General features: G+C 42.3%; 56 protein-coding genes and 1 pseudogene (1 of these 57 only partly in view). 38 read left to right on the top strand and 19 right to left on the bottom strand.

The genetic code is table 11. From position 1 onward, the window contains the following. The 4 genes from AC5YCI_RS08495 to AC5YCI_RS08480 form a co-directional block, all read left to right on the top strand. Window positions 1-616, top strand: the 3' portion of a protein-coding gene (locus AC5YCI_RS08495; RefSeq protein ID WP_496129241.1) for a CaiB/BaiF CoA transferase family protein. It extends 536 nt beyond the left edge of the window; 616 of the gene's 1,152 nt are visible here — the last part of the coding sequence; the start codon falls outside the window, past its left edge; the stop codon is at window positions 614-616. 200 nt (window positions 617-816) lie between these two features. After that, window positions 817-2,460, top strand: a complete 1,644-nt coding sequence (locus AC5YCI_RS08490; protein WP_496129242.1) for a nitrite/sulfite reductase — start codon at window positions 817-819, stop codon at window positions 2,458-2,460. Beyond that, window positions 2,453-2,938, top strand: coding sequence for a DUF934 domain-containing protein (locus tag AC5YCI_RS08485; RefSeq protein WP_496129243.1), 486 nt, complete (start codon window positions 2,453-2,455; stop codon window positions 2,936-2,938). Before AC5YCI_RS08490 ends, AC5YCI_RS08485 begins: the two co-directional genes overlap by 8 nt. 53 nt (window positions 2,939-2,991) lie before the next feature. Further along, window positions 2,992-3,342 carry a DMT family transporter gene (locus AC5YCI_RS08480; protein WP_496129244.1) on the top strand — a complete coding sequence of 117 codons (351 nt, stop codon included), beginning with the start codon at window positions 2,992-2,994 and terminating at the stop codon, window positions 3,340-3,342. Here AC5YCI_RS08480 and AC5YCI_RS08475 read toward each other — a convergent pair. Beyond that, window positions 3,339-3,863, bottom strand: a complete 525-nt coding sequence (locus AC5YCI_RS08475; protein WP_496129245.1) for a GspH/FimT family pseudopilin — start codon at window positions 3,861-3,863, stop codon at window positions 3,339-3,341. The genes AC5YCI_RS08480 and AC5YCI_RS08475 overlap by 4 nt on opposite strands. Before the next feature lie 354 nt (window positions 3,864-4,217). Here AC5YCI_RS08475 and omp38 point away from each other — a divergent pair, with 354 nt between their 5' ends. From omp38 to AC5YCI_RS08460, 3 genes are all read left to right on the top strand, one after another. After that, the gene (omp38, locus tag AC5YCI_RS08470; protein WP_496129246.1) at window positions 4,218-5,261 is read left to right on the top strand and encodes an outer membrane protein Omp38; all 1,044 of its coding nucleotides are present in this window, start codon (window positions 4,218-4,220) and stop codon (window positions 5,259-5,261) included. A 105-nt stretch (window positions 5,262-5,366) separates the two neighbouring features. Next, entirely contained in the window at window positions 5,367-5,897 is a 531-nt protein-coding gene (locus AC5YCI_RS08465; RefSeq protein WP_496129247.1) for a peptidase C39, read from the top strand. 130 nt (window positions 5,898-6,027) lie between these two features. After that, entirely contained in the window at window positions 6,028-6,852 is an 825-nt protein-coding gene (locus AC5YCI_RS08460) for an alpha/beta fold hydrolase (RefSeq protein ID WP_496175435.1), read from the top strand. 42 nt (window positions 6,853-6,894) lie between these two features. On the opposite strand, the gene AC5YCI_RS08455 is transcribed toward AC5YCI_RS08460, so the two are convergent. The 3 genes from AC5YCI_RS08455 to AC5YCI_RS08445 all read right to left on the bottom strand — a co-directional run bounded on the left by AC5YCI_RS08455 (window position 6,895) and on the right by AC5YCI_RS08445 (window position 10,822). Beyond that, complete coding sequence (locus tag AC5YCI_RS08455) at window positions 6,895-8,355, bottom strand: amino acid permease (protein ID WP_496129249.1); 1,461 nt, start codon at window positions 8,353-8,355, stop codon at window positions 6,895-6,897. A 3-nt stretch (window positions 8,356-8,358) separates the two neighbouring features. After that, window positions 8,359-9,390: a methyltransferase gene (locus AC5YCI_RS08450; RefSeq protein ID WP_496129250.1), complete on the bottom strand. Its 1,032-nt coding sequence runs from the start codon at window positions 9,388-9,390 to the stop codon at window positions 8,359-8,361. Window positions 9,391-9,451: 61 nt separating this feature from the next. After that, window positions 9,452-10,822, bottom strand: a complete 1,371-nt coding sequence (locus AC5YCI_RS08445; protein WP_496129251.1) for a uracil-xanthine permease family protein — start codon at window positions 10,820-10,822, stop codon at window positions 9,452-9,454. Window positions 10,823-10,996: 174 nt separating this feature from the next. On the opposite strand from AC5YCI_RS08445, the gene typA reads away from it, so the two are divergent. From typA to AC5YCI_RS08430, 3 genes are all read left to right on the top strand, one after another. Next, window positions 10,997-12,829 carry a translational GTPase TypA gene (gene typA / locus AC5YCI_RS08440; RefSeq protein WP_496129252.1) on the top strand — a complete coding sequence of 611 codons (1,833 nt, stop codon included), beginning with the start codon at window positions 10,997-10,999 and terminating at the stop codon, window positions 12,827-12,829. A gap of 150 nt (window positions 12,830-12,979) precedes the next feature. Beyond that, entirely contained in the window at window positions 12,980-13,411 is a 432-nt protein-coding gene (mscL, locus tag AC5YCI_RS08435; RefSeq protein WP_496129253.1) for a large conductance mechanosensitive channel protein MscL, read from the top strand. A gap of 201 nt (window positions 13,412-13,612) precedes the next feature. Then, window positions 13,613-15,550 carry an acid phosphatase gene (locus AC5YCI_RS08430; protein ID WP_496175434.1) on the top strand — a complete coding sequence of 646 codons (1,938 nt, stop codon included), beginning with the start codon at window positions 13,613-13,615 and terminating at the stop codon, window positions 15,548-15,550. Between the two features lie 106 nt (window positions 15,551-15,656). On the opposite strand, the gene AC5YCI_RS08425 is transcribed toward AC5YCI_RS08430, so the two are convergent. Beyond that, window positions 15,657-15,941: a peptidylprolyl isomerase gene (locus tag AC5YCI_RS08425; protein WP_496129255.1), complete on the bottom strand. Its 285-nt coding sequence runs from the start codon at window positions 15,939-15,941 to the stop codon at window positions 15,657-15,659. Continuing rightward, window positions 15,938-16,765 (bottom strand): bifunctional DNA-formamidopyrimidine glycosylase/DNA-(apurinic or apyrimidinic site) lyase, encoded by an 828-nt coding sequence (mutM, locus tag AC5YCI_RS08420; protein ID WP_496175433.1) that lies wholly within the window; start codon window positions 16,763-16,765, stop codon window positions 15,938-15,940. The genes AC5YCI_RS08425 and mutM overlap by 4 nt, the downstream gene beginning before the upstream one ends. Window positions 16,766-17,119: 354 nt before the next feature. Here mutM and AC5YCI_RS08415 point away from each other — a divergent pair, with 354 nt between their 5' ends. The 3 genes from AC5YCI_RS08415 to AC5YCI_RS08405 all read left to right on the top strand — a co-directional run bounded on the left by AC5YCI_RS08415 (window position 17,120) and on the right by AC5YCI_RS08405 (window position 20,551). Beyond that, window positions 17,120-18,370: a carbohydrate porin gene (locus tag AC5YCI_RS08415; RefSeq protein ID WP_496129257.1), complete on the top strand. Its 1,251-nt coding sequence runs from the start codon at window positions 17,120-17,122 to the stop codon at window positions 18,368-18,370. Window positions 18,371-18,507: 137 nt separating this feature from the next. Further along, window positions 18,508-19,611 carry an NADH:flavin oxidoreductase/NADH oxidase gene (locus tag AC5YCI_RS08410; protein WP_496129258.1) on the top strand — a complete coding sequence of 368 codons (1,104 nt, stop codon included), beginning with the start codon at window positions 18,508-18,510 and terminating at the stop codon, window positions 19,609-19,611. A gap of 16 nt (window positions 19,612-19,627) precedes the next feature. Further along, complete coding sequence (locus AC5YCI_RS08405; RefSeq protein ID WP_496129259.1) at window positions 19,628-20,551, top strand: AEC family transporter; 924 nt, start codon at window positions 19,628-19,630, stop codon at window positions 20,549-20,551. Window positions 20,552-20,579: 28 nt separating this feature from the next. Here AC5YCI_RS08405 and AC5YCI_RS08400 read toward each other — a convergent pair whose 3' ends face one another. Together AC5YCI_RS08400 and AC5YCI_RS08395 are read right to left on the bottom strand one after the other, a co-directional pair. Next, window positions 20,580-21,407, bottom strand: coding sequence for a tetratricopeptide repeat protein (locus AC5YCI_RS08400; protein ID WP_496129260.1), 828 nt, complete (start codon window positions 21,405-21,407; stop codon window positions 20,580-20,582). A gap of 99 nt (window positions 21,408-21,506) precedes the next feature. Next, complete coding sequence (locus AC5YCI_RS08395) at window positions 21,507-22,949, bottom strand: NCS1 family nucleobase:cation symporter-1 (RefSeq protein ID WP_496129261.1); 1,443 nt, start codon at window positions 22,947-22,949, stop codon at window positions 21,507-21,509. A 167-nt stretch (window positions 22,950-23,116) separates the two neighbouring features. Between AC5YCI_RS08395 and AC5YCI_RS08390 the strand changes: the two genes are divergently transcribed. Together AC5YCI_RS08390 and AC5YCI_RS08385 are read left to right on the top strand one after the other, a co-directional pair. Further along, window positions 23,117-23,815 carry an aspartate/glutamate racemase family protein gene (locus tag AC5YCI_RS08390; RefSeq protein WP_496129262.1) on the top strand — a complete coding sequence of 233 codons (699 nt, stop codon included), beginning with the start codon at window positions 23,117-23,119 and terminating at the stop codon, window positions 23,813-23,815. Between the two features lie 38 nt (window positions 23,816-23,853). Further along, complete coding sequence (locus AC5YCI_RS08385; RefSeq protein WP_496129263.1) at window positions 23,854-24,099, top strand: hypothetical protein; 246 nt, start codon at window positions 23,854-23,856, stop codon at window positions 24,097-24,099. 39 nt (window positions 24,100-24,138) lie between these two features. Here AC5YCI_RS08385 and ygfZ read toward each other — a convergent pair whose 3' ends face one another. Continuing rightward, window positions 24,139-24,867 carry a CAF17-like 4Fe-4S cluster assembly/insertion protein YgfZ gene (ygfZ, locus tag AC5YCI_RS08380; RefSeq protein WP_496129264.1) on the bottom strand — a complete coding sequence of 243 codons (729 nt, stop codon included), beginning with the start codon at window positions 24,865-24,867 and terminating at the stop codon, window positions 24,139-24,141. 182 nt (window positions 24,868-25,049) lie between these two features. Here ygfZ and AC5YCI_RS08375 point away from each other — a divergent pair, with 182 nt between their 5' ends. The 6 genes from AC5YCI_RS08375 (at window position 25,050) to AC5YCI_RS08350 (ending at window position 29,093) form a co-directional block, all read left to right on the top strand. Continuing rightward, window positions 25,050-25,715 carry an RluA family pseudouridine synthase gene (locus AC5YCI_RS08375; protein WP_496129265.1) on the top strand — a complete coding sequence of 222 codons (666 nt, stop codon included), beginning with the start codon at window positions 25,050-25,052 and terminating at the stop codon, window positions 25,713-25,715. Between the two features lie 128 nt (window positions 25,716-25,843). Next, complete coding sequence (locus AC5YCI_RS08370) at window positions 25,844-26,215, top strand: ribonuclease E inhibitor RraB (RefSeq protein ID WP_496129266.1); 372 nt, start codon at window positions 25,844-25,846, stop codon at window positions 26,213-26,215. A gap of 118 nt (window positions 26,216-26,333) precedes the next feature. Beyond that, window positions 26,334-26,675, top strand: a complete 342-nt coding sequence (locus AC5YCI_RS08365; protein ID WP_496129267.1) for a zinc ribbon domain-containing protein YjdM — start codon at window positions 26,334-26,336, stop codon at window positions 26,673-26,675. Between the two features lie 70 nt (window positions 26,676-26,745). Continuing rightward, complete coding sequence (locus AC5YCI_RS08360) at window positions 26,746-27,108, top strand: 5-carboxymethyl-2-hydroxymuconate Delta-isomerase (protein WP_496129268.1); 363 nt, start codon at window positions 26,746-26,748, stop codon at window positions 27,106-27,108. Window positions 27,109-27,486: 378 nt separating this feature from the next. Next, window positions 27,487-27,900, top strand: a complete 414-nt coding sequence (locus AC5YCI_RS08355) for a YybH family protein (protein ID WP_496129269.1) — start codon at window positions 27,487-27,489, stop codon at window positions 27,898-27,900. A 203-nt stretch (window positions 27,901-28,103) separates the two neighbouring features. After that, window positions 28,104-29,093, top strand: a complete 990-nt coding sequence (locus AC5YCI_RS08350) for a DUF1176 domain-containing protein (RefSeq protein WP_496129270.1) — start codon at window positions 28,104-28,106, stop codon at window positions 29,091-29,093. A gap of 30 nt (window positions 29,094-29,123) precedes the next feature. Here AC5YCI_RS08350 and AC5YCI_RS08345 read toward each other — a convergent pair whose 3' ends face one another. The 3 genes from AC5YCI_RS08345 to AC5YCI_RS08335 form a co-directional block, all read right to left on the bottom strand. Next, window positions 29,124-30,056 (bottom strand): tRNA dihydrouridine synthase, encoded by a 933-nt coding sequence (locus AC5YCI_RS08345; protein ID WP_496129271.1) that lies wholly within the window; start codon window positions 30,054-30,056, stop codon window positions 29,124-29,126. Window positions 30,057-30,386: 330 nt separating this feature from the next. Then, on the bottom strand, window positions 30,387-30,863 hold the full coding sequence (locus tag AC5YCI_RS08340) for a hypothetical protein (protein ID WP_496129272.1): 477 nt from the start codon (window positions 30,861-30,863) through the stop codon (window positions 30,387-30,389). Window positions 30,864-30,967: 104 nt separating this feature from the next. Continuing rightward, complete coding sequence (locus AC5YCI_RS08335) at window positions 30,968-31,777, bottom strand: cytochrome C assembly family protein (RefSeq protein WP_496129273.1); 810 nt, start codon at window positions 31,775-31,777, stop codon at window positions 30,968-30,970. Between the two features lie 138 nt (window positions 31,778-31,915). Between AC5YCI_RS08335 and ffh the strand changes: the two genes are divergently transcribed. Beyond that, a complete protein-coding gene (gene ffh / locus AC5YCI_RS08330; RefSeq protein WP_496129274.1) occupies window positions 31,916-33,319 on the top strand; it encodes a signal recognition particle protein in 1,404 nt (467 codons plus the stop codon). 46 nt (window positions 33,320-33,365) lie between these two features. Here ffh and AC5YCI_RS08325 read toward each other — a convergent pair whose 3' ends face one another. Together AC5YCI_RS08325 and AC5YCI_RS08320 are read right to left on the bottom strand one after the other, a co-directional pair. Next, on the bottom strand, window positions 33,366-34,109 hold the full coding sequence (locus AC5YCI_RS08325) for a type III pantothenate kinase (protein ID WP_496129275.1): 744 nt from the start codon (window positions 34,107-34,109) through the stop codon (window positions 33,366-33,368). Beyond that, window positions 34,106-34,864 carry a biotin--[acetyl-CoA-carboxylase] ligase gene (locus AC5YCI_RS08320; protein WP_496129276.1) on the bottom strand — a complete coding sequence of 253 codons (759 nt, stop codon included), beginning with the start codon at window positions 34,862-34,864 and terminating at the stop codon, window positions 34,106-34,108. The genes AC5YCI_RS08325 and AC5YCI_RS08320 overlap by 4 nt, the downstream gene beginning before the upstream one ends. Before the next feature lie 28 nt (window positions 34,865-34,892). Between AC5YCI_RS08320 and AC5YCI_RS08315 the strand changes: the two genes are divergently transcribed. From AC5YCI_RS08315 to ftn, 7 genes are all read left to right on the top strand, one after another. After that, entirely contained in the window at window positions 34,893-35,696 is an 804-nt protein-coding gene (locus tag AC5YCI_RS08315; RefSeq protein ID WP_496129277.1) for a sulfite exporter TauE/SafE family protein, read from the top strand. 86 nt (window positions 35,697-35,782) lie between these two features. After that, entirely contained in the window at window positions 35,783-36,478 is a 696-nt protein-coding gene (locus AC5YCI_RS08310) for a GntR family transcriptional regulator (RefSeq protein ID WP_496129278.1), read from the top strand. A 10-nt stretch (window positions 36,479-36,488) separates the two neighbouring features. Continuing rightward, window positions 36,489-39,923 (top strand): chromosome segregation protein SMC, encoded by a 3,435-nt coding sequence (gene smc, locus AC5YCI_RS08305; RefSeq protein ID WP_496129279.1) that lies wholly within the window; start codon window positions 36,489-36,491, stop codon window positions 39,921-39,923. Next, window positions 39,924-40,826 (top strand): cell division protein ZipA C-terminal FtsZ-binding domain-containing protein, encoded by a 903-nt coding sequence (locus AC5YCI_RS08300; RefSeq protein WP_496129280.1) that lies wholly within the window; start codon window positions 39,924-39,926, stop codon window positions 40,824-40,826. A 93-nt stretch (window positions 40,827-40,919) separates the two neighbouring features. Continuing rightward, window positions 40,920-42,968 (top strand): NAD-dependent DNA ligase LigA, encoded by a 2,049-nt coding sequence (ligA, locus tag AC5YCI_RS08295; RefSeq protein WP_496129281.1) that lies wholly within the window; start codon window positions 40,920-40,922, stop codon window positions 42,966-42,968. A gap of 199 nt (window positions 42,969-43,167) precedes the next feature. Continuing rightward, a complete protein-coding gene (rlmF, locus tag AC5YCI_RS08290; RefSeq protein WP_496175432.1) occupies window positions 43,168-44,142 on the top strand; it encodes a 23S rRNA (adenine(1618)-N(6))-methyltransferase RlmF in 975 nt (324 codons plus the stop codon). A gap of 341 nt (window positions 44,143-44,483) precedes the next feature. Then, window positions 44,484-44,948 (top strand): heteropolymeric bacterioferritin subunit Ftn, encoded by a 465-nt coding sequence (ftn, locus tag AC5YCI_RS08285; RefSeq protein ID WP_496129283.1) that lies wholly within the window; start codon window positions 44,484-44,486, stop codon window positions 44,946-44,948. 42 nt (window positions 44,949-44,990) lie between these two features. On the opposite strand, the gene rluB is transcribed toward ftn, so the two are convergent. The 5 genes from rluB to AC5YCI_RS08260 form a co-directional block, all read right to left on the bottom strand. Then, window positions 44,991-45,959: a 23S rRNA pseudouridine(2605) synthase RluB gene (gene rluB, locus AC5YCI_RS08280; protein ID WP_496129284.1), complete on the bottom strand. Its 969-nt coding sequence runs from the start codon at window positions 45,957-45,959 to the stop codon at window positions 44,991-44,993. A 40-nt stretch (window positions 45,960-45,999) separates the two neighbouring features. Beyond that, window positions 46,000-46,566: an SMC-Scp complex subunit ScpB gene (gene scpB, locus AC5YCI_RS08275; RefSeq protein ID WP_496129285.1), complete on the bottom strand. Its 567-nt coding sequence runs from the start codon at window positions 46,564-46,566 to the stop codon at window positions 46,000-46,002. Continuing rightward, entirely contained in the window at window positions 46,563-47,354 is a 792-nt protein-coding gene (locus AC5YCI_RS08270; protein WP_496129286.1) for a segregation and condensation protein A, read from the bottom strand. Before AC5YCI_RS08270 ends, scpB begins: the two co-directional genes overlap by 4 nt. 270 nt (window positions 47,355-47,624) lie before the next feature. Further along, the gene (locus AC5YCI_RS08265; protein WP_496129287.1) at window positions 47,625-48,242 is read right to left on the bottom strand and encodes an L-threonylcarbamoyladenylate synthase; all 618 of its coding nucleotides are present in this window, start codon (window positions 48,240-48,242) and stop codon (window positions 47,625-47,627) included. A gap of 107 nt (window positions 48,243-48,349) precedes the next feature. Beyond that, the gene (locus tag AC5YCI_RS08260; RefSeq protein WP_496129288.1) at window positions 48,350-49,015 is read right to left on the bottom strand and encodes an elongation factor P hydroxylase; all 666 of its coding nucleotides are present in this window, start codon (window positions 49,013-49,015) and stop codon (window positions 48,350-48,352) included. Between the two features lie 97 nt (window positions 49,016-49,112). Between AC5YCI_RS08260 and AC5YCI_RS08255 the strand changes: the two genes are divergently transcribed. The 9 genes and pseudogenes from AC5YCI_RS08255 (at window position 49,113) to AC5YCI_RS08215 (ending at window position 57,431) form a co-directional block, all read left to right on the top strand. After that, complete coding sequence (locus tag AC5YCI_RS08255; protein ID WP_496129289.1) at window positions 49,113-49,670, top strand: YceD family protein; 558 nt, start codon at window positions 49,113-49,115, stop codon at window positions 49,668-49,670. A 74-nt stretch (window positions 49,671-49,744) separates the two neighbouring features. Next, a complete protein-coding gene (gene rpmF, locus AC5YCI_RS08250; RefSeq protein WP_004279227.1) occupies window positions 49,745-49,927 on the top strand; it encodes a 50S ribosomal protein L32 in 183 nt (60 codons plus the stop codon). Between the two features lie 158 nt (window positions 49,928-50,085). After that, window positions 50,086-51,072: an ACP S-malonyltransferase gene (fabD, locus tag AC5YCI_RS08245; RefSeq protein ID WP_496129290.1), complete on the top strand. Its 987-nt coding sequence runs from the start codon at window positions 50,086-50,088 to the stop codon at window positions 51,070-51,072. After that, window positions 51,069-51,803 (top strand): 3-oxoacyl-ACP reductase FabG, encoded by a 735-nt coding sequence (gene fabG, locus AC5YCI_RS08240; RefSeq protein WP_496129291.1) that lies wholly within the window; start codon window positions 51,069-51,071, stop codon window positions 51,801-51,803. The genes fabD and fabG overlap by 4 nt, the downstream gene beginning before the upstream one ends. Window positions 51,804-51,893: 90 nt before the next feature. After that, window positions 51,894-52,130, top strand: coding sequence for an acyl carrier protein (acpP, locus tag AC5YCI_RS08235; RefSeq protein ID WP_122899152.1), 237 nt, complete (start codon window positions 51,894-51,896; stop codon window positions 52,128-52,130). A 162-nt stretch (window positions 52,131-52,292) separates the two neighbouring features. After that, window positions 52,293-52,766 (top strand): peptidoglycan-binding protein LysM, encoded by a 474-nt coding sequence (gene lysM / locus AC5YCI_RS08230; RefSeq protein WP_496129292.1) that lies wholly within the window; start codon window positions 52,293-52,295, stop codon window positions 52,764-52,766. A gap of 441 nt (window positions 52,767-53,207) precedes the next feature. Beyond that, window positions 53,208-53,552, top strand: a pseudogene (locus tag AC5YCI_RS08225) (BapA/Bap/LapF family prefix-like domain-containing protein); the annotation flags it as partial. A gap of 58 nt (window positions 53,553-53,610) precedes the next feature. Beyond that, complete coding sequence (locus tag AC5YCI_RS08220) at window positions 53,611-54,558, top strand: hypothetical protein (RefSeq protein ID WP_496175436.1); 948 nt, start codon at window positions 53,611-53,613, stop codon at window positions 54,556-54,558. Continuing rightward, window positions 54,528-57,431: a hypothetical protein gene (locus tag AC5YCI_RS08215; protein WP_496129348.1), complete on the top strand. Its 2,904-nt coding sequence runs from the start codon at window positions 54,528-54,530 to the stop codon at window positions 57,429-57,431. Before AC5YCI_RS08220 ends, AC5YCI_RS08215 begins: the two co-directional genes overlap by 31 nt. Window positions 57,432-57,671 lie beyond the last annotated feature (240 nt).

Genomic DNA, 57,671 nt, shown 5'->3' with positions numbered 1-57,671 from the left:
AATTTTAGCCGCAGTGATTGAACGTCATAGCAGCGGGCTCGGCCAATACATTGACATTTCTATGACCGATTGCGTGGCCAGTTTAAATACCATGGCAGCTGCTGCGGTATTGGCAGGAAATACCAAAGTTAGCCCAGAAATAGGCCCCTTGAATGGTGGTTCATTTTATGACTACTACCAAACGCAAGATGGTAGATATATGGCACTTGGCGGAATTGAACCGCAATTTGTGCGTGGTTTAGCCGAAATTTTACAATTACCTGAATTAATCGAGGACAATAAAAGCTTTGCGGAACTCGATGTCCAAATGATCAAACCGCTCATTCAAGCCAAAATTGCCAGCAAAACCTTGGCTGAATGGCAAGCGATTTTTAGCCAACATGATGTATGTGCAGAAGCTGTATTAAGCTTAGATGAAGCACTGCATTCTGAGTTGGCGCGTGAACGTGGTTGGGTGGTCGAGGTGCCCTTAACGCAAGGTTCTGGTCAAACTGAACCACAATTGGGTTGTCCTATTCAGTTTTCGCGCTCACACAAACGTTATGAATTTGTCGGGCAAGCCTTAAATGCCGGTACATGGCTGCTTCAAAAGCCTAAGCTTTCTGATAGCGCTTAGTCTTTTTTCTGCTAAACACAGCATAAATATCTAAATAATATTAAAAAGTAGGATAAAGCCTGCTAAGCCGCTGTTATCAGTGAACACTAGGCAGGCTTATCAATAAAATCGCTATGAAATATGTAAAAAACGCATTTTCTTGATAGATCAAAACTCGTTATTCTGTGCAGCGTTATAATAGAAACTACTAGCTGTACGCCATGTATTTATATACTGATTTTGATCAGCAACTGATTAATGAACGTGTTGCACAGTTCCGTGACCAAACGGAACGTTACTTAGCCGGAAAATTAACCGAAGACGAATATCGTCCATTACGTCTACAAAATGGTCTTTATGTACAACGTTATGCGCCAATGTTGCGTGTGGCGGTACCTTACGGTCTGATGAACTCAAAACAGCTGCGTAAAGTAGCTGAGTTAGCGACTGAATATGACCGTGGTTATGCGCATATTTCAACGCGTCAAAACATTCAGTTTAACTGGCCTGCACTCGAAAACGTGCCAGATATGCTTGCTGAACTTGCTACTGTACAAATGCATGCTATTCAGACTTCTGGTAACTGTATTCGTAATACCACAACCGATCAATATGCTGGTGTGGTTGCTGGTGAAATTGCCGACCCGCGTCCAACCTGTGAATTGATTCGTCAATGGTCAACCTTTCATCCAGAATTTGCCTTCTTACCACGTAAGTTTAAGATTGCCGTATCTGCTTTGGAAGAAATCGACCGTGCTGCAACGTCTTTCCATGATGTTGGCGTGTATATCGTGAAAAACGAGCAAGGCGAAATTGGCTATAAAATTAAAGTCGGTGGTGGTTTAGGGCGTACTCCAATTATGGGTAGCTTTATTCGTGACTTCTTGCCACGCGAAGATTTAATTGCTTACCTAGAAGCGATTTTACGTGTCTATAACTTACACGGTCGCCGTGATAACAAATATAAAGCACGTATTAAAATTTTAGTGAAGGCTTTAACGCCTGAAGTGTTTGCTCAAAAAGTTGAAGCTGAATTTGCACATACGATTCAAACTTTAAAAATTGATGCTGAAACCTTGGCAAAAATGGATCAGAACTTCACGCCATTTGCTTACCAAGATTATGCTGACGAAGACTTCACTGAACTCTTCAATCAGCATCCAAAATTCAAACAATGGTTTAACATCAACACCAATGCTCACAAAGTCAAAGGCTATCGTATTGTTACGATTTCTTTAAAACGTGCTGGTATTGCTCCAGGTGATGTCAGCAGCGAAGAAATGAATCTGATTGCTGATCTTGCAGACAAATATACTTTTGGTGAATTACGTACCACACATGAGCAAAACATTGCCCTTGTCGACGTACCACAAAAAGATTTATTTGCTTTATGGCAAGTACTAGATCAAGCAGATTTAGCCCGTGCGCATATTGGTTTCTTAACTGACATTATCTGCTGCCCAGGCGGTGACTTCTGTTCACTTGCCAATGCCAAATCTATTCCAATTTCAGAAGCAATTTCACGCCGTTTTGATGATTTAGACACCATTTACAACTTAGGTAAATTGGATCTGAATATTTCAGGCTGTATGAATGCTTGTGGTCATCACCATGTGGGTAATATTGGTATTTTAGGCGTAGATAAAAAAGGCGCCGAATTCTACCAAATTACTTTAGGTGGTAATGCAGATCATGATGCGTCTATTGGCGATATCTTAGGGCCATCGTTTGCAGCAGATGCTGTACCTGACGTGATTGAAGAAATCTTAAATACTTATCTTGATTTACGTCAAGAAGGTGAAGATTTCATTGATACTTATCGCCGTGTTGGCATCAAACCATTTAAGGAGCGTGCATATGCTTAATACCGCACTACCAGTGCTCGCAAAAGATGGCACTGTTGCAGACAATACTTATCAAGTGATTGGCGAAGATGGCGTAGTACCGCAAGGTGATGTAGTGTTAACCGTTGAACAGTTAGATCAAATCGCGCATGTATCAGGTAAAAAAGCACTTTACTTAACGGTAGATGCTTCACCTGAAGATCATCAGTTTCCACTTGATCAATTAGATGCAATTTTTATTGAATTTGCAGGCTTTAACGATGGTCGTGGTTATTCATTTGCAGCATTGTTACGTCGTCAGGGTTTCCAAGGCGAATTACGTGCCACAGGTGATGTCTTTAAAGACGTTTTAAACTATATGAAACGTTCAGGCTTTGATACGTTTGTGATTAAAGAAGGCAAAGATGTTCAAGAAGCTGCGGCAGGTTTAGCTGATTTTACGCAGCCTTACCAAGCATCTACAGCAGTTGAAAAAGCCAATTACCAAACTGGCGCCTAAATATAATGCTAAAAAAGCCGCGACTTCGCGGCTTTTTTTATGAGGAAAAATAAATGCAATGGCTGATTCAAGTTAATCCCGGTATCTATTGGTTATTGGTTGCTATTTTAACGGATGTGATGTCTACATTTTATTCTGCAAAAGCCAATGGTTTAGTGCATAAATCTGATCAAATGATTGCGCTACTGCTTTATCTGCTGTCGTTTAGCTGTGCCGCAATTGCACTCAAATACATGCAAGCTGGGATTTTATATGTCTTGTGGTCTGGCATTGGCGTCATTGCGACAGCATTATTGGCCAAAGCCTATTTAGGTCAAAATATTGATCTTGCCGGTTGGTTAGGGATTGGATTTATTAGTATTGGTTTGGTGATTATTGCCCAGTTTTCTAATATTGATGTTTAACTACATTTTTGCGTATGATCAATGCGACTATGTCCCATTTGACTCACCACTAAGCTATAACTCAAGCTTTTGTCTTGTGCACAGTAACTAAAGGTGCCATTAGAGCCCAGAGGCAAACCTGTACGTGGGATAAAACTTAAATTATTGCTATTTAAACTGCCCCAAGTCAGGCTGCCATATTTAAGGATCAACGCTTCTGACAAAATAATTTTTTCGTTGTCATCTACTTTGCGATTATTATTAATATCAATAAACACAACGAAACCCTGATGCCAACTGTTGCTGCTACAAGTTTTTTGATTGTTTGAGCCACATAGCACCACGTGATTGGACTGACTCATGGCCTGTTGTCGAGCCATCTGGATGGCGCGACTTAACTTGAGTTGTGAGCTTTGTACCTCCTTTTTCATTAAGTCTTGTTGAAAGCTTGGAATGGCTAAGCTGACAAGAATCGCCAGTATGACAATCGTGATCAGTAGTTCAATCCAAGTAAAAGCACGGCAACGGTTGATGCATAACATGATGATCTCCATCAATTGCGCCAATAATTATTAAAAGTCACATGATTAAGGGGGAATTAGATTGAATATGGGTGACTTCTGACTTTTAAAGCTGTTAAAATTTCCCTCAAGCCAAAAATAAGCTTTTCAGAATGGTGAGTTGAGCGAAAAATTACCGAATTACAACGGAATTTGTAAGTAATTTTGTCAATAATTTTCTTGATTAAAATTATCAAGCACTTGGAAAAGAAAAAAAGTGTTTGTATGATGCCATGTGACTAGCTTAAAAATAACACTGGGGTATTAAAAGCCTATCCCAGCGGAGCTGAAAAGCTCAAGCTTGAACAACAATTTATATCTCTGGAGGATAAATCCATGAAAATGAGTCGTATTGCTCTTGCAATGCTTGTTGCTGCGCCTTTCGCAGCAGCTAACGCTGGTGTTACTGTAACTCCACTATTAGTTGGTTACACTTTCCAAGACACTCAACACAACAATGACAACGATAACCTAAAAGGTTTGTCTGAAGCTGGTGTTGAATTACAAGACGATTTATTCGTTGGTGCTGCACTTGGTGTTGAATTAACGCCTTGGTTAGGTTTTGAAGCTGAATACTCACAAGTTAAAGGCGACATCGATGCTAACGGTGGCCCTAAAGTTGCTGAATACAAACAACAACAACTTGCTGGTAACTTCTACGCAACTTCTGATTTAATCACTAAAAACTACGACAGCAAAATCAAGCCGTACGTACTTTTAGGTGCGGGTCACTACAAATATGAAGGCGAAGGCGCTGCTGCTGGTTGGGAAGACGAAGGTACTTTAGGTAACGCAGGTGTGGGTGCTTTCTGGCGCTTAAACGATGCTTTATCTCTTCGTACAGAAGCTCGTGGTACATACAACTTTGACGAACAGTTCTGGAACTACACAGCTTTAGCTGGTCTTAACGTAGTTCTTGGCGGTCACTTGAAGCCAGCTGTTGCTGCGCCAATCGTGGTTGAGCCAGTTGCACCAGTTGTTCCAGTTGAACCAGCTCCACAAGAGCTTGTTGAAGACTTGAACATGGAACTTCGTGTGTTCTTTGATACAAACAAATCAAACATCAAAGATCAATACAAACCAGAAATCGCGAAAGTTGCTGAAAAGTTAGTTGAATACCCGAACGCAACTGCACGTATCGAAGGTCACACAGACAACACTGGTCCACGTGCACTTAACGAACGTTTATCTTTAGCGCGTGCTAACTCTGTGAAATCTTCACTTGTTAACGAATACAACGTAAACCCAACTCGTTTATCGACTCAAGGTTTCGCGTGGGATCAACCGATCGCTGACAACAACACTAAAGAAGGCCGTGCTATGAACCGTCGCGTATTCGCGACAATTTCTGGCAGCCGTACTGTTCAAGTACAGCCATAAGGTCAGACTCAATCCTAGTTGATTGAATCAATCTTAAAAAAGCGACTCTTTTGAGTCGCTTTTTTTATTACAATAAGCCAAGATGATCAATTGCTGTGACACATTATGAGCGTAGAAATTCCTCAAGATTTAGCCGACTTACCTGCCAATGGTGGCCTGTATGCCATTTGGATGTTATTTCATCATTATGGTGTCGATTTAGAAACCCAAGATTTGGTGCAATTGTGCCGTCATAATGCCGATGAGGGCACTTATGGTATTGCTTTAGCCGTAGGCTTAAAGCGTTTAGGTTTAGATGTTGAATTTAGTACCGATGATGATCCTGATCCGCAGCCAACAGAAAAGTTTTTCTATGCTGAGGCAAAGCAACTCAATATTCCAATCAAAGCAGCAGTCAGTTATGAACAGCTTCAACAGGCGGTTGAACAGGGCCGTTTTGTGATTGTCTATTATGATACCTTAGAGGGCATTGGTAATCATTCTTTGGTGTATTCGATTGATGATCAGGAAATCTGTTTCTTTGATAGTTTCGAACCAATGTCCAAAGACATATTTATACAGCAGCGTCAGCAAGAAGGGATTTGCCAGCAGGCTATTATTGTTGATGATCGTAATTTTGTGATGCGCTATAGCTAAGCAGTTAGCCACCATTCAGCAGCCTGAGGGCTGCTTTTTTTTGATTTAACATAAGGGCAACGGCATTTATACAGAGCACTCGCTTGTACTTGATTTAATAAAGCTTAAAACTCGTATAAGGAGAATCAGTATGGCTCAATATCTACGACTGCAAGATGGCACAGCACTATATTATAAAGATTGGGGCTCAGGGCCTGTGGTGGTGTTAGAACATGGCTGGCCATTATCGAGTGATGCCTTTGAAGATCAAATGCTATTTTTAGCTGAGCATGGCTTTCGGGTCATATCGATGGATCGACGCGGACATGGACGTTCGAGTCAGCCTTGGCATGCGCATAATATCGATCAATATGTAGAAGATTTGCGTGCCTTAATTGAGCACTTAAAGTTGAAGCAATTTACGCTGGTAGGACATTCTACAGGTGGGGCAGTGGTGGCACGCTATAGTGCAAAATATGGTCAAGAACAGGTAGAAAAGTTGGCCTTAATTGCTGCGGTTACACCGCTGATGCGCCAAACTGATGATCATCCTCAAGGCGTGCCGATAGAGGTTTTTGATGAAATGCGCGCTAATTTACTAACCAATCGAGCCGACTTTTATTTAGATTTTTCCAACAAGTTTTATGGTTATGATCAGACCCCCAGCAAAAGCTCAGAGGGAGTGATACAGAACTTTTATCAAATTGCCATGCAAGGTTCAATTAAAGCGCATTATGATTGTATTGCTGCCTTTTCAGAAACGGATCTAAGTGCCGATTTAAGGCAAATTCAAATACCTACCTTGGTGCTTTATGGCGACCAAGATCAAATCGTACCGCCTGCTATTTGTAGCCAAGCTACTTTAAAACTTTTATCTCATGGGCAAGAGCAGGTGATTAAAGGTGCGGCACATGGCTTATGTACCACGCATAAAAACGAAGTGAGTTTTGCGCTGCAAAGCTTTTTAAATCAATAGATCAAAAATTAAAAAAGCAGTCCGAGGACTGCTTTTTAAGTTTTATTCGCGTTCAACTTTAATGGGTTGTACATCCATCTCTTGATAGGACACCAATTTGGTTTTGTATTTCCATTTATAACCCAGCCAAATCGCTAAGAATAAGAAAATACCAATATAGGTTGACAGTACCGCTAACCATTCACCCTCAAGTACAGCCTGATAGTTTTGACCCAGCACCACAATGGCACATAGGATAAAAGCAAACCACGGTGCAAAAGGGAAGAACTTAGCACGATAGGCTAAATCTTCAAGCTTATTGCCTTGGGCTAAAAAGCCTTTACGGAAACGATAATGTGACACCGCAATCCCTAACCACACAATAAAGCCACACATACCTGACATATTCAGTAGCCAGTTAAATACTTCTTCTTCACCAATAAAAGTGGTTAAGAAACACAGTGCTGCAATGGCAGTCGTGGCATACAAGGCATTCATAGGCACACCGCGTGCATCTAGTTTAGCAAATGCTTTAGGTGCACTGCCTTTACGTGCCATATCAAACAGCATGCGCGTTGATGAATACATGCCTGAGTTACCTGCTGATAAAATCGCAGTTAAAATCACTGCGTTCATGACTGAAGCTGCAAAGGCAAAGCCAGCTTGTTCATACAGTAACGTAAATGGCGATAGTGCAACGTTATCAGTTGCAGCTGCTTGTAATAAACGTGGATCATTGTAGGCAATTAGTGTCCCAATAATGAAAATACACACGATATAAAACAAAAGAATTCGCCAGAAAATTTGTTTAATCGCAATTGGAATGGTCTTTTGTGGATCTTTGGATTCACCTGCTGCAACCCCAACCATTTCTGTACCTTGGAAAGAGAATCCAGCAATCATGGCCACACCAACAAGTGCTGATAAACCACCTACAAATGGCGCTTCACCTGTACTCCAATTGGCAAATACTTCAGCCCCTGGGGTTAACATGATTTTGGCAATCATGAAAATACCAATGATAATAAAGGCAATAATGGCCAGCACTTTAATTAAAGAGAAGAAGAATTCAGATTCACCAAAGCCTTTGACGGTCAGTGCATTAATCCCAAAGACCACAGCTAAAAACACCGCACTCCAATAAAATCCTGGAATCTCTGGGAACCAGAATTTCATAATAAATTGTACAGCCACCAACTCAAAGGCAACGGTAATGGCCCAGTTGTACCAATAGTTCCAACCTAAAGCAAAACCAAAACCGCCTTCAACATATTTTGTACCATAGGTAAAGAAGGCACCTGACGTTGGATTATGGGTGGCAAGCTCACCTAAGCTGGTCATCAAGAAGTAGATCATGACACCAATTAAGGCATAAGCCAGCAGTGCGCCACCAGGGCCTGCATTGGCAATGGTTGCGCCTGAGGCTAGGAATAAACCAGTACCAATCGAGCCACCAATCGCAATCATATTTAGATGGCGAGCACCAAGATTACGCTTTAATTGCGGTTGTTGTGTTTCGCTCATCGATTATTCCTTAGGGTTTTTCTGCATGCTAGCAAACAGGACTTTAAAGCCTTGCTCATCAGTTTTAATTTGACAGGCTTTAAACTGTTGCTCAATCAACATTGGATAGTTTAAGAAGCGATTTGCCACAATCCAAAGTTCACCACCTGATTTAAGATGACGGCGCGCAGTTTTACATAAATTTTCACTGGCATTGTAGTCGGTTTGAATGCCTTGGTGAAAGGGCGGATTACTGACAATGGCATGTAAAAACAATGGTGCGTCTTCAATGCCGCGTACAGCTTTAATCTCAAGTTGTTCGGGTTCAAGCTGATTTTGCGCAAATGTCATTTGGGTAGAGGCTAATGCAAAGGCATCTACATCCATCGCAAAAATACGATTACTTGGATTAAGTTTGGCCAAGTAAGCACTAATCACACCTGCACCACAACCAAAGTCGGCAATCTTACCTGAAGTGACTTGTTGTAAATATGGCAACAACACCGCAGTACCTACATCAAGACGGTTTTGGCTAAAGACACCAGGCAGCGCGCAAATCTCTAATTCGCCTTTAGGTGTATTGATGCGATAAGTTTGTGCCCAATCGCGTAGCGCTTTCGCATCAACTGTATGTTCAAGACTGATTTGCCATAACTGACAATGACGAGCGCTATCGAGTTTTACTGCTTGACCATAAGGCTGTAATTGTTTGGCTGCACGTTCGATGCCGGCTTTTTTCTCACCAACCAATAAAATTGAACTGCCTTTTTTCAGACGCGTCGCTAAGCTATAGAGCACATAGTTAAGTAACTCTTTAGATTTAGGTACAAAAATAACCGCCTGATCAAACTCACCTTCAGGTACATCGGTACCAAAACTTACAGCGGCTTGTTTAGACTGAAAATACTCAAAATCGTTAAAATTCCATGTCCAAACAAATGGATCGACGTTGTCTTCTAAATGTTGCAGCAAGTCATCTGTAGGTGCATTAACAAATAATACACGACCGGAAAGATACTCATATTGACGAATGAGAACTTCACTTTGCGGAACCATTGGATTTCTCCATTATAAAAGCACCGTGAGCACAAGCTCACGGTGCTTTTTGGATATGAAATTACTTCTTCGTTTCAGGAAGAACAATATTTAAAATAAGTGCAGCAATACCACCGGTCGCAACACCAGAGCTAAAGATATTGCGGACCAGTTCTGGCATATGTGCAAGAATATCAGGCACCTGTGCCACACCTAGACCTAAGCCTAAAGAAATCGCAATAATCAATAGGGCACGACGGTCAAGGTTGACGCTCGATAAAATGTTAATACCAGAGGCAGCAACTGCGCCAAACATTACCATCACAGCACCGCCAAGCACCGCTTGTGGGACCGCTTGGATCACTCCTGCAACAGCTGGCAATAACCCCAAGATAATCAGTAAAGCAGCAATCCAAATACCGACATAACGACTTGCCACACCTGTCAGCTGAATGACACCATTATTTTGTGCAAAGACTGAGCTTGGGAAGGTGTTAAAAATACCTGCAAGGAATGAGTTGGCACCATTCACCAACACACCACCTTTAATACGCTGCATCCATTTTGGACCATCAACAGGCTGATTAGACAGCTTAGATGTTGCAGTAACGTCACCAATAGCTTCTAAAGAGGTCACAAGGTAAATAAATGCCATTGGAATAAATAGACTCCAAGAGAAGTCTAAACCAAAGTGCATTGGGCTTGGAATTTGAACCAAAGGTGCATCTTTGAGACCAGAGAAGTCTAAATGCCCCATAAAGCCTGCAAGGATATAACCTGCAACCAAGGCAATTAAAATCGCAGAACTTTTAATCCACACGACTTTAATGCGGTTTAAAATAATGATTAAACCGAGTACGGTACATGACATGATCAGGTTATCTGCGTTGGCAAATGTTCCATCTTTCATTGCGCCATAACCACCACCCATACTGGTTAAACCGACTTTAATCAAAGTCAAACCAATCAGCAGCACCACGATCCCAGTGACGAGCGGGGTAATGAGCTTTTTAATCCATGGTAAAATTTGTGATACGCCCATTTCAATAAATGAACCTGCAATCACAACACCAAAAATGGCTGCCATGACAGATTCAACAGGTGTACCTGCAGCAACCATGGCTGAACCGATACCAATAATAGGACCAATAAAGTTAAAGCTTGTTCCTTGGACGATCAAAAGACCTGCACCAAAAGGACCAACTTTTTTACATTGCAAGAAAGTTGCGATCCCTGAAATCACCAAAGACATGGATAAAATCATGTTGGTGTCTTCTTTTGAAACGCCTAAAGCCAGACAGATCAAAAGACCAGGTGTAACAATCGGGACAATAATTGCAAGCAAATGTTGAAATGCAGCGAGGAAAGCGATCCACGGTTTGGGACGATCTTCAAGTCCATAGACAAGGTCGAGCTGATCTTTCGAGGAGGGAGATTGATTAAAATCAGACATGTGTAAAACGCAAATTGTGGCTTGGTGGCGCTATTCTAATCTGTTTACATAGCTTTACAAAATCAAAAGCGTACCACTTATCAAAAAAAATACAATTGTCACGCCTCAGTCACTATAAAAGTTCTCTATTTTTCTGTATAATTTGCCCTCAAATTTAATACATATCGAATTTACATGTCAGATATTAAAACTCTCCGTAACATTGCCATCATCGCGCACGTCGACCATGGTAAAACGACTCTTGTAGACAAACTTTTACAGCAATCAGGTGCTCTTGGCGATCGCGCGGGCGAGATCGAACGTGTCATGGATTCGGGCGCGATTGAGTCTGAGCGTGGTATTACCATTCTTGCAAAAAACACTGCAATTAAATGGACTGATGCACGTACCAATACAGAATACCGTATCAACATCGTGGACACCCCGGGACACGCCGACTTTGGTGGTGAGGTAGAACGTGTTCTATCTATGGTTGACTGTGTATTGCTTCTTGTCGACTCACAAGAAGGTCCAATGCCACAAACACGTTTCGTAACGCAAAAAGCGTTCGCACGTGGTTTAAAACCAATCGTGATTATCAACAAAGTTGACAAGCCAAACGCGCGTCCTGACTGGGTGATTGACCAAGTATTCGATTTATTCGATAACTTAGGTGGTACTGACGAACAGTTAGACTTCCCAGTGGTTTACGCTTCTGGTCTTCGTGGTGTAGCAGGTCCTTCTCCTGAAGAATTAGCAGAAGACATGACCCCATTATTCCAAACGATTGTAGACATCGTTGAACCACCAGCAGTTGATGTTGATGGTCCATTCCAGATGCAAGTGTCTTCACTTGACTATAACAGCTTCGTAGGTGTAATCGGTGTTGGTCGTATCCAACGTGGTTCTGTGAAATTAAACACACCTGTGACTGTGATCGACAAAGACGGTAAAACACGTAACGGCCGTATCTTAAAAATCATGGGTTACCATGGTTTAGAGCGTGTAGATGTTGAAACAGCTGCTGCAGGTGACATCGTATGTGTAACAGGTATCGAAGAACTTCATATCTCTGACACGATCTGTGATCCTAAAAACGTTGAAGCATTACCGCCATTGTCTGTAGATGAACCTACAGTGTCGATGACATTCCAAGTGAATAACTCACCGTTTGCTGGTAAAGAAGGTAAATTCGTGACTTCACGTAACATTCGTGAACGTCTAGACCGCGAATTGATCCACAACGTAGCGTTACGTGTTGAAGATACTGACAGTCCTGACCGTTTCAAAGTGTCTGGTCGTGGTGAACTTCACCTTTCAGTTTTAATTGAAAACATGCGTCGTGAAGGCTTTGAGATGGGCGTATCACGTCCACAAGTAATCATCAAAGAAATTGATGGTGAAAAACAAGAGCCGTACGAAAACGTAACATTTGACGTTGAAGAACAGCACCAAGGCGCTGTAATGGAACAAATGGGTCACCGTAAAGGCGAAATGACCAATATGGAAGTTGACGGCAAAGGTCGTATCCGTATTGAAGCAACTGTTCCTTCACGTGGCTTAATTGGTTTCCGTTCAGAATTCTTAACCATGACTTCTGGTACAGGGATCATGACGTCAAGCTTCTCGCATTACGGTCCAATGAAACAAGGTACTGTGGCGAAGCGTCAAAACGGTGTATTAATTTCTATGGTTCAAGGAACTTGCTTGGGCTATGCGTTGTTCAGCTTACAAGACCGTGGTCGTCTATTTGCTAAACCGCAGTTAGAAGTTTACGAAGGTATGATCGTTGGTATTAACTCACGTTCAGACGACATGGTGGTTAACCCAACTAAAGCGAAACAGCTAACTAACGTACGTGCTTCAGGTACTGACGATGCGTTAACACTTGTTCCAGCAATCGAGTACACGCTTGAACAAGCACTTGAATTCATTGAAGATGATGAATTAGTTGAAGTAACACCGAAGTCAATTCGTATCCGTAAGCGTTGGTTGACTGAAAACGAACGTAAGCGTAACAAATCTTAATTTGTTCACGTGATGTGAAAAAACCGCTAAGTCTGCTTAGCGGTTTTTTTTGTATAAGATTTTCTAACAGCGCTTGGCAAATCAGACCAACAGCGTACATTATTGAGCAGTGTTGAGCGCTTAATAAATATAAAAGTTTGGAGTTTATGTATGAGTATTATTCAAGAGTTTCGTGAGTTTGCTGTAAAAGGCAATGTGATGGACTTAGCTGTCGGTGTTATTATCGGTGGTGCATTTGGTAAAATTATTGATTCTGCGGTTAAAGATTTAATCATGCCTTTAGTGTCATGGATCTTAGGTGGTGAAGTCGATTATTCAAACTGGTTTGTAGTCCTGGGTGATAATCCAAATAATGTAAGTAACTTAGCAGCTGCACAAGAAGCCGGCTTAAATGTCTTTGCTTATGGTAACTTCTTAACAGTATTAATTAATTTCTTACTTCTAGCATGGGTAGTCTTCTTATTGGTGAAATTTATGAATAAATTACGCCGTAAACAAGAGGCAGAAGAACCAGCACCAGAGCCAACGCCTGAAAATATTGAGCTATTACGTGAAATTCGTGATGAGCTGAAAAAACGTTAATCATCAATGATGTAAAAAAACGGCGCTCAATGCGCCGTTTTTTGTTTTTCTATTTCTCTCTGATTTTGGACAGTTAAACATCTCATACAATAAAATATGTAAGCTTATTCATGTCATTGTCATGATTTCTTCACCCGAACGTCACCTTTGAAATGAACAATAGCACTCATTAAATGCCCCATATAAAAATGAGTTAATAGAATGAAAAAAATGCCAAAAGTATTTTTAATGAGCATCTTAAGTTGTTCAATATATTTGGTGGGGTGTAATGATGATTCTGACGGTAGCTCATATCAATCGCCTGATCAAGGTGCTATTCAGCTACCAACAGCACCGACAGGTGTAGGTCGCATCGATACTGCGCCTGTTGTAGCCAATATATCTGCTGTAGTGGATGATTGGCATACCAATCAACGCGGTGATGCACGTTATGCCACCTTAGAAACAAATGCAGGTGTACGTGTATTGTCTGGTTTTTTACAACTGTGGAAGCCAAGTACCATGGTGGTGGATGCTGGTGTGACAGCTGAAGCGGCACATGGTTTTCCAGCCGTTGAAAAATCGAAATGGACGGGTATTCCTCAAGATCCGACAGATGGACAAATCTTACATTCGGATATGCATCAACATAATATTCAATATGTGATTGATATCACACGTCAAAGAACAGCTGAACAATCTGTATTAGCCTATCTGGATGACCGCAGAGGGAAAGCCTATAGCATGACCTCAGGTCTTGGCGCTTTGACTGAACATTGGCGAGATGCGGCCAAACAATTCACCACAATTACCGAGGTTGCAGCAGATGCGACACAGGTTAAATATGATGATCAAGGCAATAACCGTGGTGTGGGTGAAGCCAATGGGAATGCTGAGTTTGGTAAAGTAGTCGATTTCTTAGGCATGTTTGGTACTCATGCTTCAACTGAGCCAGCGAAGCGTTTTTACAAGTATGCTCGTCCTTGGCGTTGGTCGGCGGATGTGATTGTGGAACCAACCTTAGAACCTGCGAAGAGCAAGACACCTCAAACCGATGGTGGATTCCCAAGTGGTCACACAGCAGAAGGTATGCGCAATGCAATTGCCATGGCGTATGTATTACCACAACGTTATCAAGAGCTGATTGCACGTGGTTTAGAGATGGGTGAGTCAAGAATTTACGCAGGTATGCATTCTCCTTTAGATGTGATGGGCGGCAGAATACAATCAGTCGCAGCGGCAGTGGCGAACCTCAATGCGATGACCAAAGCCCAACGAACAGCTGCATATCAGCAAGCGCAGCAGGTTCTTATGCAGCGAGCTAAAGTCAATACATGGGATGAATTCTATACCATTGCAAAGCAACCTTTAAATGGCAAAGATAATTTTATGGACTTTAAGGCCATGAAAGAAACCGCACATCGACGTATGACTTTTGGATTTAAACAATATGGGCCAGCAGGTCAGGTGGCACATGTTCCTAAAGGCGCGGAAGTGCTGTTAGAGTCGCGCTTCCCATATTTGACAGATGAACAGCGTCGGGTGGTACTGAAATCCACGGCATTCGATTCAGGTTATCCAATTATGGATGACCCTGAAGGTTATGGTCGTTTGGACTTGTTTAAAGCTGCTGGTGGTTATGCGCATTTAGCTGGTGATGTGCATGTTCATATGCAAGCAGAGTTAGGCGGTTTCTCGGCCAAAGATCTTTGGAATAATGATCTTACTGGTCATGGTAAATTGACCAAATCGGGGAGTGGTCAGCTTGCACTTAACGGTGAAAACACCTTTACAGGCGGCGTGTATGTAAAAGGTGGAGCAGTAATCGCACAATCTATTTCTGCTTTAGGGCAGGGGGATGTATATGTCCAACACGGTCAACTTATATTGGATCATAAGGCAACAACGCAGGTGAATGGTAAATTCACACTGCTTGAAAAAGGGGAAATGGTCTTTAATCATGTACGTCATGGACTTCAAGTCAATGATGTCGTGACCTTACAAGGTAAACTGATGATTAACGATGCAACACTTCAAGCAGGTCGTTATGTGTTGATGGAAGCGAAACAGATTCAAGGGAAATTGAGTGTTGTCGAAGTGAATGGCAAAGCGGCGACTGTAAGTTATGACAATCATCAAGTGATTTTAATTGTCCAATAACAGCGAGCTAAAATAGAAAAAAACGGCGCTCAATGCGCCGTTTTTAAATTCCTCTTTGCCAAAGGGAGATTCTTCCATTTAGTAACAGAGGGGGGTGGGATAGTGCTTAAAAATCCATACGGAACTTAATTTCCACCAAATGAAAACCAAATTGGCTTTTTACAGGGCCATGTAAGACACGCTCTGCCGCAGTAAATACTAATTTATCAATTACAGGCACCAATTGCCCTTTTTTAACTTCACCGAGTTCACCGCCGCGTTTGGCAGAGTTGCAGGTCGAAAATTGTTTGGCTATTTTGGCAAAATCAGCGCCGGATAAGATTTTCTTTTTCAGTTGTTCTGCTTGATCTTTGTCTTTGACCAAAATATGCCGCACGATTGCTGATTTCATGACAATTTTCCCTTAGGTTGTAATGGTTGACATGTCGGGCAAAATACCGAAGCACGTTGACCCAATTTAATATTTTCTAAGGTGGTTTCGCAGTTTACGCACATTTCACCAGCACGGCCGTAGGCCAATAAGGTTTGCTGAAAATAGCCATTTTCACCCATGGCATTGGTATAGTCTCTTAAAGTAGAACCACCCAAATCAATGGCCTGTTTTAAAATCCTTTTAATCTCAATGATTAAAGCTTGAATTTGCTCACCGGTTAAATATTTAGCGGGTTCTGCAGGATGAATACCTAAATTAAATAAGCTTTCAGTGGCGTAAATATTACCTACACCCACCACCACATGGTTATCCATAATTGCAACTTTAATGCCAACATTTTTATTTTTAAGCTTAGTCGCTAAATAGTTGGCATCAAAAGCTTCACTTAAAGGTTCAGGACCAAGCGGTGTCAGTAATTTATCCTGAGCGTATTGATCTAACCATAAAATGCAACCAAAGCGGCGTGGATCATGATAGCGCAACTCACAATCTTCAAAACGCATGACAAAGTGGTCATGTTTACGTAAAGGCTCGTCAGGAGCACAAATTCTAAAGCTCCCCGACATCCCTAAATGCCACAGCATACTCTGTTGTTCAAACTCAGCCACAATATATTTAGAGCGACGTTTTAAAGACATTAAACGTTGGCCTTTTAAGCGCGCTACATCTTGAGGAATTGGCCAACGTAGACTGCTTTGATATACCGTTACTTCCTGCACACATTGCTCAAGCAAAGGTTCTAGACTCACTTTGGTGGTTTCGACTTCGGGTAATTCAGGCATGCCAATTTCATTCTTGAATAAATATGACTAAATATGGGGCGAAAGACAAAAAATACAAGCTCATTTATAAATAGTAGGATCTAAAACTTTAGAATATAAATACAAGAATAATTGTTTGAAAAATAAACAAAAAATAGGCAATAATAGTCGCGCAAAAAAACGTATTAAATAATTGATAGATAAATAAAATTATAATTATTCTCTAGGTTTAGCTTTTAAAGATATAAAAAATATTTATGAATTTAATAAAAAAAAAGCCAAGATTTTTATGTTGATTTTCTGTAAGTTCTCTTCGCAAACATAAGTCGCCAGTCGGCTTGCACCAAAAATCATGCCTAGAATTAGGATATTCTCATGAAAAAAATCGCCTTGGCTTTACTGCCTTTGACTTTCGCAACAGCGCATGCTGCAGATGCATTTGATCCTCAAGGTCAATATTTACTTGGAGATTGGGATGGGCAGCGCACAGCCCTTGCTGAACAAGGTATTAAGTTTGAAGCCAATGCTTTAGTGGACGTTGCCTATTTAGCAGATGGTGGTCGTGAAGACGATGCAGATGCTAAAGTTGCTAGCCAATTTTGGCTAGGCACGCAGCTTGATTTGGAAAAGCTAGCCAATTTAGATGGTGTAACGCTACGTGCTGTGGTGACTGCACGTCAGGGTGAAAGTACTTCAGTTCAAGACTTACAAGACCCGAGCGCGCCACATATGGCCAATGTGCAAGGTGCTTTTGGGCGTGGGAACCAAAGTACCCGGTTATCTGAACTCTCAATTGAAAAAAACTTTAAAGAACAAGGTTTAAGTATTAAAGCCGGTCGTTTGGGTCTAGGCATGGACTTTAACGTCATGGGCTGTGATTTTACCAGTACGGCATTTTGTGCAGCACAAATGGGCAAATGGCAGGGCAATATCTGGATGAATACCCCAGTCGGTCAATGGGGTGCGCGTGTTAAGCAAAAAATTAGCCCAGAACTGACTGCACAAATCGGTGTCTATGAGTTTAATCCAGACAACGGTAATGGCAGCAAAGAAGAGCAAGGTTGGAGTTTAGATACCGACCATGCAGATGGGGTGAGCATTCCAGTTGAATTGGTGTGGACACCAAAACTTTATAACTTGCCGGGCAGCTATCGCATTGGCGGGATGTATAACACAGCAGATGATGCTAAAAACCAAAAAGATATTGCCAATCCCACAGATGGCAAAAACCGTACCTTTGCAGGATGGTTGGCAGTTGAGCAGCAACTGACATCTATAGGTTCAGGCCGTCGTGGTTTACATTCATTTGCCAATTTTACTTGGCATGACCGTGTGACCAATAAAGTTGATAACTCACAGCAACTGGGAGTTAAATATATTGGTTTTGCAGATGCTTTGCCAAATGACATTATTGGTTTGGCGGTCAATCGCGTCCATGTCAATGAACGTTTATCTGAAACGACGTTTGATGCCACGGCTGAGTATAACGTCGAGCTCAACTATAGCCACAGTCCAACACCGTGGTTAACCTTACGTCCAAACTTACATTATGTGATTAATCCCGGTTCAACCAACCGCGTTGATGATGCCTTTGTTGTGGGCTTAACCACTAAACTGGTGTTCTAAGCGTATTTAGCACCGAATAAAAAACAGGCTATAATGGCCTGTTTTTATTTTGTATATAACATGGTTTTCAGATTGTACATTTGCCTGCAAGTGGTTATGGTAAATGCCGTAAAACAAGATTGTAATGGAATGTACGCATGGCCAAACTCTTTGAAAAAATTAACTTTGGACACCTAAAGCTCAACAATAAAATTGTGATTGCACCCATGTGCCAGTATTCGGCCGTTGACGGTGAACCTAGCTATTGGCATGAGCAACAATGGGCCAATTATGCTCTGTCAGGTGCAGGCTTATGTATTGTCGAAGCCACTGCTGTACAGGACATTGGCCGCATTAGTTATGCCGATTTGGGCTTATGGAATGATATTCAACGCGCCAAAATTAAGGCCTTATTAGAAAAAGTCAAAACTTTGTCCCCTATGCCATTTGGCGTACAGCTGGCCCATGCTGGTCGTAAAGCGTCTAGCCATAAACCTTGGGATGGTGGTGGTCAAATTGGCCCTCAGCAAGAGCAGGGCTGGCAAACAGTGTCAGCCAGTGACTTGGCTTTTGGTGAACATGATCATCCACCACAAGCGTTAAGCAAAGCAGAAATTCAACAGGTCATTCAAGATTTTGCAGCTGCTGCACGCCGTGCGGTTGATGCAGGTTTTGATCTTATTGAGCTGCATGCTGCACATGGTTATTTGCTGCATCAGTTTATGTCGCCACTCTCTAACCAACGTGATGATGAATATGGCGGTAGTTTAGAAAATCGCATTCGTTTAACCTTGGAAGTCTTTCAAGCCATTCAAGCTGCAGTGCCAGAAAACTATCCAATTGGGGTACGTATTTCGGCCAGTGATTGGATGGGCGAGCAAGGCTGGGATGTGGAATCCTCCATTGGTTTAAGCAAGGCTTTAGAGCAATTAGGTGCAGTTTATATTCATGTCTCAAGTGCAGGCTTACATCGTGAACAAAATATTCAAGTCAAAGCCAATTATCAAGTTGGCTTTGCAGCACAAATCAAAGCACATCTCAATATTCCGGTCATTGCGGTGGGTTTAATTACGGAGGCTAAGCAAGCCGAAGAGATTTTGCAACAAGAGCAAGCGGATGCAATTGGCTTAGCCCGTGCCATGCTTTACGATCCACGCTGGCCTTGGCACGCCGCAGCTGAATTAGGTGCAAAAATTGCCATTGCACCGCAATATCTACGTTGTCAGCCGCATGGCTTAAAAGACCTATTTCAGGCTTTTTAAGTGATAACACGACAGCATGCTGATTGATATTTTATTGCCCTTAACATTGCTGGTGGCTTTGGGGTATGCCTGTATACGTTTTGGTGTGCTGTCGAGTGGCTTACTGCCACATTTGAGTCAGTTTGTTATTAAAATCGCATTGCCAGCATTTTTGGTGAGTGCCTTAGCCAGTAAAAATCTAACGGAGATTTGGCAACCGATTTATATTGCGGCCTATGCTTTAGGCTCGCTCTTGGTTTTTGCTGTTGCAATTGCTTATTTTTATTATTATTTAAACCAACATTTAACCCAAGCCAGTGTTTTGGCCATGGGTGCTTCTATGTCCAATACCGGCTTTATTGGCAGTGCAGTTTTAACGTTGTTGCTTGATCAGCATGCAGCAGTGTATTTATCTTTGACCTTAATTATTGAAAATTTATGTATTGTGGCGCTGATGTTACTCTTAGCAGAAGGTGCACAGCAACAACAGACGGCAAAGTGGTTGCTCTACCGCGACACAGTATTAAAGCTCATCAAAAATCCGGTGATCATTGCCATTATTTTGGGTATGTTCTTGGCTGCGTTTGAAATCAGATTGCCCCAATTTTTAAGCGATACCTTACAGCGTTTAGGGCAAACTGCTTCACCTTTAGCTTTATTTATTATTGGTGCAGGGTTGGTCGGTGTCTCGCTGCACAGTATAGATCGCGACAGTCTTATGTTAGTGCTGTTTAAATTAGTACTAATGCCGCTTAGCATCTTTAGCTTACTGTATGTGCTAAATGCACCTCAAGAAATGTTATATGCCGGTACTTTACTGGCCGCTTTGCCGATGCCTGTGGCATTTGCGATTTTTGCCGAGCATTATGATATGCGCCAACGTGCTTTAGCACCTTTGCTGTTAAGTACACTATTGGGCTTTATCTTACTAGCCTTGCTGTTAAGCTTTTGGTCATTGTAAAAAAAGCGCCCACTTGGGCGCTTAGTTTTTACACCTTTTTGGCTTTAGTGGCGACTTTTTTAGTGCTTGGTGTTTGGGTGGTATCAGCGGCTTTTTTGGCTTGCGTGGCTAAGGCTTGATTGACAATCTCCAAAGCAGGTTTTGCTTGTGCAACCTTGGCTTGATCGAGTGCCGTAAAAATGGTTTTGGCTTTATTTAAATCTTGTGCCACTAAAGAGCCACTGGCATATAAGTTGCCTAATAACATTAAAGACGAGACATGACCTTGCTGGCCTAAACGATGTAATTCAGTTAAGCCTTGATTAATTTTTTCTGTTTTTTGAGTGCGTACACCCTCATTTATGGCATGCGTGGCAAGGCTATAGGCAGCTGCAACATGGCCAGCTTGAGCCAAAGGAGCAAGTTTGGCTTGGGCTTTTTGGTTAGCCGCTTCTGTGCGTTGAGCAAACAGTTGTTCGGCAATTAACAATGTTGCATCAGCTGAGCCCAAACGATCAGCTGTTTCTAGGTAGCTTTGTGCTTTTTTTGCATTGGCTTTCAAACCTAGACGTCCTGTTTCATAGCTTTTTGCTAAAACAAAATTGGCTAAGCTTGAACCTTGTTTAGCCGCTTTTTCATAGTATTTAAGCGCTTTTTTATTATTTTGGGCTGTGCCTTGACCCATTTCGGTTAAATAACCTAGGTTATAAAAGGCATCCGCATGGCCTGTCTTGGCTACTTTTTCTAAGGCTTTAAATGCACCTGCCTGATCTTGGGCTTGTATGAAAGTTTTAACTTCTGCAAATGGATCGGCAGTGTTAGCAAATGTCAATGTTGTTGTGAAGGCAAGTGTGGTTGCAAGTAGCAGTTTTTTCATTATTTAAACCTTATTATCCCCAGTAAATGTGCCTTCATCATAAAAGTAATCTTTTAAAAGTAAAGTACAATTACTGAGGATGATTAAAGTCTAAGCGGTTTATTTGCCTAAAGTTTTACTTACAGGCTCTACCACAAAAGCTTTGTTTGGTCGCGCTAGAAAATAATAGAACGTTGCGCCTAAGATGGCTCCAATAAACCAGTTAAATGGGGCAAGATGTTGCAGTTGGGGTACTAAGGTAAAGACTAAACCAACCACCACCGCAGGGGCTAAAGCGCCAATCGCTTTAGGGTTAAAGCCATTTTTATACCAATAACTCCCAGAAGCTTGATCATTAAATAAATCTGCGACGTTGACTTGTTGCTTTTTAATCCAGTAGAAGTCAGCAATTAAAATACCAAACAATGGACCAATAAAGGCAGCCAGCACATCAAGCGTATAGTGAATCAGTTCAGGAGAGTTAAAGAGATTCCACGGCGTAATGAGTACAGAGCCAATTGCGGCAATCATGCCCCCGCTACGGAAGCTCAATTTTTGTGGCCAGACATTAGAAAAGTCAAAACCAGCTGACACAAAGTTAGCCACAATATTAATCCCAATTGTGGCAGTCAATAGGGTTAATAAACCAATAATCACCGCTGTGGTGTTGTCAATCATGGCCACAGTTTCTAATGGATCATGTACCATCTTACCAAATAAACTATAGGTGGCTGAGACCGTCACCACAGTTAACAAGGAGAAGAAGATAAAGTTAAACGGTAAGCCCCAGAAATTACCTTTACGCACTTGCTGCATGGATTGTCCATAGCGAGAGAAGTCACCAAAATTCAGCAATGGGCCCGAAAAATAAGACACCACCAAAGCAATTGCCACCAAAGTTTGCATGATTTGTTCGCTGGTGGTTAGATTTTTGCTACTTAAATTAAAGGAAATATTACTCCAACCCACTTGGCTGACTAACCATGCGGCTAAAGCAAACATCACCACGTAGACCAAAGGACCAGCCCAATCAATAAAGACACGGATGGCTTGCATGCCTTTCCAAAACACTAAAGCTTGAAGTACCCACATGATCGCAAAACAGATCCAACCTAAGGCGGATAAGCCCACAAAACTCATCTCAGTGAGGGGCGCTAAACTTGGATAAAATTTAAGTAACACCAACATTAACGCATTAGATGCCAGCCATGTCTGAATGCCGTACCAAGATACTGCAATAAAACCACGAATTAAGGCGGGGATATTGGCGCCATACACGCCAAAGGCTTGGCGTGCAATGACCGCATAGGGAACGCCTGCAATTTGACTGGGCTTAGCCACCAAATTGGCACTGACTTGTACAATTAAAATTCCGACAATCAGGGCAATAAACACTTGCCAACTGGCCAACCCTAAAGCAAATAAACTGGCTGCAACAATGTAGCCACCCATACTATGGACATCAGACATCCAAAAGGAAAAAATGTTATACCACGACCAATTTTGCTTGGCGGGTACCAAATCAACATTGCTCAGCTTAGGACTATATTGTTGTTCTGACATTGTGCAACTCAACTGCAATTTTTATCACTGATGAGCAGTTTTTATGCCAAGCGTTAAAATAATATTTGTAAATGGTTGAAAATTATAATGTTAATTTTTTGGTTTATTCTTTGCATAGTAAACAGATGATTTTAACTTTATTTTAAAAAACAATAGGATGTAACAATATGTCATGTACCATTCAACTGATTAATCCCAATACTTGTGTGGAAATGACTGAAAAAATGCGCTTTGCAGCAGAGCAAGTCGCTGCAACGAAGAGCACAATTATGGCGGTATCCCCAAAACAAGGCGTTATCTCAATTGAAGGGCACTATGATGAAGCGATTGCTGCACTGGGCGTTTTAGAGCTGATCCAAGCTGCTCCAGATGTAGATGGTCATATTATTGCCTGCTTTGGTGATCCTGCTTTATATGCAGCGCGTGAAGTGGCCACTGCACCTGTGATTGGCATTGCTGAAGCTGCTTTTCATATGGCGACCTTAGTGGCGACTAAATTTAGCATTGTGACCACCTTGTCACGCACTAAAATCATTGCCGAACATTTATTACAGCAATATGGTTTTAGTGGTCATTGTGCCAAGATTCGGTGTATTGATTTGCCAGTAATGGCACTAGAACAACACCCTGAACAGGCCTATCAAGCCCTATTAGCACAGTGTTTGGCAGCAAAACAGCAGGATGGCATTGGGGCAATTGTATTGGGCTGTGGTGGTATGGCTGAAATGGCTGATCGGGTTAGTGTAGAGCTGAATATTCCCATTATTGATGGAGTACGTGCTGCGATTAAACTCATTGAAAGTTTGCATGGCTTAGGAATAAAAACCAGTAAATGGGGCGATTATGCCTATCCACAGCAAAAATAAGCTAGAATCAGGCGTCATGTGATCTAGAGGATATTGCCATGTTTATTAAAGGTATTAAACGCAATTATGACAAAATTAATGCCGATGACAGTATTGCAGATACAGACAAAATTGATGCCTTGCTGTTAGCTTTGGGTAAAGACTATTTAATCAGCCAAGACAACCGTGTCTATGTTTTTCAAAAAGGTGATTTAACGGTTCAGTTTGATGCCAAACATGCGCGTGCTTATCATTTTAAAGATTATGTTGTGAAAGACATGAACAAACTCTTTCATGGCTTTTAATAAAAAACCTCCTGAATAGGAGGTTTTTTTGTCGCTGTTTTAAGCTTGTGGACGTGCCACGTCGCCATTTAAGTACTCAGGTAAATCAAGCACCTCTAAGCCTAATTCTGTTAAAGCCTGAGGTTTAGCCACCACCAAAGCTTTATAACCTTGCGCTGTAGCAATGGCATTGACCACTTCCACATCATTATGCAATTTGCTTGTTGGCGCTGGTGCCTCACCTTGACCAGCCACTAAGTGTAACCAATGTTTTGGTTTGGCTTTAAACCATAAACGCGCCACAATTTCTTGACCCAAATAACAGCCTTTGTCGTAATGCACGCCATCACGTTGATGTAAACGTAATTCTTGCGGTTGGAATTCGCCTAAACTTGCAGCAACCAGCCAAGCTTGGCCGGCCTCAATGGCAGCCAACTGCCATGCTGTGATATCGGTTTCTGCTGTAGAAAACGTGGTGCTATCTCCACTTAAGCTTGGATACACTGGACCCAGTTCTTCAAGCTTCATTTTAGAAAAAGCACCAAACTTTTTAATGTGCTTGGCTAATTCTTCGGCTTGGTCTGCTGTAGTCACAATGACAAAACTTTCTGGGTTGAGTTTAGTGAGCCACAAACCAAACTGTAAACGACCCTTTAAGTTACAAATTCCCGTATAACGGGTGACATTTTCCGCTAAACGCTCTACATGTAGTGTCACTTGGCCTTGTAGAAATTTTTGTGCATCTACACCCACTAAACTCAGTGCAACAAATGCTGGCGCTGTGCTCATAATTGCCTCGAATCAAATTATTTCAATATCAAGTTATTGTGCATCAAGCTGCTGTTTCAGGCAAACTTAAAACGTATCTATTGCGCGTGATGCAATGCCCAATAGGCCTAAGCTTCGGTTAGCTTGACAGGCTAAAAGATGCTTGTTAATTTGCCCGACTTTCTTCTTGCTTGAACATTGATATGCCTTTAGATGATGATTTTGTCTATCAACCGCCGCAAGATCCTTTAGTAGTGCTGTATGAGGATCAAGATTTAGTAATAATCGACAAACCTGCTGAACTGCTGTCTGTACCTGGGCGTTTACCTGAGCATCATGATAGTGCCTATTTACGTGTATTAGCGCAGTATCCTGAAGCCAAAATCACCCATCGTTTAGATATGGCCACCTCAGGCATTTTAATGTTTGCTAAACACCGTGATGCAGAAGTGGCGGTGAGTAAAATGTTTCAAGCACGCACTGTCACCAAGCATTACAGCGCTTTGGTACAGGGACATTTACAAGGGACAGGGCAGGTGGATGTGCCTTTAATTACCGATTGGGATCATCGACCACGCCAGATGGTGCACTATGAGTTGGGTAAAAAAGCCTTAACCTTATATGAAGCCCTGCATTACGATGCCAAGCAAGAAATGACTCGGGTTAAACTGACCCCGATTACCGGACGTTCGCACCAGTTGCGTGTGCATATGTTGCATTTGGGTCATCCTATTATTGGCGACCAAATTTATCATCCGCACGGTAAACACAGCCCTTTAAAACGTATGGCTTTACATGCCGCTTATTTAGGCTTTACTCAGCCTTTAACAGGTCAAGTACTTGAGATTCAATCTCATCCAACATTTTAAATAACAGCTTTGCTGTGCTGTGTAGTTAATACAGCTACACAGCAACAAATTGACTAACAATTGCTTAAAAAATCAGCTAAGCTGTTTTTGTGTATCACATTTTAATCAGCACAGAATAAGGATAAAAAATGTATCGCGATTATCAAAAATTTCCCGATGATGAAAACGGCAATCTTTTATGGCAGATGTATGAAGATGGCGATGATTTAAGCGAAGTACATGAAATTGAATTTTCATTAACTTTTAATGATCAAGCCAAAGCCGAGCGCGCGGCTTTACACCTCTTACGTGAAGAACAAAAAATCAGTTTATTTTTAGACCAACAATTGCAACCTGCTGAATGGCGTTTAACCTTATTTACCGAAATGTCACCTAATTATGAGGAGATCGTTGACCTAGAGACATGGTTGGCACAAATCGCACATGATTTCGAAGGCGAGTATGACGGCTGGGGGTGTATGGCCTATGTATTTGACGACGAAATTGATGGAACGTCTTAATTTGTATGAGCAAAGACACTTGGAATCAATTGGCTTGGCATTAAATACACAAGGCAAAAGCACTGATCTCTGTTAATATGTGCCTTGAGTGTTAATTCTATGTTAATTTGAGGTCAATATGTCGTTGCCTAATTGTCCAAAATGCCAATCGGCATATACCTATGAAGATGGTGTATTATTGGTATGCCCTGAGTGTGCCCATGAATGGCAAGAAGCTGCTGCTGAAACGGAAAGCTTAAATATCATTAAAGATGCCAATGGCAATGTCTTAAGTGACGGTGACAGCGTAACCGTGATTAAAGACCTAAAAATTAAAGGCTCTTCATCTGTTGTCAAAGTGGGGACTAAGGTCAAAAGTATTCGTTTAGTGCCTGAGGCGAGCGATGGACATGACATTGATTGTAAAATTGATGGCATTGGGCAAATTAAGCTTAAATCTGAGTTTGTGAAAAAAGCTTAAGACTAAAAATGGAGCCACGGGCTCCATTTTTATTTTATGCTAAATACCTGTTAATCCATGAGCCTAAGTTATGCCCCACATTCATGTTGAATATTCCGCTAATGTTGAAGATTTAGCCGTTAAACCGTTATTGCTTGCTTTAAACCAAACTATGCTTGAAGGTGCTTATGTATCTTCGGCACTAGATGTAAAGAGTCGCGCCGTGTGTCAGGATGATTTTGTCATTGGTTTGGAGGCTCAAGATCAAGGTTATGTACATATCAAAGTCTCATTACTCACCGGACGCTCACTTGAGTTACAAGCAGAAATTTCACGTAAATTGTTAGCAGTCTTAAAGGCACATGTACCTACACAAAAAATCAATATCCAACTTTGTGTAGAAATTTTAGAAATGAACAAAACCACCTATAGTAAAAATGTGATATCCATCTAACATTCAACACCAAAGGATAAGTAAAACCTATTCTTTGGTGTATATCTAACACAGGTCACAAAAATAAATTACTGAAATATAACAAAAAAATCAACAAGCCTCTGTCTAAAGGCAAGCTTTGCTTGAATAATAACGCCTAAATTATACAGACAGATTCTATGTTGGTAGATTGTAGCATTTATATATTGCTATGCTAAAAAGGCTGTCTTATCGGTTTTAACTTGTGTATAAACGATGATCGATTTGTGTGATGAGTAAATGATTTGCTCTGTTTCACAGATTTGATTCTCCTCATGATGTAAGCAATATCCGACCGATTACAGGTCAATTTTTCTTTAATGCCGAGCTTGTTTCAGTTAAACAATTGGAGAAACATTAATGTCCGTTCAGTTTGTTGGTGATGTGCATACTGCGCAAGAAATTTTGTTTAAAATTAAGCAATGGGACAACGCTGTCGCAAAAATGGATATTCAGGCGTTAACAGACTTGTGTCAAAAAGATGTCAGTGTATTTGATGTGAGTTCGCAACTCGAAGGCGCGGTGGCCTATAAGGAATTATGGGAGCAATACAGCCCTTATTTTGCTGAGGATGTTTGTGTATATCGGCAAGATGTGAAGATCTACGCTGAAAATGATTTGGCCTTTGTGCATTGTTATTCAAAGGTCGATCGTTGTGAGCAAAAAAATAGTTTAAATTTGCCGTGGTGTCGCACCACGTTGTGTTTTCAAAAGACCCAAGGCAAATGGAAAATGGTGCATCAACATATTTCTATGCCCTGTGCGATGATCTAAGCATATTCACGCCGCCATGTGAGCGGTATTTTTAACTAAGAGTATTTTGTGCTGCATGCTGAGCTAGCCTCAGACACGATGCTTAACGCTATAACTTCATCTAAACAAGTAGGATATAATGAGCGTGAAAGGGTTATATCTGTATAGAGGAAAAGTGCTGTGTGCAATTGACTGGCTACACGTGTTTGCTCAAGGAGAGCAGCATGCAAAAAGCACTGTTACTTGGTTTTAGCCTCATCACATCACCGCTGTATGCGATGAGCTTTAGTCATTTAGATTGGGAAATTGCTTGCGATAATACCCATACCTGTCGTATGGCAGGTTATCAAGCCGATGGTGCCGCGCCAGCCTCAATACTGTTGACTTATCCCGCTGGTGCACATGCTAAATTGACAGCCAAAGTGCAAATTTTAGCGGCACCTGCTAAAGCCAGCTTATGGATCAATGCTCAACATCAGGGTCTAGTTGATTTTAAAAATCATCAAGCAAGTTTAAGCCAAGAACAGATTCAAGCAGTATTGGCTACCGCACGCCAAAATAGCCGGATTGAGCTGCGTCAAGGCAAAAACACGTGGCGGATTTCCGATCGTGGCTTCAGTGCAGTTCTACTCAAAGCCGATGAATATCAAAAACGCCTAGGCACCAGCTCAGCTTTAGTGGCCAAAGGGCAGCAAAGTTCCTATCAAGTCCGCCAAGCCGTGCCTCTACCGATTTATCATTTGACCCACTATACCCGTGGCCAAGCCCAGCATTATGCCTTTGACTCCACACTGGCTAAAGCACTCGTACCTTTACTCAAAAAAGCCACAACCAGAGAGGATTGTCCTCAGTTATGGCAAGAGCATGAACAATTACACAGCAAGCTGACCATCTATCCGCTAAATGCCAAGCAAGTGCTAGTCGAGCGCCCATGTTGGCAAGCAGCGTATAATTTTGGTGCAGGAATGTGGTTGATGAATAAGCAACTTAACCAAGTACAGCAATTGGTTAGTACCTCTGCAACCAGCTTTAGTGAAGGACAGATTTTTTCTGCTCAAAAAGGACGTGGCCTAGGTGATTGCTTAAGCATCGATGAATGGGCATTGGTCGGATACCGTTTCCGCCCTAGCTATAGTGCAGTGAGTTTGCAGTGCAAAGGCTTTCAGGGCGGTGCATGGCAACTCCCTATTTTGATTACTCAAGTCTCAGATTAATAACAAGCCCCGGGTTAGCGAGGCTATTTTTTAAAGATGTTGCTGCAATTTGGCAGTGATTTCATCCAGTGCTTTAATGCGTTTGACTTCATCCCACAGCAATTTCGCTTCAGGATAATGCTTACTCATCATGCCTAGCCACTGTTTATAACGCCCCACCATGTTCATTTCTTTTTTATAGCCACCACTTAAAAAGCGAATTTGTAAGCCGACTAAATCTTGCCAAGTGAGTAAAGGCGTATCGCTATTTTGGCGGATACATTGGGTTAAATCAGGGGTTGTGACTGCACCACGACCAATCATTAAATCTTCACAGCCAGATTCAAGTTGGCACTGTTTAGCATCCTGATTGTTCCAAATTTCACCATTGGCAATCACATTAATGTTGAGTGCTTCACGAATCGGCTGTAATAAGTCCCAAAAAGCTGGCGGAGTATAACCATCGGCTTTGGTGCGGGCATGTACAGTGACCCACGCTGCACCTGCATCTTCAATGGCATGTGCATTTTCTAAGGTAAAATTACGATCTAAATAACCCAAGCGCATTTTAGCTGAAACAGGAATATGGCTCGGTACAGCATCACGTACCGCTTTCACCAATTGATGCACAACTTCTGGTTCATCGAGTAAAACTGAACCACCACGGTGTCGGTTTACGGTTTTGGCAGGACAGCCAAAGTTCATATCAATAGCAGGAGCGCCCAGTTCTACAGCACGAACTGCATTGGCAGCCAGCATATCAGGATCATTGCCTAAAAATTGCACATGCACGGGCGTGCCTGCAGCCGTTTTACCGTCAGTTAATAATTCAGGGCAATAGGCATGATACACATGATCGGGAAGGACAGAGTTGGTAACACGAATAAACTCAGTGACACACCAGTCAAAGCTACCTACGGATGTCAGCACATCACGCATAATCGGATCAGTTAAGCCTTCCATGGGTGCAAGCACAAGTTTCAAAGCGTACTACCTTTAAATAAAAACGGTGTTATACGCAAATTGCTGCACGCTGTCTAGTCAAGCAACAGCGAGATTACTTAAGAATATAGTCAGTAATTAAATGACCTAAAACAAAGCCTAAGATGGAATACAACGTAATAATAAAGAAGGTAAACCAAGCTTTGTTTTTCTTTTTTAGAGAATTCAACATGTTAAACTCCATGCATACAGGATTTGATTCATTTTAGCGCAAATTCAACGAAAAGCCAGTTTTAGTACTCGTTGGCATACTAGGGCGAATCAATCCAGATGCAACGTGTTTCTAAACCTTAGAAACACGTTGATACCAACTTAAAGACGGCGACATTGGCCTTCTTTATTGCCTTCAACTCGGTTGGCGCCACCAATAGGTTGAATGCTATTTTTTTCACACTGTAGATTGCCATCGACAGTATTTTCACGCACCACAATATTTGAACGGTTTTCTTTGAGTTGAATATCACCGTTCACTTCATTGTTGAGTAACTGAATTTTTTGGCCTTTTTCTAATTGAATATTGCCATCAATACGGTTATTTTGGGCAATCACACGACTAAATTGATCTTTAGATTCTAAATTGCCATCAATATTTGAGTTGGTGATTTGGGCTTGTGCACCACTATACAGCATGACATTACCTTTAATGGTGACTTGGTCGAGCTGACAATTTTTGCTGATGGCAACGTTGTCATCAATATGACGTTGACTGATGCTACCATTACAATAAAAATCGGCCAGCGCGATGCTAGAGCAGCTCAGTAAGGCGAGTGTAATCATTATTTTTTGCATAGATTTGTCCTAGATTTATTATTTTGCATTCAAAATATATGACAAGAATATGAAGAAAAGATGACCAACGTGTGAGCGTATGAAGAGGATGCCGAGGCGATCAGTTAACGCGCTAGAATCAGCTCTAAAACAAACTTAGAACCAATAAAACCCAGCGCCAATAAGGCAAACCCTATTAAGGTAAAACGAATGGCTTTTTGACCTCGCCAACCAAAGGCATAATGTCCTGTCAGTAGTACTGCGTACACCAGCCAAGACATTAAACTAAACACGGTTTTATGCGCTAAATGTTGGGCAAAGAAATGATCAATGGTAAAGAAACCAAAACCCAACGCCAGCGTTAACATAATAAAACCAGTGATGAGTAAATCAAATAACAGAGATTCCATGGCCTGTAAGGGCGGCAGTAAATTGACCCAGACCCGTTTTTTATTTTTCTTCTTTAATTCGCGGTTTTGAAACCAAAGCAGTACGGCATGAATAGCCGCCATAAATAACACGGCATAGGCAGACAGCGATAAAATAATATGAACGTCTAAACCCAATGACGAGGGTGTAGCCTCAAGCTTAGCTGGGCTAAAGGCAAAGCCTAAAATCAACCCCATTGCTGCTACAGGAATAGCAATTAAATTTAAGGCCAATACCGGACGATAGGTGCTAAATAAAGTACTTAACAGCAACATTAAGCCTGAGGTAAATGACAATAAATTAAACAGATCATAATGAATACCCAGCGGAGTGAGCATATCGTGATACAACACGAAGCCATGCAAAGCCAGTCCCAAACTTAAGGTTAAAGTGACCAACCAACGATTAGGTTCTGATTTAGCCAACAAATGCGCGCTCACATAACAAAACGATGTGCTATAAGCAATTAAGGCGAGAATCGTATAAACCAAGGGTAGGCTAATCATGTCAAACCTTTTTCAGGATGATGAATATTCATAGATGTAAATTCGACGCGAACTACAGTATCCTATAACATTCTATGCATAAATTTTCTATTTTTAAGAAAGATTTTTCTGCAACAACCATTTTAAGCGGATTTTGCAATGTTTGATACCTTAACAGAACGACTCACGCAGAGTTTAAGAAATGTTACTGGCTCAGGGCAGCTAACCGAAGACAATATTAAAGATACGCTACGTGAAGTGCGTATGGCACTTCTTGAAGCCGATGTGGCGTTACCTGTAACTCGTGAGTTTATCGCGAAAGTTAAGGAAGAAGCATTGGGTCAAGAAGTAATGACTCAGTTGTCACCGGGCCAAGCCTTCGTCAAGATCGTTTATGACGAATTGACTAAAATGATGGGTGCTGCCAACGAAACTTTAGACTTACAAGCAAAACCACCAGTGGTGATTTTACTTGCAGGTTTACAAGGTGCGGGTAAAACCACCACGGCGGCAAAATTGGCACGCTTCTTACAAGAACGTCAAAAGAAAAAAGTGGCGATGGTCTCTGCCGACGTTTACCGTCCAGCGGCAATTAAACAGCTACAAACCGTAGCCGGCGAAGTGGGCGCGATTTTCTTTGAATCAAGCGCAGACGAAAATCCAATTACCATTGCCAATCGTGCCATTGAACAAGCCAAAATTCAGTTCGCTGATGTGTTAATCGTCGATACTGCAGGTCGTCTGCATATTGATGACGACATGATGGACGAAATTAAAGACTTACACGCAGCAATTAGCCCAACTGAAACGCTGTTTGTGGTTGATGCCATGACAGGTCAAGATGCGGCCAATACAGCCAAAGCCTTTAATGATGCGTTACCATTAACGGGTGTGATTTTAACCAAAACCGATGGTGATGCGCGTGGTGGTGCGGCACTGTCTGTACGTGCCATTACTGGTAAGCCAATTAAATTCTTAGGGATGGGTGAAAAACTCGATGCCTTAGAACCATTCCATCCTGAGCGTGTGGCACAGCGTATTTTGGGTATGGGTGATGTGCTTTCTTTAGTCGAAGAAGTTGAACGTAAAATCGACAAAGAAAAAGCCGAGAAAATGGCGCAAAAATTGCAAAAAGGCGGTAGCTTCAACTTTGAAGATATGCTGATGCAATTTGAACAAATGAATAAAATGGGCGGCATGATGGGCTTCTTAGATAAGTTGCCAGGCATGAGCAATTCAGGTATTCAAGACGCAATCGCGCAAGCCAATCCTGAAAAGCAAGTCAAAAAAATGCAAGCCATTATTCATTCGATGACCATTAAAGAACGTCGTAATCCAGACCTCATGAATCCAAGCCGTAAAAAACGTATTGCGGCAGGTTGTGGTATGGAAGTGGCTGAGGTGAATAAACTCATCAAACAGCATGCACAGATGGCAAAAATGATGAAGAAATTTGCCAATCCAACGGGTATGGCAAAAATGATGAAATCATTATCAGGTCTGCAAAAGCAATTTGGCGGCGGTGGCATGGGGCCACTATTTGGCAGTAAAGATCCAAAATAAGAAAAAGGCGCTAAATGCGCCTTTTTTATACTTTATGTTTAGCATTTTAAACTGTGCTGTCAGGATGCTGGCTAAAAAAGTACTGTAAACCTTTGAGTAATAAGTCATGCTCAACACGAGGCTGATAGGGCTTTAAATACTCTGCAAACAGTGGTGCATCACCCCCAGTTAAAATTAACTCGCGTGGTGAACTGTCTAAAACTTTTTCAATGCTACTGACCAAACCCAATAAAATGCCATGATGAACGGCATCAATGGTATTACGTCCTGGATTTAAATTATCAAAAGCAGCTTCAGGGATCTTAATGCCTTTGGTATTTTGAATTAATGCATCTCGCTGCAAATAAAGATTTGGTAAAATATAGCCACCCAAATGCTGTAAACCATCGGCTAAATCAATGGTTAGTGCGGTACCACAGCTGATCACACAATATTTTTTGCTTGGATCTTGTGCTACGGCTAAAACTTGCAACCAGCGGTCAATGCCCAGTTGTTGCGGCACATCGTAGCCGCAGCTTAAGCCGGCATATTCAGCTTGCACTTGGGCGCAAATTACTGGAACTTTTAAGCGATTGAGTAGCTGGCGAATACGTTGATTGGAGTCTAAATCCAATACTGAAGACACGCCTACACTTTGAATATTGAGCTTTTTAAAGTGTTGCATTAAGCCTAGAAGTAAATCCGCAGGCGATTGTAAATGCATTTCGGCGCCGTGTTCGATCACGTTGTCGTCTTGAGTAATCCAATATTTTAGCCGTGTATTGCCAATATCGAGCCACAATTTTTTCATGCTTGGGCCTCATCTAAGCGCAAACGGCCTTGATAAAAATGCTGTGTGCCGTGTTCAGTTGTAATCATGACAGCACCATCATTGTCAATGCCGATGAAAGTGCCTTGCACAGTGCCTCCTACATGTTCAAATGTAACGGGTTGTTCTTTAAAAGCAGCATGATGGTTAAAACGGGCAGCTAAATTTTGGCAGCGATGATCAAACCATTGTCCTGCTTGTTGAATGGCTAGATAAAGCTCGGCAACCAAGTCCACCCGCGAAGTAGGGGCTAAACCTAGGGTGCTTAAGGCTGTTGCTGCTTGGTTAATATGGTTTGATTGTACTGGATCAATATTGATCCCCACACCCACCACCACTTGGTTTGCAGAAATTGGCTCCACTAAAATGCCACCCCATTTGCCATGTAAACTATATAAGTCGTTGGGCCATTTAATTTGTAACGCTAAATCTTTTAGACTTGGCATTTGTAGGATATTTAACGCAATTTCTAAGGCTAAACGCCCATCAATGGCTGTGTTTAAATTGAGCAACGTGCTTAAATAAATATTACCTACAGGTGAAACCCACTGGCGTTGGCGCTGGCCGCGTCCGGCAGTCTGCTGGTGACTACACACCAAGACACTATGAATGCCTTTTTTGGCAATTTCACGTACATCATCGTTGGTTGACTCAGTAATTGGTTTAACCAACAGCACCTCTGGTAGTTGTCCGACCTGTTGTAAGCATTGCTGTAACTGGCGAGTTTCTAAATCCATTTAATTTTAAATTGAGTAAAAAAGTCTTATGGAGTTAATCACATATTTATTGATTGGTGCAATTGCCGGATTTGCCGCAGGTTTGTTTGGTGTCGGTGGTGGCTTAATTATTGTGCCAATTTTATTTGTGGTGTTTAGCCAAGCCGGTTTTGATCCAAGCGTCATTATGCATATGGCGGTCGGGACCTCCTTAGCCACGATTATTATCACCTCAATCAGCTCAGTGACTGCTCATCATAAAAAGGGTGCAGTGCTGTGGCTTGTGTTTAAGAACTTAGCACCTGGTTTGGTGATCGGTTCATTCTTAGGCGCAGGGATTGCAGATTATTTATCAGGTCAGGGTTTACAGCTGATCATTGGTGCTTTTGCATTGTGGGTCGGTTATCGTATGTTGAGCGGTGCTCAAGCGCAGGTCGATCCCGCACAGCGCTTACCCAGTACAGCCGCTCAAATGTTAGCAGGGGGTGGCATTGGTGTCGCCTCGGCAATTTTTGGCATTGGCGGTGGCAGCTTAACCGTTCCTTATTTAAATAAGCAGGGCGTGGTGATGCAACAAGCCGTTGCGACTTCGGCTGCGTGTGGTTTACCGATTGCCATTGCTGGGGCTTTAGGTTTTATGTGGTTTGGCGCAAACAGTAGCGTAACGATCCCCCATACCATTGGCTATGTGCACATTTACGCTTTTATTGGCATTAGTGTGATGAGTTTTATCACTGCAAAATTGGGGGCAAAAGTTGCACATCGTCTGTCACCTGCTATGCTCAAACGCTGTTTTTCGCTATTACTGATCTGTGTTGGGCTGTATTTTATCTATCAAGGCATAATGGCATAAAATAAAAGTGCATCTTGTTTATATTGTTGGTTAAAATGACACCAGATGATTTTAATTCTTAGTGCAATAACAACAACAGGATCACTATGCCACAACATGAGGGCAGCAGCTTGGCACAGCAGATCGCTGAGCATATTGCAAAACAAATTATTCAAGGTGACTTGGTTGAAGGGGAACGTATTCAAGAGTTACGTATTGCGGATGAGTTAAAAGTCAGCCGCGGTTCGGTACGTGAAGCCTTACTATTATTAGAACGCACCCATTTAATTGCAATTTACCCGCGCCGTGGGGCGATTGTCACAGAAATGTCGACAGCACAAGTCAATGCCTTGTTTGACACATTGGCATTAATTTTAGGCCAGATTGCCACCAATATGACTGAAGATTTAAGCATTTCACAAAGAATGTATCTGAGCCAATTAGAGCAACAATTACATGATTATGTAACGCAAACCGATATTGAACATTTTTATGATGCGATTTTCTTCTGCTTTTTAGAGTGTTTACAAGCTGAACGTTATTTATATGTGGGGAGGTTTTATCAAGAACTGTTGCCAAGTTTAAGACGCTGTTATTTTTTAACCTTAAATACCGCCAAGTATGAGCTTGAGCAATCCGAAGCCCAGTTTAAATTGGTGATTGCTGCAATTTTAAGCCAAAAAACCCAACAAGCCACTTTATTTATGCACGATTTTTGTCGACACTTGCAACAGCTTGTGTTGCAGTCGCTGACACGAATGAAACAAATTGAATTGGCCTGGGCAAAACGTTCACGGCGGTAATTAGGACATTATGCGTTTAAGCAGTTTAAAACTTTCCGGCTTTAAATCATTCGCCGACAGTAGTACCTTAAATTTTAAAGCCAACCGTACTGCGGTGGTGGGTCCTAACGGCTGTGGTAAATCCAATGTGATTGACGCCATTCGTTGGGTGATGGGTGAGTCGAGTGCACGGCAATTGCGTGGCGGTAGCATGCAAGACGTGATTTTTACTGGTACAGCCAAGCGTAAACCGGTGGGGATGGCCAGTGTTGAACTACGTTTTGAGAATACGCAAGGTAAATTAGGTGGCATGTATAATGCCTATACTGAATTATCGGTACGGCGTCAGGTCAATCGTGAGGGTAAATCAGAATACTTTTTAAATGGCACCAAATGTCGTCGCCGGGATATTACCGATATTTTCTTGGGCACCGGTTTAGGCCCACGCTCGTATGCCATTATTGAACAAGGCATGATTAATCGTTTAGTGGACGCTAAACCGGAAGAAATGCGGGTTTATATTGAAGAAGCAGCAGGGGTGTCACGTTATCAAGCGAGGCGCCGTGAAACTTTAAATCATCTAGAACACACCACGCAAAATCTAGAACGTTTAGAAGATATTCGTGTTGAACTCAGTAGCCAACTGAAAACGTTAAAACGCCAATCAGAAGCAGCATTACACTATCAGCAGCTTAAAGCTCAAATCCGCAGCTTAAAAATTGAAGTATTGTCATTTCAATATGGGCAAAGTGTCCGTTTACAACAAGAATATAGCCATGACATGAACAGTTTAGGCGAGCGCTTTCAGCTGGTAAGTGCTGAGCTCACCACACTTGAACATGACTTAAACTCAAGTCAGCAGCTGTTTGAACGTTTGATGAGCCAATCTATACCCCTCCAACACAACTGGCAAACGGCTGAGCAACGACTGACTGAGCTAAAAGGTCAGTTGCAACATAAACAACAATTCATTGCGCAAAACCAAGCCACTTTAAGCCAGCTCAATCAGCAAAAACAGCATAGCCAACAACGTCTACAACTGATTGAACAACAATTAGCGTATTTAAGTCTGCAACACAGCGAAGAGACAGTTAAACAACAAGAAGCGCAACAAACTACTCAGGCAGCAGCGCAACATCTAGCAGCATTCAAACAGCAACAACATCAGTTACAGCAGCACTATCATGCTGTTAAAAGCCAAGTTGAACGCCAGCAACAGCAGCAGTTGCACATGCGTAGCCAAATTGAACAGCTCAATAAAGGTATCGAACGCCAGCAGCAGCAACATGACATGCTGCACGCCCAAGCCCATGCTTTGGCTGGACATTATCAGCAGGATGAAATTGCCGCTTTACAGGCTGAACATAGTGATTTAAATATCAGCGTATTGCAACTGACAGAAAAAGTCACACATAGCCAAAGCATATTAGCTAACTTAGAAAATGCTGAGCGTGATTTACAGCAACAGTTACAAACGCATCAAAACCAAATTCAACTGCTACAACGTGAACAGCAGCAGCTACTCAAAGCGCTGCCTAAGCAGCCCCAACATGCGGCGCAGGGTCAAACTTTGATGCAAGCTTTGCAGCTTGCTGAACAAGCTAAGCCCTATGCCCATCTATTAGAAAAATTCTGCAGTCATTGGCTTAATAGTCAGATTTTGGATCAAGACACTGATTTTGCCCCTGATCTGGCCAGACAAATGAAACTCTCCTGTTGCAGTGCAGCCCATATTGCAGGATTGGCACCGCTTAGCACGTGGATTATCGCGCCAGCACATTCTTTATGGGCAAATGTGGCACTGGCTGAAACTTTACAGCAAGCATTAGCACAGCAAACTCAGTTGCAAACAGGGCAAAGTATTTTAACTCTAGATGGCTATCATGTGGGGCCAGATTGGTTAATTGCACTCGATTATGAACACACCCAAGTCTCGGGTTTAACTCAGCGCTTGCGCTTAGAGGAAATTGAGCAAGAAATTAGTTTGCTTGAGCAGCAAGTGGCGCTGTTAAAACCACGCCGTGCTGCCAATTTAAATCAGTTATCCTCTGCCAAAGTGAGTTTAAAACAGCAACAAGCCGATTTAAAAGGTTTGCATGATCAGCAGCATCAACTGAGTCTGGATATTGTTAAACAGCAAACTGCCGTGCAAGCTTTTGCGGTGCAACAGCAACAGCTACAGCAGCAGATGATCACCTTGGCTGAGCAAATTGAAGATGATGCTATGCAGCGTGATGAGATGGAAATTGACCTGCATGCCATTCATCTTAAGCTTGAACAACAACAACCTGAATATAAAACCCTGCAATTTCAGTTCGAAGAATCGAGCAATATCTTACAGCAAGCTGAACACGAGGCGTCATTGGCCAAGCAAAATTTTGCGCACGTGCAACAGCGTTGCCAAGAGCTGCAGCAACAAATTAGTTTATGTGAAAAAGAGGCGTCATTTTTAGCTGAGCAGCAACAGCAAGTCGACTTACAAATCCAGCAAGCCACCCGTTTGATTGAGCCGCTCAGTCAAGAATTGCCAAGCTTAACTGAGGCTGTTGAGCAGCAGCAGCAACAGGCAAGCACTTTGCAACAGAACTGGCAGATTTGGCAACAAGAGCTCAATGCTGTGCAAACGCAGCAACAAAGCTTAACTGCAAAAAGACAACAGACACAGCAACAAGACCAACAATTACGTCAAACTTTAGAAGACAAACGCTTAGCTTGGCAAGCTGCCAAGTCAGATGCAGCACATTATGCCGCACAGCTGACGGAAATGGGCGCTGAGGCTGTAGCCATTGAGTTGGACTTAGACTCTACCCAACAGACTTTAGAGGCAGCACAGCAAAAATTTGCCAAACTTGGTGCAGTGAATTTGGCAGCATCTGAAGAATATGAACAGGTTTTGGCGCGTTATGATGAACTTAAACATCAAATGCAAGACCTAGAAAATACAGTGGCCCAATTACAAGCCGCTATGAAAAGTATTGATCAAGAAACCCGTAAATTGTTTATGGAGACCTTTGATCGAGTCAATCATGAGCTTGCGAGCTTGTTTCCGAAAGTATTTAATGGCGGTGAAGCGAGTTTAAGTCTTGAATCTGACTGGCAGTCGGGTGTAAAACTAATGGCGCGCCCGCCAGGTAAACGTAATAGCTCCTTGGCCTTACTCTCTGGGGGCGAAAAAGCCTTAACTGCTTTGGCACTGGTGTTTGCGATCTTTAGACTCAATCCTGCACCATTTTGTGTGCTGGATGAAGTTGATGCACCACTTGATGATGCCAACGTCGGACGCTTTTGTAATCTAGTCAAAGAGCTGTCCGAACAGGTACAATTTATTTATATTACCCATAATAAGCTTGCAATGACGATGGCAACAGATTTATTGGGTGTCACGATGCCAGAACCGGGTGCATCCAAATTAGTCACTGTCAACTTAGAACAGGCAGAAGAATACAGTTTAGTCGCGGAGTCATAGATGGAAATCACCACAATCGTTGGTATTGTTGTCGCCATTATTATTATTGGTGTTGGTTTAAAAATGGTGCTTAGAAAAAGTAATGACGCAGCGCCATCTTTAGATTCTGAACTACATATTAACCAAGAAAGTCAGCAACCTGTTATTCCACGTCATGTACGTGATCAGCTGCAAGCAGATGCACCAGCTGAAGCCGTAGCACCTATTGCCGCAAGTGAAGCACCGGTGGTTGCTGCCCAGAAGCAGCCTGTACCACAACCAGAAAGCACGCCAGTAGCTGAGCATGTAGAGCAAAGCGTCGAAGAAAAACCAGTCCTCGACGTGCAGCCTGAAGCGCCTAAAGTCGAAAAAACGCCTGAATTTAGCTTAAACAGCACTATTGAAAAAGCTGAAATTGCTGAATTTGCCGATGAAAGTAGTATTTTAGATGCGCATCTACATGAACAACAATTGGTCGATGAAGAAAGTGCTTTAGCCACTGCAGAAGATTTTGTGGCGTTGAATGTGTATCCGGAGCGTCGTTTGCTAACAGGTGAAAAAACCTTAAAAGTCTTAATGAAATACGGATTACGTTATGGCGAAATGGCATGTTTCCATCGTTATAACGAAGACGGCACGAAACTATTATTCTCTGTGTTACAAGTGACTGACGAAGGCGCTTCAGGCTTTGATTTAGAAGCACTTTCAACAGAAGAAGTCAAAGGTTTAGCTTTCTTCTTGGCTCTGCCACATAATGATGTACAAAATGCCTTCGATACCATGGTCAGCATTTCAGGCCTAATTGCCCGTGAAATTGAAGGCACGGTTTATGATCAAAATAATCAAGAATTTACCCCACAATTACGCGAGCATTGGCGTCATCAAGCGATTGACTATCGTTCAGGGCAAGTCTCACAAGGCTAAATCCTGAATTGAAACCCATCGCGACGGTTTTTATAATAGTGTAGATAAATGATGTTTAGGGCGGGAAACCGCCCTTTTTTATGGTGAATATTGATGACAGAACAGGCCACAATCATTGCGCAAATGCGACAATTGATCCAAATCTTAGCCCAGCATAACCATGCCTATTACGTGATGGATCAACCGACCATTAGCGATAGTGAATATGACCAACTGTTTCACCAACTCAAAGCCTTAGAGCAGCAATACCCGAATTTAGTCCAAGCCGATAGCCCAACCTTAAAAGTGGGTGGTCAAGCATTGTCGAAGTTTGAATCGGTGACGCATGTGGTGCCAATGCTGTCATTGGGTAACGTGTTTAACTACGAAGACTTACAAGCCTTTGCGCGTCGTATCGAAGAGCGTTTACCCAATCAAACTGTTGAATATGATGTTGAGCTGAAATTTGATGGTTTAGCCATTTCGCTATGGTATGAAAATGGCGTGTTAAGCCGTGGTGTGACGCGTGGTGATGGTGAAACTGGCGAAGATATTACTCAAAACGTCAAAACTATTCGTAACTTACCTAAAGTCATTCAGTTAGCCGATGGCAGCGTACCTCAACTGTTAGAAGTACGCGGTGAAGTTTTAATGCCAAAAGCAGGTTTTGAGAAACTCAATGCCGATAACCAAGCACGTGGCGAAAAAACCTTTGCCAATCCGCGTAATGCCGCGGCAGGGAGTTTACGCCAACTCGATCCAAACATTGCCGCAGCGCGTCCTTTGGCGTTTTATGCTTACGGAATTGCTCAGTGCCAGCCACATCATGGTTTAATCAGCATGTCAGCGAGTCTTGAATGGCTCAATCAACTCGGCTTTGCCGTGGGCGAACGTCATTTTGTCTGTGATTCCATTGAAGCTGTACAAGCCGCTTATGAACAAATCAACCGTGAACGCCCAGAGTTGTTGGTTGAAATTGACGGTATGGTGATTAAGGTCAATGACCTGAAACAACAGCAACAGTTGGGTTTCTTAAGCCGTGAGCCACGCTGGGCAACCGCTTATAAATTCCCCGCAGTGGCAGCCTTGACCACAGTCGACAATATTGACTGGCAAGTGGGACGTACAGGTACTTTAACACCTGTGGCGCGTTTAAACCCTGTGGCAGTCGGTGGCGTGACAGTGTCCAATGTAACCCTACATAATATTGGTGAAATTCACCGTTTAGATGTGCGCGTGGGTGATACGGTGAGTGTTTATCGTAGTGGTGATGTGATTCCAAAAGTGGAAAAAGTCTGGCCAGAATTTCGTCCTGTAGATGCTGTAGAAATCCATTTACCAAAAAATTGCCCAGTGTGTGATTCGCCTGTAGTCATGCCAGAAGGTGAAGCACTCGCGCGTTGTTCGGGTGGCTTGTATTGTGCCGCGCAGCGCATCGAAGCCATTCGTCACTTTGTGTCGCGTAAAGCTTTGGATATTGAAGGTTTAGGTGATCGTTGGGTGGAATCGTTATTACATCTGGATTTACTTAAAGATGTGGCTGATATTTACCATTTACATGAGCATCGTGAACAGCTACTAACGATTGAAAAAATGGGCGAAAAATCAGTGCAAAACCTGATTGATTCGATTGAAAAAAGCAAGAAAACCACGCTAGCAGCCTTTATTTATGCGCTTGGGATTCGTGGCGTGGGAGAAACCACCGCCCGTATGCTGGCCAACACCTTCCAAACTTTAGAGGCGCTCAAAGCTGCTGATTTAGACGCCTTAAAGAAAACGCCTGATGTGGGCGATATTACCGCAGAATGGATTTTAGATTTCTTCCAAGCAGAGCATAATTTGGAAGTGGTACAGCGTTTAATTGAGGCGGGCATTCATTGGGATGCACCGATTGCGCCAACGCGTCAACCACTCAATGGCGAAAGTTGGGTGGTCACAGGTACATTAAGCAGCATGGGGCGTGATGAAGCGACACAATTGCTGCAAGCTTTAGGTGCACGCGTGAGTGGCAGTGTCTCAAGTAAAACCAAATGTGTCGTTGCAGGTGAAAAAGCTGGTTCTAAATTAGACAAAGCAGAAAAATTGGGTATTACCGTATTAAATGAACAACAGTTTATTGCCCTGATGAAAGAACATGGTCAAATCGAGGACTCATCTGTCTAAACAGTGACTGACATAAAAAAGGCACCGAGGATAATTAATCTTTTGGTGTCTTTTTTTATGCCACTTACGTAAGGATCAGCGTTGCTGAGCATGCTATGGCGCAGACAAATACAAAGACAGGGTCGTTATTGTGTACAATATCGATTCATTTGCTGCCTGAGCAAATGATTCTGTTCTCCCGTTAATGATTGGCATACACATGGCGCAAGCAAAGAAATCTTTTCCACAACAAAAATCGCAATTACATGCACGAAATCTGCATCGCAGTCGTTACGATTTTCCTGAGCTGATCAAGAGCTGTCCAGAACTTGCACCTTTTGTCCGTCCAAATCAATATGATGATCTTTCAGTCGACTTTTCTGATCCACAGGCTGTAAGAATGCTCAATAAAGCTTTGCTCAAGCATTTTTACGCCATTCAATATTGGGATATTCCGCAAGATTATCTTTGCCCACCGATTCCGGGTCGAGCCGACTATATTCACTATTTGGCTGACTTGCTGAGTGATAACAACAAAGGTCAGATTCCAACTGGACACGCTGTTCAAGTACTCGATATTGGCGTTGGCGCAAACTGTATTTATCCGATCATTGGGCGTCAAAGCTATGGTTGGAAATTTGTTGGCTCAGATATTCATGCTGCATCAGTGAAGAGTGCGCAATTTATTGTCGAGGCCAATCCGAATTTAAAAAAGGGCATTCAGATTCGCTTACAAAAAACACCGAGCAATATTTTTAAAGGGCTGATTAAAGCCACAGATCGTTTTGATCTAACCCTGTGTAACCCACCATTTCATGCCTCACAAGATGAAGCCAATGCCACAGCAACACAAAAATTACGTAAACTTGGTCAACCATTAGATCGCACTAAAGTGGTATTAAACTTTGGCGGGCAAAAGAACGAGTTATGGTGTGATGGCGGTGAAGCACGTTTTGTGTTTCAGATGGTACAAGAAAGTACCCAATTTGCAGAGCAATGTCTTTGGTTTAGTACACTGGTATCTAAGAAAACCACTTTGCCACTGCTATTAAAGACCTTGGCCAAGAGCGGTGCGGTGGATGTGAAAACCATTAAAATGACACAGGGACAAAAAGAAAGCCGTTTTGTGGCGTGGACATTTTTAGATGCAAAGCAACAGCAAGCATGGAAAAATGCGCGTTGGAATTCGGCTTAAACTGATTTTTACTAAAAATTGTGAGCTTGTCAGTACATACTAATGCACAAGCTCAATTTTTTAGCGATCAAGGTCATGTCGCTAGGCCCAATAATGTTCCATTCTGTTACAAAAAAACAATACGCCATAAAAGCACTGTAATGATGTGAATTTAAGCTAAGCAATGAGTTTAAGATGTTCTTTTATATGTATTAATTACTAGTTTGAGTAGTGTAAATGCAAGTACTTCTCATTTTAATTATATAAAAATCATTAACTTACGAAAAAATTGCTTTGCAAAGTGAGCTTAAATCCGAGATAATTTTTACAGAATTAATAAATTATACTATTGGAGATGGATGATGCGTGGCAATCCTGAGGTTGTAGATTATTTAAATATGCTGATTGGCGGCGAACTTGCAGCGCGTGACCAGTATTTGATTCATTCACGTATGTATGAAGATTGGGGTTTAAGCAAAATTTTTGAACGTATTGACCATGAAATGCAAGAAGAAGCACAACATGCCGATGCAATTATTCGCCGTGTATTGTTTTTAGAAGGCACACCCAATATGCAACGTGACGACATTAATGTCGGTACCGATGTGGTCAGTTGCTTAAAAGCAGATTTAGAACTGGAATATGAAGTACGTGCCAAATTGGCGGCAGGGGTAAAACTTTGTGAAGAAAAAGGCGATTACATTACCCGTGACATGCTGCGTCAACAAATGTCAGATACAGAAGAAGATCATACCTATTGGTTAGAAAAACAATTACGTTTGATTGAATTAATTGGTTTAAAAAATTATATTCAATCGCAAATCTAATAAAAAAAGCCGCGAATCGCGGCTTTTTTTATGCTTTACAACTTAGAACTTTTTAAAGCCTTTGTTGATGCCATACGGCTTACGACCTGCATCATCACGGTCACGACGATCATCACGACGCTCGCCACGTTCACGCGGTGGAATAGACGGTGTAGTTGATTCGTTGTCACGACGTTGTTGACGTAAGAAGCCACCACGACGTGCATTGAGTGGTTTATCTTGCATACGTTCAGTACGACGTTTTGCCATACCGTAAAGACCCGTACCTTGACGTGGTTTTAACTCAACCGATTTGGTTAAGTTGTCGATATCTTGCTTGTCGAGTTCAATCCAACGACCCGTACGTAATTCACGCGGTAAAATCACTGAACCATAACGGGTACGTAATAAACGGCTTACTTTTAGACCTTGTGATTCAAAGATACGACGTACTTCACGGTTACGACCTTCTTTTACCACCACTTGATACCAACGGTTAATACCGTCACCACCAATTTCAGAGAATGATTCAAACTTGGCTGGACCATCATCTAACACCACGCCTTTAAGCATATTATTTTTTAGCTGTGGTGTCACTTCACCCATCACACGTACTGCGTATTCACGCTCAATTTCATTCGATGGATGCATTAAACGGTTGGCAAGTTCACCATCGTTTGTGAATAACAATAAGCCAGTCGAGTTAATATCTAGACGACCGACCATCACCCAGCGATCACCCGCTAAAGTAGGTAAGTTATCAAATACCGTTGGGCGTTTTTCTGGGTCGTTACGTGAACAGATTTCGCCTTCTGGTTTGTAGTAAATTAAAACACGACGACGAATTTCATCTTCAATTTGGAACTGTACTTTACGACCATCGATACGAAGCTCATCGCCTGGCTCAATACGTTCACCCACTTGGGCCACTTGACCGTTGACACTCACGCGACCCGCAGCAATGACTTCTTCCATATAACGGCGAGAACCCAAACCAACGCGTGCAAGCACCTTTTGCAATTTTTCACTCATGACAGCATAACCTTAGAAATTATCACAACAGTCCACCTATTTATGAGCTAAGTGCCTGAGCACCCAGCGCCACAAAAGCTTCCTTGGCATCCTGTAGGGGAGGCATTTGATCTAAGGAATTTAGACCAAATGCATTTAAAAATTGAGGCGTCGTAACCAACAACGCCGGTTTTCCTGGGAGTTCACGAAAACCAGATTCTTTGATCCAGTTCCAATCAAATAATGTGCGTATCACTTGGCTATTATTTGACACTCCACGAATTTGTTCAATGTCTGCTCGGGTTACTGGTTGATGATAAGCAATCACAGCAAGCGTTTCGAGCATAGATGGTGACAGACGAGTTGGTCGTTCTGGCCATGTTTGCGCAATGATCGGTTGATACTTTGCACGTACTTGAAAACGGAAACCTTGCGCGGTTTCCACCAGTTCAATTGATCTGCCGTGTTGTAGCACAGCAAGTTGTTGCAAATACTGTCGTAATTCGGCTTTGGCGTAGCGGTCGCCTAAAGCTTCTTTTAAACGAGAAAGCGGTATAGGCGTTTCACTGGCAAAAATCAGTGCCTCAAGCAACATCAGCACCTCATGTTGTTGCTCCACCTGAGTCATGCCATTACTCCTTGAATCTGTAAGCGCTGCTCGCTACCATCACTAATGATGTGGACTTTTTGCTGACGGGTCAGTTCAAGCACCGCCATAAAGGTCACCACCATACCCATACGCCCTTGGTCCGGGTGTAATAGTTGGGTAAAATCTAATACCTGCCCAGAGGCAATTTTAGTTTCAATAAAAGCAATGCGCTCTTCGAGGCGTACAGGTTCTGCTTTAACCGCATGGGTTACAGGCTCAGGGCGCTGAAAAATGCACAACATCGCGTCACGCAGCTGAGAAGCTGCAAAGCCCAGGGGTACAGCATCGTATTCGAGTTTGCCAATATGCGCCGGAAAAGTATCGCGTTCTAATAGCGACATTTTTCCTAAACGCTCAGCAGCCTGTTTAATACGTAAATAGGCTTCTAAACGTTCGACTAAATCTTTTTGTGGATCTTTTTCCAGTTGAATCTTGGCGGCTTTAGGTAGTAATAAACGGGACTTTAAATCAGCAAGCAAGGCTGCCATCACCATATAATCTGCAGTCAGCTCGATATTTAAGCTTTTCATGTTATCAATATAGGATAAATATTGACTGGCAATTGGAGCAATATCGAGCTGGAGTAAATTAAAACCGTTTTTTTGAATCAGATAAATTAAAAAGTCGAGTGGTCCTTCGAAATGCTCTAACAAGATTTCAAATGCAGCAGGAGGAATATACAAATCCTCAGGAATCGTCTCTTGCCACTCATCCAACACGCGGATGTGCGGCGCTTGTGCCAAAGCAGATTGGACAGATTGATTCATTACAGTTATGAGCCACGCGAATTTTCAAAGGCATGAAAAATTATTTCAACAAAAAGGGAGGTTGAAATAACAAATACAAGAATGCGCTTAGTGTAAAGCAAAAAGGGCAATGAATAAATTACTTACATCGGCAAATACTAAAAAAAGCCCAAAATAAATACCGGTCATTTATTTATGTGATATTTCAATAAATTAAAATGACCGAATTCAATCCATTATGTCTAAAATGTCGCCATTTTATATAAATGTAATGCAATTTATTCGTAAAATTTAAGTAAAAGCGCTGACGTCTCCGGCACCTTCACGTACTACGACAGGATAATCACCCGATAAATCGATAATACTGGTGGTTGAAAGAGTGCCCAAACCACCATCAATTAATACATCAATCCGTTTGCCCAATTGCATCTCAATCTCATAAGGGTCATCTAATGGGTCGCTTTGTCCAGGTAAAATCAAGGTTGAGGTGAGTAAAGGCTCCTCCAATTCTTGTAATAACATTTGGCAAATTGGGTTAGTCGGAATACGTAAACCAATGGTTTTCTTTTTTGGGTGCATCAAACGCTTGGGCACTTCACTGGTGGCGGGCAAAATAAAAGTGCTAATGGCAGGGGTATTGTTTTTAAGTAAACGATACATGGCATTGTCAACGCGGGCATAGGTGGCAATGTCGGATAAATCACAGCACAAAATCGCATATTGATGTTTGGCATCCAGTTGACGAATGTGTGCAATGCGCTCCATAGCGGCTTTATTACCAATTTGACAGCCAATCGCATAAGCGGCATCTGTGGGGTATACCACCACGTCACCAGCACGAATGCGCTCAACTGCCTGACTAATTAGACGTGGCTGTGGATTATCTGGATGAATTCTTAAGTGCAGCATGTTGTTCTCCCAATATTGTTGTGTTTATCAAGCGGGCACGTTTAAAACGGCTGGCAGGGAATAGCTTTATTATGCGCAGGATTTCCCTGCGCTGTTGAAAGATTATGTTATTGATCCAATTCAGTTCGTAAAAATTCTGCCTGTTGTAAGCTTTTGCCACCTCGTATACAGGTACAAATACAGGCAATAAAATGTGCAGCATCACGCGGTAACTTGGCTTCGCCATTAAAATAACGTTGTACTTGAGCATAGACATTGTCTTTAAAAGTGCTGCCATCACCCGCATCACCCGTTAAATTATCTAAAGAGACACGAAATTTGCGTCCAAAAGCTTTGGCAAATAGCCATTCAATGGCTTGTGGTTTGATTTCGACTTGTTCAAATAGCGCTTGTTGTTCTTTGGTTCTGCCATCTGGGGCATACCAATAACCTAAATCTGGCAACTTACGCCGTGCATAGCCAGCAATGGTCCAATGACTAATTTCATGTAAAGCACTGTTAAAGAAGCCATGCGCAAATTGAATTTTCGCACAACTATTTGAATTTTCAGGGAAATATTCTGGCTCGAACTCACCGCGCACTAAAGTCACATTTAAGTGGGAAAACCAGTGATTAAAGTGTAAGATAAGCCAATCTACCTGTTGAGCTTCAGTTTGCAGATTAATCCAAGGTGCGAGTTGCACGCGGTCTACGGAATCGATCAAACTTGAACGAGTAGGAGAGTTTAACTGTAATGAAGTTGTGACTTCAGGTTGCGGCTGCAACTGATGCATGACTTGTATTACCCAAATGATCTGTCTGAATAAGTACAAAATTGTATCTTAATCTTTGACAGAGTACTTATGAATTTGTAGAATTGCCGCCTTAATTATGTCAGCAAATACCTTTCCGGCACAGATTGAGCCGTTTAAATGGGCTGAACAGGGCTTTACATGGTCAGGTACCCTGCCATTGTCTCGCTTTGTTCGTATTGCTCGTGAAGCTGTTGGATCAATTGATGATCAATTGATTACCATAGACTGTAAGCTATCAATGGATGCGTATCATCGCATTGTATGGTTAGATGGCAGTGTTGAAACAAAAGTTCCAATGGAGTGCCAACGTTGTTTGGAACCTGTTGAGATCCCACTTGTTTTGGATTTTCATTTAGCTTTAGTCGATGATGAGTCACTGATAGAGCGCTTGGATGAGGATGCTGATTTCATCGTTTTAGGTGAAAGTGAAGCAACAACCAAAGGTTCATATGATGCACCTGCGACTGCTGATTTACTCTCGCTGATAGAAGATGAATTGTTATTGTTGTTGCCGTTGTCTGCCAAGCATGACGCTTGCGAACATAAGCATCAACCTGCCATTCAAGACATTGTCGAAGAAAAACGCGATAATCCGTTTGATGTTTTGTCAAGTTTGAAAGGTAAACTTAACTAAATCGTGTTATACTATTTGGTTAAGACAACTGAATTTGTTCTGATCCATTTTTTCGATATTTGTAAGGAGCCATCATGGCCGTTCAGCAAAACCGTAAAAGTCGCTCTCGCCGTGACATGCGCCGTTCACATGACGCTTTAACCGAGAATGCATTAACTGTAGACCAAGCTACTGGCGAGACTCACCGTCGTCACCACGTATCTAAAGATGGTATCTACCGTGGTCGTCAATTATTCGCTAAAGCATCTGCTGAATAATTGTTGATGCATTAAGCTTTGAGCTTAGTGAAAAAAATGGGAGCGTAAAGCTCCCTTTTTTTGTCGCTATTTTTGTTGTATTTGGCAATTACCAAAGCTGTTTTTAAGTGTTAAATTCGCGTCCATCTCAGCTAAAAACAACATGAAAGGATTTTTCTATGTCGGCAAATCGACTTGATCAAGCCGCTCAAGCCACCCAAACTGCTTTTGTTTTCCCGGGTCAGGGTTCACAAAAGACGGGTATGCTTGCGGATTTAGCTACCCAATTTCCAATCATTGAACAGACCTTTAAAGAAGCCTCAGATGCAGTAGGTTTTGACCTCTGGCATATTGCACAAAGTGGTGAAGGCATTAATGAGACCCAATATACTCAGCCTGTTTTACTCACGGCAAGTATTGCACTTTGGCGTTTATGGTTAGATTTAGGTGGGGTTGCGCCTAAATTCTTAGCAGGTCATTCTCTGGGTGAATACAGCGCTTTGGTTGCCGCAGATAGCTTAAGCCTAGGTGATGCAGCTAAATTGGTGCATTTACGTGGTCAATACATGCAAGCTGCTGTTCCACAAGGTCAAGGTGCTATGGCTGCAATCTTAGGCTTTGATGATGCCAAAGTAGTAGAGCTCTGCGCGCAAATTTCAGCACAAGATTTCGGTTCAGTTGAAGCTGCAAACTATAATGCCAACGGTCAAGTGGTGGTAGCGGGCACTAAAGCTGCAGTGGATGCCTTAATTGCCTTAGTCAAAGAGAACTCAGGTAAAGCGATTGCATTACCTGTATCTGTACCTTCACATTGTTCCCTAATGAAACCTGCAGCAGAAAAATTTGCTGAGGCATTGGAACAAACCGCCATTGAGCTACCACGCATTCCTGTAATACAAAATGTAAATGCAGAAGCGGCGCAAACGGTCGAGCAAGTACGTTTAGCATTGACGGCTCAATTGTATGAGTCAGTACAATGGACCAAGACGATGCAAGTCTTTGAACAGCAAGGTATTCATTACCTCATGGAATGCGGTCCAGGTAATGTGCTTGCCAACCTTGCCAAGCGTTTGCCAAACATTGAAAAAGCTTTCCCGCTTGATACCCAAGCGCGAATAGAAGATGCATTAAACGCCGTTTTAGTGGCAGAAGGGAAAATTGCATGACACAAGAGCGTAAAGTTGCTTTAGTTACTGGTGCAAGCCGTGGCATCGGGGCTGCCATTGCAGCACAATTGATTCAAGATGGTTTTTTTGTGGTGGGGACAGCCACTTCTGAAAGTGGTGCAGAAAAATTAAGCGCACAATTTGCAGAAAACGGTGCAGGTCGCGTACTTGATGTACGTGATGGTGCAGCGATTGATGCTTTAGTGGGTGAGATCGAACAAAGCTTTGGCCCAGTATTAGTATTAGTAAACAACGCTGGTATTACCAAAGACAATTTATTATTGCGTATGTCTGAAGATGATTGGGATGATATTCTGACCATTCATTTAAAAGCAGTGTATCGCTTATCAAAACGTGTGCTTAAGGGGATGACTAAGGCACGTTTTGGCCGCATTATCAATATCAGCTCTGTGGTTGCACATTTTGCCAACCCAGGTCAATCAAACTACTCTGCTGCCAAAGCAGGTATGGAAGCATTTAGCCGTAGCCTTGCTAAAGAAATGGGTAGCCGTCAAATCACGGTCAACTCAGTGGCACCGGGCTTTATTGCAACTGAAATGACTGAACAGCTGAGTGAAGAAATTCGTAAGAAAATGAGTGATCAAGTGGCGCTTAATCGTTTAGGTGAGCCACAAGACATTGCGAATGCAGTAAGCTTCTTGGCTTCTGAGAAGGCAAGCTACATTACTGGTACTGTACTCCATGTAAATGGTGGTCTTTACATGAACTAATTGATTCATGTAGAAACTTTCCAAATTTACTAGATTCAATTACACTTAACCGCAAATTAAAAACGCTACAAAGCATTGAGGAGAATTCCTGTGAGCGATATCGAACTACGCGTAAAACAAGCAGTTGCAGAACAACTTGGTATCAAAGTTGAAGACATCAAAAACGAAGCATCTTTCATGGATGACTTAGGTGCTGACTCTTTAGACTTAGTTGAACTTGTAATGTCTTTCGAAAACGACTTTGACATCACAATTCCTGATGAAGATTCTAACGAAATCACAACTGTACAATCTGCAATCGACTATGTTTCTAAGAAACTTGGTTAATTGATGATTTAAGCGCATGCTTAAAAAAAGCCACTCGTTTGAGTGGCTTTTTTATTTACATAACTTAACTGATTACTACCAAACACTAGCATCTTGACTGTTCAATATTGAGTATAAAAATAAAGCCAACTACAACTACACAATAACAACTGGAGTAAAAATATGGGTTTATTTGATTTCGTAAAAGGTATTGGTAAAAAAAATACAGCTCCTCCAGAGCCACAGCCGCAAGCTGCAACACCAAGTGAACCATCGGCACAAGAAGTCGCGAATCAATTATTAGGTTTGGTCAAAAGCTTGGGGCTTGGGGTAGAAGGATTATCTGTCACCTATAACGGTGCGGCTGATCTTGCGACCATTAAGGGGCAAGTCAAAAGCCAAGCCGATAGAGAAAAAATTGTCTTAGCTGTGGGTAATGTCGATCATGTCGCACAAGTGGATGATCAAATGACGGTGGCTGAAGCTGCGCCTGAAAGTCAATTCTATACTGTACAATCAGGTGATAATTTATCTAAAATTGCTAAACAGTATTATGGCGATGCCAATCAATATAACAAAATCTTTGAAGCCAATCGTCCATTGCTTAAAAATGCCGATGATATTTTCCCAGGCCAAGTGTTACGTATTCCAGCCTAAGAAACTTAAACCAATAAGAGGAGCTTCGGCTCCTTTTTTTATACTTAAAATTGCTGGATTATTTAGTTAATCTTGATCATAAATTATAAGTAATGGTAGTTATAGCCATTGTTATATAGGCTTAAAAAATATCTAAAAAAATTACATAACTAAGTGTCAAAATTATGTTTTTTTATATATTTTTTTGTAATTAATTTTTATAGGTATTTGTTTTAAAATAAAAAGTGATGTAGTTGGCTATTTATTTTAAAAATGTGCTAATTTTTGCATCAATAGTCACCATTTTGCTTGGTAAATTACAACTGATCTGCACTGAATCATAGTGCGATTTTAGTCAAACTTTCACAAACTTTTAAAAAAAATTATATTACAGCGGCTTAATTTTTATTTCTTTATTTTTATAACAATTTTTATATTTAAGTCATTGGGAGACTTCTATTTATGGCACAAGTCCAAGTCATTTCTAAAGCAGCACATACTGCTTCGGAAACAACTACATCGAATAAGATCACTTTACAAGAACCTAGCGTTATTGTGATTAAAGGTTCGCCACAGAATGTACAGCACTTAGAGCGTAAAGATAATGATCTTATTGTTACTTTAAGCGATGGTGAAATTTTAGTTGTCGCAAATTACTTTGATGCCAATGCTAACCATGACATCGTGTTTGCGGATGAAAATGGTCAGTTACATATTTTAGAAGTGCCTAGCGATGCGGCTAATCCTCTTGCAGTCAATTACAACCCAATTGAAGAGATTGAACCTTTACTCGATAGCCAAAGCTCAGATTTATTACCATGGCTAGCACCGATTGTGACAACGGCAGGTATTTTAGCATGGGCACATGATTCTGATTCTAGCCGTCGTGCAGATGAATCGGACTCAGACGCGGACGGCGATGCTGATGGTGACGCGGACGGCGATGCTGATGGTGACGCGGACGGCGATGCTGATGGCGACGCGGACGGCGATGCTGATGGCGACGCAGATGGCGATGCTGATGGCGACGCAGATGGCGATGCTGATGGTGACGCGGACGGCGATGCTGATGGTGACGCAGACGGCGATGCTGATGGTGACGCAGACGGCGATGCTGATGGCGATGCTGATGGCGATGCTGATGGCGATGCTGATGGTGACGCGGACGGCGATGCTGATGGCGACGCAGATGGCGATGCTGATGGTGACGCGGACGGCGATGCTGATGGTGACGCGGACGGCGATGCTGATGGCGATGCTGATGGTGACGCGGACGGCGATGCTGATGGCGACGCAGATGGCGATGCTGATGGTGACGCGGACGGCGATGCTGATGGCGACGCGGACGGCGATGCTGATGGCGACGCAGATGGCGATGCTGATGGCGACGCGGATGGCGACGCAGATGGCGATGCTGATGGTGACGCGGACGGCGATGCTGATGGTGACGCAGACGGCGATGCTGATGGTGACGCAGACGGCGATGCTGATGGCGACGCAGATGGCGACGCGGACGGCGATGCTGATGGTGATGCAGATGGCGATGCTGATGGTGACGCAGACGGCGATGCTGATGGCGACGCAGACGGCGATGCTGATGGTGACGCGGACGGCGATGCTGATGGCGACGCGGATGGCGACGCGGACGGTGACGCGGACGGCGATGCTGATGGCGACGCGGATGGCGACGCGGACGGTGACGCGGACGGCGATGCTGATGGTGACGCGGACAGCGATTCAGATTCTGATGCTGAAGACACCACTCAGCCGGAGGTTGAGTTGGTGCAAAATTCAAAATCATCCGTATTATTAACTTCAAATGAGGCAGGTAATTACAGCGTCATAGCGGGTGGTCAAACTTATACTGGTACAATTGCAGCAAACGAATCAATTACTGTGACTTTTGACCAGCCATTAGCAGAAAATGAAACAGTGACTGCAACAGTGACTGACGCTGCAGGCAATACAGGTGAAGCAACCCTAGTTGCCGATGTGACTGATCCACAGGTTGAATTAATTCAAACTGCACCAGATGCAGTCGTGTTAATCTCAGATGAAGATGGTACATATGTAGTCACTGTAGATGGTGTCAGCTATTCAGGTGACATTACAGCCAATGAACCGGTGACTGTGACATTATCTCCAGCCTTAACTGATGGTGATGAAGTCGTTGCCTATGTAACTGATGATGTAAACAATACAGGTAGTGCAACATTAATTGCAGATGTGACTGATCCTACGGTTGAGCTTGAACAAACTTCACCTGAAACTGTCGACATCACATCAAATGAAAATGGCAAATATACAGTCACTATTGGTGATGACGTTTACACAGGTGAGATTAAAGCCGGCGAAACTGTAGAAATTCCACTTGATCGTCCATTAACTGAAGGCGAAGAGATTGTTGCTGAAGTAAAAGATCAAGCAGGCAATACAGGTGAAGCGACATTAACTGCAGATGTAACTGATCCTACGGTTGAGCTTGAACAAACTTCACCTGAAACTGTCGACATCACATCAAATGAAGACGGTGAATACACCGTAACTATTGGTGATGATGTTTACACTGGCGAAATTAAAGCCGGCGAAACTGTAGAAATTACGCTTGATCGTCCATTGACTGAAGGCGAAGAGATTGTTGCTGAAGTAAAAGATCAAGCAGGCAATACAGGTGAAGGGACATTAACTGCAGATGTGACTGATCCTACGGTTGAGCTTGAACAAACTTCACCTGAAACTGTCGATATCACTTCAAATGAAGATGGCGAATATACAGTTACTATTGGTGATGACGTTTACACAGGTGAGATTAAAGCCGGCGAAACTGTGGAAATTACGCTTGATCGTCCATTAACTGAAGGCGAAGAGATTGTTGCTGAAGTGAAAGACCAAGCGGGCAATACAGGTGAAGCGACATTAACTGCAGATGTGACGAATCCTGTAGTTGAGCTTGAACAGACCTCTCCTGAAACTGTCGACATCACTTCAAATGAAGATGGCGAATACACCGTAACTATTGGTGATGACGTTTACACAGGTGAGATTAAAGCCGGCGAAACTGTGGAAATTACGCTTGATCGTCCATTAACTGAAGCCGAAGAGATCGTTGCTGAAGTAAAAGATCAAGTAGGCAATACAGGTGAAGCGACTTTAGTTGCTGACTTAACGCCACCGCAAGTGACAGTGAATCAAACCTTAGACAACAGTGTAACTATTACTTCAACTGAAGATGGCAGCTATGAAGTCAATATTGGTGAGCAAAGTTACAGCGGTACAATTGCTAAGGATGAAGTGGTCACCATTGAGTTGTTAGATGTTACTGAAGACGCACTTGAAGTGATCGCAACAGTCACTGACAAAGCAGGTAATACAGGATCAGATAGCCTGATCCTTGATTTACAAGCACCAACGGTAGAAGTACGTCAAACAGACTCAACCACACTCGTATTAACTTCGACAGAAGATGGTCAATATACAGTAACTGCCGGTGGTCAGACCTTTACGGGTACCGTCGTAGCAGGTCAGTCGGTGCAACTTAGCTTAAGCGCACCTTTAGCGGGTGGTGATAAGATCGAAGCCACAGTTCGTGACGCTTTTGGTAATACAGGTGAGTTTGAAAATAGCGTGCCTATTGCAGTGGCCAACGGCAATAGCTTGCTGGGTTTAGTTGGGCTCGATGTAGCAGGCTTAATTGACTTAAATCAGCAAATGTTTGCCGCACTAGATACTGACAATAACTTGAGTAAAATTGAAATTACCCAAGGTGGCTTTATTTCCTTAGTCGCGCTGCAATTTGGCTATTCACAAAAACTGGCTGAAGATTTTGGTCTAAAAATCAGCCCTGTTAAAGGTGGTAGCTTACTCGGCTTAGGGCTTGTGCAATTATCGGCGTCGAGTATTGTGATTGAAGCGCTCGATGGTGGCACTTTAGATAACCAGAAAGTATTGGAATTCCTAGCCACTGTTGCCTTAGAACCGCAAACAGGTGTCTTGGGTCTGAGTGGGTTGCTAGGTAGTATCTTGCAATTAGATGTCTTACAAAAGCTGACTGTGACGGTAACTGATGAATACGGCAGCAGTAACACATCCGATTTAGCTTCTCTATTGGGGGCTGAAGTTTTGGATAATCTCCTTGCAGGTCAAGCTATCTATGAAGGGGCTGATAAAAATATCACCGCAGTGCTAGATGATACCTTGGATCAATCTAAAGCAACCAGCTCAGTACGTTTATACGGTCACGATGGCAATGATGTACTCATTGGTGGTCAGGGCAGTGATGTGATTCGTGGCGGTGAAGGCAAAGATCAGATCCAAGGCAATGCAGGTGATGACTATATCGTCGGTGGAGCAGGCAATGACACAGTCTTATTTAAGCTGCTGGATGCCAATGATGCTACAGGCGGTAACGGCGTGGATACGTGGGAAGACTTTGAGCTTGGTAATCCAGAGGAGAATCTCGATGCAGATATCCTTGATGTCAGCGAATTACTAGGGAATGAAGTGACTGCGGACAATCTTGATCAGTATCTAACTGTGGAACAAGATGCTGAAGGTCACGTGACCTTAAGCATTGATCGTGATGGTGCAGGGACAACTTTCCAAAGTACAGCCTTGATTCATTTAGGTCAGCAGACAACTGATGTTAGCTTGCAGCAATTATTAGAAAATAATCAAATTATTTTCTAATCTATCATTGTTGTGCTGAGACAAAACCCAAGCTTAGGCTTGGGTTTTTCTATTGATACTTATGCGATTTTTTAAAGGATGATGAATTTTATCTTGATCAAGATAGTCAGGTCAGGAGAGAGCTATATTTTATTTAAATTTTTGAATTGAAAAAACTCAGATGATTTTTATGTCATAGCTTATTTTCTATCAACAAAGTACACAGAAGAAGTCATAATATGCCTGCAATAATTGTGGTTG

The sequence above is a fragment of the Acinetobacter sp. CY17 genome, assembly GCF_059515825.1.
Note: the sequence above shows the minus strand (reverse complement) of the source record. Positions and strands in the feature narration are given on the sequence as shown.

Excerpts from the sequence above, each read along its gene's own strand:
- AC5YCI_RS08310 (WP_496129278.1), top strand. The coding sequence starts at position 35,783 with ATGCCACAACATGAGGGCAGCAGCTTGGCACAGCAGATCGCTGAGCAT.
- AC5YCI_RS08465 (WP_496129247.1), top strand. The coding sequence starts at position 5,367 with ATGAGCGTAGAAATTCCTCAAGATTTAGCCGACTTACCTGCCAATGGT.
- AC5YCI_RS08375 (WP_496129265.1), top strand. The coding sequence starts at position 25,050 with ATGCCTTTAGATGATGATTTTGTCTATCAACCGCCGCAAGATCCTTTA.
- AC5YCI_RS08425 (WP_496129255.1), bottom strand. The coding sequence starts at position 15,941 with ATGAAATCAGCAATCGTGCGGCATATTTTGGTCAAAGACAAAGATCAA.
- AC5YCI_RS08485 (WP_496129243.1), top strand. The coding sequence starts at position 2,453 with ATGCTTAATACCGCACTACCAGTGCTCGCAAAAGATGGCACTGTTGCA.
- AC5YCI_RS08260 (WP_496129288.1), bottom strand. The coding sequence starts at position 49,015 with ATGCATCAGTTGCAGCCGCAACCTGAAGTCACAACTTCATTACAGTTA.
- rlmF (WP_496175432.1), top strand. The coding sequence starts at position 43,168 with ATGGCGCAAGCAAAGAAATCTTTTCCACAACAAAAATCGCAATTACAT.
- rluB (WP_496129284.1), bottom strand. The coding sequence starts at position 45,959 with ATGAGTGAAAAATTGCAAAAGGTGCTTGCACGCGTTGGTTTGGGTTCT.
- smc (WP_496129279.1), top strand. The coding sequence starts at position 36,489 with ATGCGTTTAAGCAGTTTAAAACTTTCCGGCTTTAAATCATTCGCCGAC.
- fabG (WP_496129291.1), top strand. The coding sequence starts at position 51,069 with ATGACACAAGAGCGTAAAGTTGCTTTAGTTACTGGTGCAAGCCGTGGC.
- AC5YCI_RS08370 (WP_496129266.1), top strand. The coding sequence starts at position 25,844 with ATGTATCGCGATTATCAAAAATTTCCCGATGATGAAAACGGCAATCTT.
- AC5YCI_RS08325 (WP_496129275.1), bottom strand. The coding sequence starts at position 34,109 with ATGAAAAAATTGTGGCTCGATATTGGCAATACACGGCTAAAATATTGG.
- ygfZ (WP_496129264.1), bottom strand. The coding sequence starts at position 24,867 with ATGAGCACAGCGCCAGCATTTGTTGCACTGAGTTTAGTGGGTGTAGAT.
- AC5YCI_RS08220 (WP_496175436.1), top strand. The coding sequence starts at position 53,611 with ATGATTCTGATTCTAGCCGTCGTGCAGATGAATCGGACTCAGACGCGG.
- AC5YCI_RS08405 (WP_496129259.1), top strand. The coding sequence starts at position 19,628 with ATGCTGATTGATATTTTATTGCCCTTAACATTGCTGGTGGCTTTGGGG.
- AC5YCI_RS08255 (WP_496129289.1), top strand. The coding sequence starts at position 49,113 with ATGTCAGCAAATACCTTTCCGGCACAGATTGAGCCGTTTAAATGGGCT.
- typA (WP_496129252.1), top strand. The coding sequence starts at position 10,997 with ATGTCAGATATTAAAACTCTCCGTAACATTGCCATCATCGCGCACGTC.
- AC5YCI_RS08335 (WP_496129273.1), bottom strand. The coding sequence starts at position 31,777 with ATGATTAGCCTACCCTTGGTTTATACGATTCTCGCCTTAATTGCTTAT.
- AC5YCI_RS08445 (WP_496129251.1), bottom strand. The coding sequence starts at position 10,822 with ATGTCTGATTTTAATCAATCTCCCTCCTCGAAAGATCAGCTCGACCTT.
- AC5YCI_RS08385 (WP_496129263.1), top strand. The coding sequence starts at position 23,854 with ATGTTTATTAAAGGTATTAAACGCAATTATGACAAAATTAATGCCGAT.
- AC5YCI_RS08415 (WP_496129257.1), top strand. The coding sequence starts at position 17,120 with ATGAAAAAAATCGCCTTGGCTTTACTGCCTTTGACTTTCGCAACAGCG.
- AC5YCI_RS08455 (WP_496129249.1), bottom strand. The coding sequence starts at position 8,355 with ATGAGCGAAACACAACAACCGCAATTAAAGCGTAATCTTGGTGCTCGC.
- AC5YCI_RS08390 (WP_496129262.1), top strand. The coding sequence starts at position 23,117 with ATGTCATGTACCATTCAACTGATTAATCCCAATACTTGTGTGGAAATG.
- rpmF (WP_004279227.1), top strand. The coding sequence starts at position 49,745 with ATGGCCGTTCAGCAAAACCGTAAAAGTCGCTCTCGCCGTGACATGCGC.
- AC5YCI_RS08395 (WP_496129261.1), bottom strand. The coding sequence starts at position 22,949 with ATGTCAGAACAACAATATAGTCCTAAGCTGAGCAATGTTGATTTGGTA.
- AC5YCI_RS08460 (WP_496175435.1), top strand. The coding sequence starts at position 6,028 with ATGGCTCAATATCTACGACTGCAAGATGGCACAGCACTATATTATAAA.
- AC5YCI_RS08315 (WP_496129277.1), top strand. The coding sequence starts at position 34,893 with ATGGAGTTAATCACATATTTATTGATTGGTGCAATTGCCGGATTTGCC.
- AC5YCI_RS08355 (WP_496129269.1), top strand. The coding sequence starts at position 27,487 with ATGTCCGTTCAGTTTGTTGGTGATGTGCATACTGCGCAAGAAATTTTG.
- ftn (WP_496129283.1), top strand. The coding sequence starts at position 44,484 with ATGCGTGGCAATCCTGAGGTTGTAGATTATTTAAATATGCTGATTGGC.
- AC5YCI_RS08430 (WP_496175434.1), top strand. The coding sequence starts at position 13,613 with ATGAAAAAAATGCCAAAAGTATTTTTAATGAGCATCTTAAGTTGTTCA.
- ligA (WP_496129281.1), top strand. The coding sequence starts at position 40,920 with ATGACAGAACAGGCCACAATCATTGCGCAAATGCGACAATTGATCCAA.
- AC5YCI_RS08265 (WP_496129287.1), bottom strand. The coding sequence starts at position 48,242 with ATGCTGCACTTAAGAATTCATCCAGATAATCCACAGCCACGTCTAATT.
- AC5YCI_RS08490 (WP_496129242.1), top strand. The coding sequence starts at position 817 with ATGTATTTATATACTGATTTTGATCAGCAACTGATTAATGAACGTGTT.
- mscL (WP_496129253.1), top strand. The coding sequence starts at position 12,980 with ATGAGTATTATTCAAGAGTTTCGTGAGTTTGCTGTAAAAGGCAATGTG.
- AC5YCI_RS08360 (WP_496129268.1), top strand. The coding sequence starts at position 26,746 with ATGCCCCACATTCATGTTGAATATTCCGCTAATGTTGAAGATTTAGCC.
- omp38 (WP_496129246.1), top strand. The coding sequence starts at position 4,218 with ATGAAAATGAGTCGTATTGCTCTTGCAATGCTTGTTGCTGCGCCTTTC.
- AC5YCI_RS08320 (WP_496129276.1), bottom strand. The coding sequence starts at position 34,864 with ATGGATTTAGAAACTCGCCAGTTACAGCAATGCTTACAACAGGTCGGA.
- AC5YCI_RS08410 (WP_496129258.1), top strand. The coding sequence starts at position 18,508 with ATGGCCAAACTCTTTGAAAAAATTAACTTTGGACACCTAAAGCTCAAC.
- fabD (WP_496129290.1), top strand. The coding sequence starts at position 50,086 with ATGTCGGCAAATCGACTTGATCAAGCCGCTCAAGCCACCCAAACTGCT.
- AC5YCI_RS08475 (WP_496129245.1), bottom strand. The coding sequence starts at position 3,863 with ATGTTATGCATCAACCGTTGCCGTGCTTTTACTTGGATTGAACTACTG.
- mutM (WP_496175433.1), bottom strand. The coding sequence starts at position 16,765 with ATGCCTGAATTACCCGAAGTCGAAACCACCAAAGTGAGTCTAGAACCT.
- lysM (WP_496129292.1), top strand. The coding sequence starts at position 52,293 with ATGGGTTTATTTGATTTCGTAAAAGGTATTGGTAAAAAAAATACAGCT.
- scpB (WP_496129285.1), bottom strand. The coding sequence starts at position 46,566 with ATGACTCAGGTGGAGCAACAACATGAGGTGCTGATGTTGCTTGAGGCA.
- AC5YCI_RS08480 (WP_496129244.1), top strand. The coding sequence starts at position 2,992 with ATGCAATGGCTGATTCAAGTTAATCCCGGTATCTATTGGTTATTGGTT.
- AC5YCI_RS08270 (WP_496129286.1), bottom strand. The coding sequence starts at position 47,354 with ATGAATCAATCTGTCCAATCTGCTTTGGCACAAGCGCCGCACATCCGC.
- AC5YCI_RS08300 (WP_496129280.1), top strand. The coding sequence starts at position 39,924 with ATGGAAATCACCACAATCGTTGGTATTGTTGTCGCCATTATTATTATT.
- AC5YCI_RS08365 (WP_496129267.1), top strand. The coding sequence starts at position 26,334 with ATGTCGTTGCCTAATTGTCCAAAATGCCAATCGGCATATACCTATGAA.
- AC5YCI_RS08450 (WP_496129250.1), bottom strand. The coding sequence starts at position 9,390 with ATGGTTCCGCAAAGTGAAGTTCTCATTCGTCAATATGAGTATCTTTCC.
- ffh (WP_496129274.1), top strand. The coding sequence starts at position 31,916 with ATGTTTGATACCTTAACAGAACGACTCACGCAGAGTTTAAGAAATGTT.
- AC5YCI_RS08400 (WP_496129260.1), bottom strand. The coding sequence starts at position 21,407 with ATGAAAAAACTGCTACTTGCAACCACACTTGCCTTCACAACAACATTG.
- AC5YCI_RS08350 (WP_496129270.1), top strand. The coding sequence starts at position 28,104 with ATGCAAAAAGCACTGTTACTTGGTTTTAGCCTCATCACATCACCGCTG.
- AC5YCI_RS08340 (WP_496129272.1), bottom strand. The coding sequence starts at position 30,863 with ATGCAAAAAATAATGATTACACTCGCCTTACTGAGCTGCTCTAGCATC.